This is a genomic window from Psychromonas saccharinae (assembly GCF_051201515.1).
GTDB lineage: Bacteria > Pseudomonadota > Gammaproteobacteria > Enterobacterales > Psychromonadaceae > Psychromonas.
On sequence record NZ_CP195153.1, the window covers coordinates 4210019 to 4267689 of the forward strand.

Consider the following 57671-nt stretch of genomic DNA (forward strand, 5'->3'; position numbering starts at 1 on the left):
GCATCATCCCACTCATACTCGCCATTTTCACAGTAACTTGGAAATTTAAGTGCTTCTCGCCAATGCGAGCGTTCAACATGACTAAGTTGCTCAGAACGAACAAGTACTGGCTGATCAGGCACTATTTTACATGACGAGATAATAGTTACACTCGACCACAATAGTGCATGACCCAAAACACGAATATATTTACTAAAAGTTTTCATTATCGGCAACACAAAATTAAGAGTAATTCAAAGACTATCGCATAATTTGCAATACGAGTATCGAGATCATTTTTATTCACAATAGCACGAGCACCTTTATAATCGGGCACACTTCCCGCTGTAATAAATTCTTGAATTTTACGCCCTCGACCTTTCACTTTAGGAATATCGTTCTGCATCCAATAAGTCAATATATTATAGGCGATCGCAGGTTCTAAGGCTTTATCAGGATTAACATAAAGTTCATCTTTTTTAAGACCGATTTTTTCAGAAATATACTTATAAGCATCGCCGTGTGTGAGCTGTACAAATCCGCGCCCATAAAATGTATTAGAATAGGTTTTTCCCTTGGTCCCAAGAATACCTGCAGTATCGGTAACAGATATAGCCTTATCATAAGCTCTTCCTTTACCTTTATCCGCTTCAATAATCGGTTTAAACGTATATATCGTTTCATGATACGTGGTCGCCAAGTAGTAAGCAGCCCACTGAAGATTGGTTAAAGTAGGATCAGTCAATAAGTTATCAATAAACTTACTGCATTCTTCATCTTTATTAACCAGGTACAAATGACTTTTAATAGTACTGTATAACCGCGCTTTATCGACGTTAATTAATTGAGGAATAACTGGTGATGTACCTAATACTAATTGCCTTTTGTTACCGCTGTTTATGTTAACTTGAGAAACTTTCACAAGCTTATCCCAAGTTTTACCACTCGCACTAATATTCCCGTCTGGGGTAAAGGATAAAAACTCGCCCTGAAAATCTTTAATCCTTTGAATTGTATCGTTGCCACACTTCCCATTTACGATTAAAGGCGTAACAACTTTTGAACGTACTGACGATTTTTGAGTTGTATGAATAGTTGTTGAGGCGACTTTTTTATCATAAAAAGTCTTTCGTTTAGCTTCTGGAAGCTTAGCTACAATATTGAGTAAATTTTGTACTAAGGCCACATCTATAGCTAAGTTTTTAGCTCCTTTTGATCCTACACTTTTTACAGTAGGACCACGAACAAGTGCATTGGCTTCTTGAAAAGGCATAAAAATAATTCCATTTAATTTCATGAGTGTAAGAATTAAACTGCACTAATAATATACAGGAAAAACGTCCACGATAATCAGGCTGCGATTAAAATATCACCCTGTAAATTTAATGTAATTAATATATTAATTTAAACTTTTTGTCAAAAATAAAACTTGGGAAATCAAGTCTAGAGCATCAGAAATCAGGAAGGTTTGTGTTCAATTTAGTTAGAGGACAATTATTTTTACTAAAAAATTAATTTAAATTATTAGTGGTCTGTTTCTTTCTGCCTCACACATCATCTGATTGATAATTTTGTCGTATTAACATCATAATACTTTATCCTTAAGCATGCTTTATTACGCACAGCTTTAAAAAATAATTCACGAGCAACAACTTGTCTACTCGTGAATCGAGGCAATCTCACAGATTACATTTTCTATTTAGCTTCTGCCGTTTTAGTTTTAATATATGCATCCCCATCACCAGCGATAGGTTGGCCATGAAGCGATTGAGGTAAAAAGATATTTAATGCAATTGCTGTTAAACCACCAGTCGTAATTGCTGAGCCAAAGATTGTTTTTACAATCCCAGGGAAAATACCTAAAATTTCAGGTCTAAATGTTACACCTAACCCCATACCAAATGAGATAGCCATAATTAACACGCCACGACGGTCAATCAAACTACTTGCGATAATACGAATACCCGAAGCGGCAACGGTACCAAACATAATAATGGTTGCACCACCCAGTACTGCGTTTGGAATAATTGAAAATAAACCACCAATAAATGGAAATAGTCCAAGTATCACCAACATACCAGAGATCCAGAAACCGACATAACGACTCGCTACACCGGTCATTTGAATAACCCCATTATTTTGACTAAATGTGGTATTCGGGAATGAGTTAAATACAGCAGCAATGGCTGAATTTACACCGTCACCAAATACACCACCAGAAATACGTTTAACATATTTATCACCTTGAACAGGTTCGCCTGATACCATTGATGTTGCTGTTAAATCACCAATCGACTCAACGGTTGTAATTAAGTACAACAAAGCCATTGGAATAACATGCTGCCATGAAATATAAAAACCGAAATTAAATGGAATCGGTGCGGCAAAAGTAGCTAATGAACTCATTTTCTCAAAGGGAACTAATCCCATTACGGCCGCGATACAGTAACCAAGTGCTAACCCGAGGGCAATGGAGCCCATTCGTAACCATTTATTGCTACTTCTGTTAAGAATAATGATGGTAATCAATACGACAGCTGCTAAACCAAGGTTTGTACTGCTTCCAAAAAACTCAGGTTTATTGTCGAGTAACCACTGCCCACCACCAATATCGGTAATCGCAACACGAATCAGTGACATACCAATTAAGGTAACAACAATCCCGCTGACTAGGGGGGTAATTACTTTTTTCAATGAAGGAATAAACCGACTGAAAATCATTTCAACGGGCGAACAAATTAACGCGACACCAAAAATCGTACCCAGTGCTTGCTCCGGTGAGCCACCAGCCGCTTTTACCGAAAGACCGATACCGATTGAAAGGCCAAGAAAAGTAAAACTGGTTCCTTGAATACTTAATAATCCGGAGCCAATTGGACCAAACTTTTTAACTTGAATAAAAGTCGCTATTCCAGAAACAAATAACGCCATACTAATAATGTATGCCTTCATTTCTGGTGGTAATTGTAATGCCCCCCCAATAATTAACGGTGGTGTCATAATGCCAACAAATATTGCCAACATATGCTGTAATGCAGCTAAAAAAGCCTGTTGTGGAGCAGGCTTATCATTCAAGCCGTATATCATCTCCGTTTTTTTCACTTCCTTTGAATCACTCATCGTCTACTTCTCCTAGTTTTTTTCTTTTTAACTTTCTTGCTGTAAGGTGTTTCTATCATTGGTAATTGGGTTCTAAATTTGCCATCAAATGCATAATAAGCGCCCTGTGCTGCAGGCGCGGTTGGTATGGTTGCAAGCTCACCAACGCCCTTTGTCCCCTGGGCAATCTGAGCATCAAAATCACGAGCAACAATGATTGTTTCTGTTTCTGGCATATCAGCAGCCTTAAACAATCGCAAACCTTTAAAGGTCACTTGAGGGACACTATCAACAAGCGGGTAATCTTCGGTTAATGCATAACCCAGCCCCATTGCAATGCCCCCTTCAATTTGTCCTTCAGCTGCCTTTCTGTTAACTAACTTGCCAAGGTCATAGGCAGCAACGACTTTATTCACTTTGCCCTCATCATTTAAAATAACGACTTGAGCGGCATAGCCATAGGCAACATGACTCACCGGATTTGCTTTATCACTGCCAATCGGATCAGTTATTGCGGTATATTCACCATAAAATTCTTCACCTTCGAGATCCGATAAACGTTTACCGGCATCTAATGCTTGTTTTAATTGCAGTCCCGCACGTGTTAAGGCTTCACCTGTAAAAACGGTTTGTCGTGATGCGGTCGTGGTGCCTGAATTAGGTGTTCTTTGTGTATCAGGTGGCTCAACAATAATCAGTTCAGGATTAATATCGGTGACTTCACATAACATTTGTACCACCACGGTACCGATCCCTTGCCCAATACAAGCCGCACTGGTTCGAATATGAACAAGCCCCTCTTCAACGGATAAAATACAACGACCGACATCGGGTACACCTACACCTAATCCACTATTTTTAAATGAAGAGGCAATCCCTGCGAATTGGCTGGATTCATAAACCTCTTTCACAGCTTCTAGACATTCAACAAGTGCTGTACTTTGATCAGCAATTTGTCCATTCGGCAAACTCATTCCAGGGCGCACCGCATTGCGATAACGTATTTCCCAGGGAGAGATGCCCGCCATTTCAGCAAGTAAATTCAAATTTGATTCAAAGGCAAAGGCACTTTGGGTCACCCCAAATCCACGGAAAGCGCCAGCCGGTGGATTATTGGTATAAACGGCGGTGCCTTGGACACTCACATTATGGAAATTATAAGGTCCCGCTGCATGTGTACAGGCGCGTTGTAATACCGGCCCACCAAGCGATGCATAAGCGCCCGTATCGAGAATTATTTTTGCATCCATGCCGACTAACATGCCATTTTCATCGCAGGCTGTGGTGATATCCATTTCCATAGCATGACGTTTAGGGTGAATAGCGAGACTTTCTAATCGAGAGAACTTTATTTTTACCGGTTGCTTACAGAACCAAGCCAATAATGCAGCATGGTGTTGCACGCTCATATCTTCTTTACCGCCGAAACCACCACCAACAAGAGCGCTAATCACTCTGACTTTGTCTTTTTCAATACCAAGTAGTTTTGCTACTTCGCGCTGATCATCGTAAATACCCTGCCCACCGGAATAGAGTAAAATGCCATCGTTTTCATAGGATGCAATCGCACACTCTGGCTCCATAAACGCATGTTCGGTAAACGGAGTTGAATAATGTTTAGTGACTTTATATTTAGCATTAGCAATTGCAGATTGCGCATCACCTCGCACCAATGTTTCTTGCTGAAGAATATTACCGTTTTGATGAATAGCAGGTGCATCATCGGCCATCGCTTCAACGGGATTACGTAACGGCTCAAGTTGTTCATACTCGACGTCGATTAATGCTAATATTTCATCTAAAGTTTGTTGATTTTTACTCGCAACCAGTGCAATAGCATCACCGACATAGCGGGTAATATTCCCTTCTTCAATTAACGCATCCCAATCTTGTACAAGGTGTCCTAATTTGTTATCTCCAGGAATATCTTTTGCCGTTAAAATACAGACGCAATCGGGATGCACGCTTGCTGGTTCGGTATTAATTTTTTTCATCAGTGCTCTGGGGAATTGAGCGCGTAGGGCTTTACCAAAAATCATATTTGGCAACACCATATCATCGACATATTGGCCGTAACCGAGAGTCTTTTCACGGGCATCAATGCGATGAAGATCTTCCCCTAATTTTCCATTACAGTCTTGTTCTGGCAGTGCGAGATCTTCTCTAAAATATTTTGCCGCAAGTTTAATCGCCTCGATAATTTTTACATAACCAGTACAGCGACAAACATTACGATGCAGCGCCTTTTTAATTTCTTCGCTATTTGGATCGGGATTTTTATCGAGTAGCGCTTTACCACTTATCACCATACCCGGTGTACAGAATCCACATTGGACCGCGCCGGTTTCAGCAAAAGCAAAATCATAAACGGCTTTTTCACGTGCCGTTAACCCTTCAACGGTGACGATTTCTAATTCTTCTTCTAAACTGGAAATTTTAACGCAGGACTTAGTCGCTTCCCCATTAATAATAACGGAACAGGTACCACAGGCGCCTTTACTGCACCCATCTTTTACCGAGATCAGTCCATGATCTTCACGTAGGTAGTCGATTAATCTTTTTGGATTTTCACTATCAAGGCGAAGTGTCATGCCATTTAAGTTCAAATTAATCATTGTGATCCTGTTTCCTTCCCTACTTGTTAATGAGTGCTAATGATTTTCATTAACTAAACTGAATAAAGCAATTTTCAATCCACTTGTTACGATGGTTTTAAAAGTCTCTTATTTTGGACTTTATTGCATTTTATGATGACTTTAGCAGTGCATCATTTTCATTTTTCTTAAGCGCTTTTCTTAAGGAATTTGTCTGTTTCCACTGCTGCTCATTGACCTTTTCGGTAAGAGATTGCTGTGGTTTATATTGTTCGAACAATCCCATTAATTGCACTGAAATAGAGACGGCAACTTGCATTGGTAACTTCCCTTGTACCGTTAAATCACCAACGGGACAGGTTAAATTATCAATTAATGCGACGCTCGATAATTGTTCTTTAAGGCGCTGTTCAAACCGCTGTTTTTTCGATTCAGAGCCAATCAAACCAATAAAGGGAAAACAATTTCGTTCTAGGGCAAGACGTGCTATTTCAAAATCTAAAGCATGTTCATGGGTCATAATAACAATGTGCGTATCTTCAGAAATTAGTGCGACAGCTTCACTTGGATTTTCATAGTAAGCTGTCGTTATTCCCTGTTGTGCTAAGGTTTTCAGCCACGATTTACGATCATCAACCACCACTAAGTTACAAGGCAGTTCCTTTAAAACAGCGCTTAATGACTGACAAACATGTCCAGCACCAAACACCACCACACGCGGCAATGAAGTATTGATATACTCAAACATCACCTGCGCTGCGCCACCGCAACATTGCCCAAGATCAGCAGCCAAACCAAATCGCTCGATTTCAATTTGCGATGCATTACCATTGGTTTTTCGTTCAACTAAGCCTTCTCGAGCCTGACGAATAACTTCAAATTCCAGTTGCCCACCACCTAACGTATCGAACTGCTCAGTCGGCGTCACAACCATCTTAGAGCCAGTGCCACGCGGCAATGAACCGGCCTGTGCGACAATTGTAATAATGCAATAGGCTTGGCCGTCTTGTTCTAGATTCTGACAAGCCTTTAACCAATCTAATTTAGGATCAGTAAATAAATGCTTAACCGCTGATGACATAACACAACTCCAAAGAAACGATTTAAATAGAAGGCTGATTAATATTTTTATCAGTCATAATATTCAAATGAATGCAATAACCTGACCAATTGTTCAACTTCCATAACCGACTGTTAATACGCATTGAAATAATTCAACTCTGCGCTCGATGTTTTAAATTGGTGCACCTACACGGTTTAGTGCATCAATAATGGTCATGACTTAAGCGCATCCATGTTCTTCCATAAACGTGCAGCAACTTTTTGTGCTTCGGCGTAAATAGGCGCAACATCAAATGGAAACTCACGATCTTCGTAAACAAACTGCCCTTCGACCATCACACTTGAAACATGACTCGCGTTGAAACCAAAGGCAAAATGTCCCGCTAAATTATCAGCCATTAATGGCGTCGGGCTCATATACTCGAGGATAGTTAAGTCGGCTTTATGACCGGGTGTTAATTGCCCAAATTTCGCTGAAAAGTTACGAGATAATAACTCGTTACCATTGCCTAGAAATTTCAGAAAACTGTCGGGCCACATTGGTCCACCGGCATCACGATGCTTAAAGAAAGAGAATTTCAGTTCTTCGAACATATCTGCACCAATGCCATCGGTTCCTAATGCAACATTTTTAAAACTGGCCAATTTATCGTTGTAACCAACATTGTTATTCATGTTCGAACGGGCGTTATGGACTAAAAAACCATCTTTATCATTTAAGATTGCAATATCTTTGTCCGATAAAAATAAACCATGTGCGAGTAAACTTTTATTATTGATCAACCCATAACTATCGAGGCGTTCAACTAAATCTTGATCATAATGATGGTGGCTATGAGTAACATCGTAGGTATCTTCAGCAACGTGAATATGCAAGCCACGCCCCGTCTTTTTTACTGCATTAGATAATAAACTGAGCCCTTCATTACTAACCGTAAAGGGTGCGTGGGCGCCGATATGTGCCTCAACCAAGTAGGGTTCTTCCCCCTTCGCTTTCGCTGCATCAATAAGCTCAGCAAAACGAATATTTTCTTCGACCCCCTCGGCCATTTCATCTAAACCTCGGTTACGATCCGTTGTTTCAAAGCAAGTCATGCCTCGTAAACCCGTTTTCAAAAACCCCTTACGTAAGGTCGCCAATGATCCCGCAATAACATTAGGTGAAGCATGATGATCAATCACCGAGGTACAACCGCTTTTAATTGCTTCAAGTGAACAAATTAAACCACTGTAATAAAGCGCCTCTTCATCTAACGCTCGATCTAACCGCCACCATAGATTTTTTAAAATAGAAATGAAGTCTGGACTGGGCTTAATATCCGCCATGATCCCGCGCGCTAAGCCAGAGTAAAAATGATTATGAGAACAAACAATCCCTGGCATCACCAGTTGGCCTTTTAAATCCTTAATAAGTGCATTGGGATATTTGCTGCTCAAATTAGTGCCAACATCTTTGATCAGGCCATTATCAATAACAATATCAACACCTTGTTTTACAAGGGCAGGTTCAAACTGCACGGCGGTGGCATTTTTCAGTAGGATCATATTTCTACTCCTTGTTATAATTCGACATTGCCCAATAGGTAACTGTGATTCGCTAATACGTAATCAATGATTTTGGCTTGTTCGGCCATCGAATCAGGTATATTGGTGCGTCCCAGCTGATCCACATTAAACTCATGAATTTGATTATCCGCGCGCAATAACAAGGCGTTGTCATCGATGTAAAAGCCCGAGTTAGTACTGTCTTCAAAGTCTTCACGTAAACTAAAAATCGTGAATTTATCTTGATAGGGTTTACTATCCCATGGACAGAATTGCGCACAGTTACCACACTCATTACAAAAAGCATCGAGATGTAATACTTGCAATTGATCGTTAAAACCTGGAATGGGTAAGGAGATATTGGCGCGATTTGGACACACATCGACACACTTACTACACACGTAGGAACACTCTAAACAACGTGCGGCTTCTTGCTCTACGAACTGAGTTTGTTGAGCTGGTTGCAGATCTTCTGCTTCAATCATTTTCACCGCAATGATGCCTTTACGTTCATAAATATCAGCAGCTTTAGTCGCAGAATCAAACGTAATGGACTCGCGTGTCATGCTTTCTTTAGCAAGAATACTATCAGCTGTTTTTCGACCACCGGCTATCGCAGAAACAATTGACGAAGGACCCGTTTGGGCATCACCCAATAGGAATACATTTTCAAGCGGTGTTTCACAACTATCGGCATCAACCACTGGCCACCCATCATCCCCCATGGGTAATCCCATTTTGGTTAAGGCATTACGATTAGTTTGTTCGCCAATCGCAGTAATAATGGCACTGGCTTGAATTTCAATCGTGTTGTCTGTTTCAATAGGACGACGACGCCCCTGTTGGTCTGGCTCGCCCAATTCCATCACAGCAGCCGTTAACGTACCGTCGGCCTCAAAGCGCTGAGGGTTAGTGAGGAACATAAATTCGACACCATCTTTAACGGCAAGGTCGTATTCCCCTTTATGAGCAGGCATTTCAGCCACGGTTCGACGATAGACAACGGTCACTTTTTCAACGCCATCGACTTTTAATGCGGCACGCGCGCTATCCATTGCAGTATTACCACCACCAACAACCACAACATGCTTACCTAGATTTAAGTTTTCACCATCATTAAATCGACGTAAAAAATTCAAGGATTTATAGACGTTTGAATTATCGCCCTGCAAGGTCATCGGATTACCTGTATCAGCACCAATCCCAAGACAAATATATTGGTAGCCCTGTGCTTTCAAGGTATTAATATCAACGCTCGGATCGCAACCATATTGAATATTCACACCATGCGCTTGGACAAAATTAATATCGTGCTCTAAGGTGCCGGCAGGAATACGGAACTGTGGAATAATATGTTTCACCACACCACCTGCATTCAACTCTTTTTCTAAAATAGTCACGGGATAACCTGCACGTGCTAAAAAGTAAGCAGCCGATAATCCAGCAGGCCCCGCACCGATCACTGCAACCGCCTGTTTCGCCAGATCAATATTCGGTTTAGCCCATTGTGCTTTGTAATCTTCCCATCCTTTTTCGAGGGCAATTTTTTTCATTTCTCGAATATTAACCGCCCCTTCATAATCACGACGCGTACAGTTGTACTGGCATTCATGGTCACAAATATGGCCAGTGATCGACGGTAATGCATTACGCTCATAAATCACATTTAACGCATCGGTATATTTATGCTCGCCCATTAAATGCAAATATTCAGGAATATCTTGGCTGATAGGACAAGCACTAACACAAGGTGCAATTGAACAATCTGTTAGCGGGACGGCCTTTTTTACGCTAATGGTTTCAGGACCGCGCCACTCTTTTTGTCCATAGGCATCGGTTAATGATTTTTGAGCAAGGGCTTCAAGTTTCACTAAATCAACACATGACATTTGCCAATCGACACTCGCATCAAGCGCTTTTACACAATCTGTTAATCGGCCATAGCCGCCAGGTTTGAGTAATTCGGTTGCCATGGTGATCGGACGAATACCCGTTTCAAAAATCTCGCGGATATTCGCTTTACTCGCCCCACCGGAGTACGAAATAGGTAGCATGCCATCGAATTCTTGAGAAAGAATTAATGCCACGTTAATCGATAAAGGAAATAAAGCCCGACCAGACATATACATTTCTTTATCTGCTAACTTGCCTTTGTTATTTAGCGTTCCTAGGGTATTCGTTAGTTTTACCCCAAAGCCAATACCCTTTTCTTTACTCAATGCAGTTAATCGATGCAGCATGGCTTTTGCGGGCTCAATTTGTAAATCATGAGAAAAGGCTTCTTCGCTTAATGCAATATATCCAAAACCAGATTGATCTAATATTTCTCTTACACGTTGGTAACCAAGCAGCGTTGGATTCAATTTCACATACGTATTAATGCTTTTTTCTTCAAGCATATAACGACATATGGCTTCTATTTCATCGGGTGGACAACCATGCATCGTTGATAAAGTAACGCCTTGGGATATTTTTCCTGAGATTTGATCAACATTTAAATCACATCCATTAACTATCCCAGCGTCCTGAATAAACGCTTTTAGTTCCGCTTTATATTGTTCAAATTTAGGGTGTTCAGTAGCATTGAGCATATTGTCGATATATTCCTGCATTGGCGCGGTTTGAATACCTGCCAAGTCATAACCGACACTCATGTTAAACACAAAGGACTTTTCTTTTTGTGGTGCAAAATAAGCTTCGAGTAAGTGCAAGGCAAACCAGGCTTTTAGGTATTCATCAAAGGCTTTATGCAAGGTGAATTCACTTGACCACTCAGTATTAAAACACTCATCCTCTGCATCAATACACGGTTTAGCAATTTCTAACTGATCGAGCTTTTGGACGGTTTTTAACTCCATAAAACGCCCACCAGCAAGCCATGAAGAAACAATATTTTGTGCCAACTGAGTATGTGGCCCTGCTGCGGGACCAACGGGGGTTTCGCAATTTTCTCCCCAGACAGAAATGTGTTGATCATCAGCTTTGCTATAAAACTGTTTAGCCGGAATAGAAAAGATAGATTCGCTTTCCTTGAACTCGCTAAATATACGCTTAAGTAACTCGGTAAATGGTACCGGACGCATGATATCTGCCATGTTGTTTTCTCCCTAAATTGAATCTTTTGTATTCGTATAATGGAGATAGAGCAAGCGCTAGGCCAAATAGAGAGATGGAGACGTTTTATAGAAAGGAAAATGATTTACATCAATTTAAATGGGTAAAATACGCAGATTAACGAGGTAAAAAACGATATTAAGCCAAGTAAAAATTAAAACAAAATAGAGTAAATAAACAAGTATTGGATAATGAATAGTACTATCACTATCAGTTTAATACTCGACTATCAATTTGATAGTGCGAGTAAAGAGCTGCGAGTGAAGAGCTAATAGTTGAAAAGAGCGCGTAAACAGCTGCGAGTGACGAGCTAATAGCTACGAAGAGCAAGTAAGTAACAACGAGTGGCGAGCTAATAGCGACGAAAAGGATTTATTTCTCTTTACCTTTGGCTTGCAGTGCTTGATAGGCAGCAGGTGTATCCACATCAAAATTAATTCCTTCATCTTTTAGTTGCAGGTAATCCATCGGAAATTTTTTCAATATTGATTTCATTGAACCTGTTGACGGTGAACGTAAAATGGATTCTTTTAAAGCCGTATTAATCAAAACAGGATGCCCGGAATACCTATTGTCCCCAGGGAAAACACTGCCCTTTGCGCGAGATTGCCACAGTTTATAAAAGGTTGTCGGCTTAATGCAGGGCATATCCGCATGAACGACAAAAAAATACTCACTACACACCTGTTCAACTCCGAGCTGAATAGATGACAGCATGCCCCGTTGATAATCTTCATTCACCACTACCTTTACCTTTGGATAACGACGCATGATGTCGATCAGCTCATCACTTCGATACCCCACAACCAGTATCACGCGAGAACAGGCCATTAGTGCATGCTTGATACTAACTTCAATCATCGTTTGATGTTGATATGGCAAGATCAGTTTCCATTCTCCCATTCTTGAGGAAAGACCCGCTGCAGGCATAATGCAATCAATATTTATCAGTGGTAATGTAGATATCAAAATATAACCTCAAGTAAAAAGCTTTTTAATATACCGTTCATGTGGACAGTCATGTAGATAATGATGCAAATAGATAAAGATGCCTTAAGCCTAACAAACCTGCAATTAATCGCCCAGCTTTTAAATGTGCAATCAACGCCATTAACAATCTCACTGGTTGGCGGGGGTGGAAAAACCCACCTTGCATTCTGGTTGGCAAATTTATTCAAGCAACAAGGTCATCGAGTTTGTGTCACCACAACCACTAAAATGTATCTGCCTAGACCTTCGCAATACGATTATATCGATAGCATTGACTCATTCAGCGCTAAACCGAATGCAACAATTACCTTTATCTATCAATCTAAAATTCAACAAGACAAAGAGAACCAACCAATAAAAGTCCAAGGGCTGACATTCGACGATCTCAACCGTGTTAAACAATCAAATCTATTTAATGTCATTATTGTAGAAGCCGATGGTGCTAAACAGCGACCAATTAAAGCACCTGCAGGGCATGAACCTTGCATTCCTGAAGATACAAATATAGTTATCGGTGTCACTGGCGCAGAAGTGATTTTTTCTCGTGCAAATCCCGCACAGATCCATCGATGGGATGAATTTTGTCAACTAACAGGTTGTTCAAATCAAAAAGAAATTGACCACAGCGTCTTAAAATCATTAATCGAAAATCCGCAAGGTATGTTTAAACATGCCCCCCGTGATGCGCTTAGAATTTGGGTGATTAATAAATATGACCAGTGTAAACAGCCCAATGCATTACTTAAATTGGCAAATAATTTACTCGCAGAACAACCTCAATTATCAAGTATATGGATAACGCAATTATCAAGGAAAGCACCGATTAAAAAAGTGCTTATTAATAAAGGATTAACAAAATGAATCACCTAAATAAACTTGTCGTTATTCGTGGTGCGGGTGATATTGCAACGGGTGTTGCGGTACGTCTTTATCATTGTGGCTTTCAGGTTGTGATGACGGATATTGCGCTACCAACCATGATTCGTTGTAGTGTGTCTTTTGCCCAGTGTCTTTATGATACTAGCAAAGAAGTCGAAGGTATTACGGCGGTTAAAGCCAATAACATCGATGAAATACAGCCTATTCTCAGTGAACAAAAAATCCCCGTGATTATTGATCCTGATTTAGCCATACTTAAATCATTAAAACCAACCTATTTAGTTGATGCTATTCTGGCTAAATCTAATATTGGATTTAAAAAAGAACTCGCCCCGATCACTATCGCCCTAGGCCCTGGATTTAATGCCGGCCAAGATTGCCATGCTGTGATTGAAACCAATCGCGGTCATTATTTAGGACGTGTTATTTATACGGGATTCACAATGGAAAATACCGGCGTCCCGGGTAATATCGCAGGTTATACCTATCAACGAGTCGTTAGAACCCCCTGTACTGGTATAATGCAAAGTTGTGTGCAGCTCGGCGATATCGTACGGGAAGGTGATACCATTGCTCATATCGATGCGACCCCTGTTTACGCACCACTAAGTGGTATGGTAAGGGGGTTACTGAATAACGGTTTAAGGGTCGAAAAAGATTTTAAGATGGCAGATATCGACCCAAGAGGATTAAAAGCAGATTATACAACCGTGTCCGATAAAGCACGCTCGATTGGCGGCAGTGTACTAGAAGCGATGTTACATTTATCTTTATCGCTTCCAAAATAGGCCTTATGCAGAAAAAGGTTTACGACGCATAAAACGCCCGTATCCGGCTTTTCCCGTGAATTTACCCTGTTGCGCGACAATTGCACCACGACTAATGGTCATCTCCGGCCAGCCTTGGCAAGAGATTCCTTCAAAGGGAGTGTAATCACAATGATCATGTAATTTATCATGACGAATAACACGTTGTACGTGAGGATCGAAAATTACCAAATCAGCATCAGCCCCCACTTCAATACTGCCTTTTTGTGGATACAATCCAAACAGCTTAGCAGGTTTATAACTCGTCAAATACACAAACCGTTGTATATCGATACGCCCTTTCATAACACCTTCTGAAAATAACAATGGCATGCGCGTTTCAACTCCCGGCATACCATTAGGACATTGGCTAAAATCATCGACACCCAATTGTTTTTGTTCACCAAAAGTAAAAGCACAATGATCCGTTGCAACGGTATCAATACTGCCATCGATAATCCCGACCCAGAGTTTTGTTGTTTCAGGTTTAGGTCGAAGTGGTGGGCTTAGAATAAACTTCAACCCATCGGACCGATCGTAAGAACGTTCATCAAGCATTAAGTATTGTGGGCACGTTTCTACCCAAACCGCTTGGTTATTTGCACGCGCCATACGCGCATAATCAAGCCCTAGTCCATTCGACAAATGCACAATATACAAAGGGGCATCATCGGCCAATTTAGCCAAATTAATCATTCGACTAATTGCTTCTGCTTCACATTCAAGGGGCCGACTCACTGCATGGTATTTAGGTGCGGTTTTACCCGCATTAAGTAATTGCTCACGCTTAAGCGCAATGGTTGCATCATTTTCAGGGTGTACCGTTGTTAATGCCCCCACTTTTTTAAGCTGACTCAGTGCTTTAAATACCGCATCATCTTCCAGTTTATACAAATACGTCAGGTAGAGCTTAAAACTTGAAATACCTTCATCTTCCACCATGGATTTCATTTGCTCTAATATCGATGAATCAATATGCTGAATAACCCCATGAAAGCTATAATCAATCGCCGCTTGGTCTTTCGCATAATCTTTATAGACACCAAGCTGATGAAATAGATCACACCCTTTAGGACCAAATCCCATATGGTCAATAATACTCGTTGTCCCACCACATGCAGCAGCTTGGGTGCCACTATAAAAATCATCGCAACTACGTGTTAATCCGACATCGATATTAAAATGCGTATGCACATCAATACCGCCGGGCAACACATATTTATCAGTCGCATCGATGATGACACAATCAAGTTGCTCGGACGAGATATGAGTAGAAATTTGCGCTATTTTCCCATCTTTAATCAGAATATCTGATTTATGAAGGCTTTTATGATCGCCAACTAAACCATTTTTTATTAGCAATGATTTTGTTGATCCTTCTTGACCTGCAGATGTATTTAATTGGTTCATATTGTTATCCTAAAATACCTTCGCTGATCGTAACTACTCAACACCCTGTAAAATTTCATGAATTTTTCTCATAAGTAGAGTGTAAATGCTCAGGGATAAGTCATTTATGCTTAGTTCAAGGCGAAAAAGCGCAGTTTAGTGGTTTAAATGAGCATTTTTCAACGATGAAATAAGCTTAAAGGGCGACGGCCTGAGTAGTTACCGTTGATCAATACTTACCACGCCAAACTACATCACGATAATTAACAGGATCCGTATCCCCTTCGGTACTCAAGACCAACACAACGGAATTTGAATCTAATTCCAATTGTTCCATTAACGCTTGGCGATCGTCATTGTAATAAAGTGCCGCTAATAACCCTAAACCAATTGCGCCAGATTCACCGGAAACAACTCGTGCATCGGAGCCCATTGGATTACCCAAGACACGCATTCCTAGGGCTGCAATACCGTCTTCACAGGAAACAAAATGGCTTGAACAGTTACGTAAAATATCCCAACCTAATGGATTAGGTTCACCACAGGCTAAGCCGACCATAATGGTATCAAGCGCACCGCCTACATTGACGATATCACCTTGTTCAGTGCCACCAGAGCGATAAATGCAGTCCGCTTCCTGAGGCTCAACAATAATCGTCTTTAGATTATCAACGCCCAATTTATCAGAAAGATAACCCAACACACCGCCGGCCATTGCACCGACACCTGCCTGTAAAATAACATGAGTAGGTTTAGCTAACTGACGCTGTTCAACTTGACTAATGGCTTCAGCCGCCATGGTGCTGTAGCCCTGCATGATCCAGGTTGGGATTTTAATGTAATCTTCCCAAGCCGTATCTTGCACTACTTTCCAACCATCTTTTTTTGCTTTTTCAACAACAAAACGAACGGTATCGTCGTAATTCATCTCCGTGACAATACATTCAGCGCCCAATGCTTTAATATTTTTAACACGTTCCGCTGCTGCACCTTTGGGCATATAAATCACTGCATGTTGACCCAACTGTTTTGCCGCCCACGCGACACCACGGCCATGGTTCCCATCCGTTGCCGTGGCAAAGGTGAGTTTTTTATCTATTTGAGTATTGAGTTTATCGAAGTCAAAGGCATTAATATCAAGATTAAATTCCTCACATAACAACCGTGCGATTGCATAAACACCGCCCAACATTTTAAAGGCGTTCAAACCGAATCGATAGGATTCATCTTTGACTAATATTTTCCCCAACCCAAATTCGTTCGCCAATGCATCTAATTCGCGTAAAGGCGTCGGCTCGTAACCAGCTAAACTCGAGTGGAAATGCCTCGCTTTATCACCTTCAACAACGGAAAAGGTTTCAGACAACTGGCCGTTAAAATGACGATTTTTTTCAATATTAAACTTTAAATTATTCAAGAAGATACCTCATTATTAGAATGCTTAGTGTTTCTATTACAGTTACTAATACAATATCCGAGCCAAACTCTTATATTCCGTTTAAAACTTTAAATACAAAGGCTTAGAAAAATAACAAGGTCAATCACGTTAAACGAATAGACACCCAAAATGATAGTCTCAGGGCTATCAAGTATCATTTTGATAGGGATAAATTATCAGCACTCATGGTAAATCTAGAGGCTTTGTGACAATATCTTAACGCGATCAGTCTGAATTAAATGAAATCAAGTACCGAAAAATGGGTGTATATGGAAGACAATAATAAAACATCGGAATTAATGGAAATCCAACCGACCATTATTCGTTTTACCAAGATGTTAGCAGCGGTTCTCAAGGTTGATGCGGAGGTCGTCGATGCAAATTTAGTGCGTATCGCTGGCACCGGTCCCTATAACCAATTTTTTGGGAAAAAACTCAATGGACCATCGCGATTATTTCGTCATATTCTCGCAACTAAACAACAAAAAACACTGACAAAATCCCATGCGGATCCGCTTTGTAAAGATTGTGAAAGTACCGGTTCCTGTAGTGAAACGGCGTTTTTAGGCGTGCCTATTTTGCTTGAACAGCGCTGTATTGGGGTTATTAGTCTGGTCGCCTTTAATGAACAATCACAGCTTATTATTGAACAAAATGCCGATCTTTTTTCAGATTACATTAAACATATTGCCCAACTAGTTATCTCCAAACTGGTTGCAAAAAAATCCCCTTCCCATGGTTTGGAAGAAATGTTTATAAACTTAATCGATAATATGGACCAAGGCGTCCTTGTCCTCGATGAAAATAACTATGTGAAATACGGTAATCAACCTGCGCTTAACAATCTTAATTTAACCAAAAAAGACTTACAGACCACTCGAATCAATATTCGCGCCCTGTCGAATTGTAAAAATAGTATAGAGAACCAACAACAACATATTATTTCACTCGGTAACCGAGAAGAGTTACTGGTTGGGCAATTTCACAACTCGCATTCTAACAAATTGTTTTTAATGTCATTTTATCAGCCCCATGCACCAACCGTATCACCGGAATCTAATATTGCTTTTAACGATACAATTGGTGAAAGTACCCAAATGCTACGGATAAAAGCTTTAATGAGCCGTATTGCCGCCAGTCCATCCAGTGTGTTGATTAATGGTGAAAGTGGTACCGGCAAAGAAGTCATTGCGAATGCCATACACAAGCTCAGCAATCGCGCGAATAACCCATTTATTGCGATTAACTGTGCAGCGATTCCCAATGAATTATTAGAAAGTGAACTGTTTGGTTATATTAAAGGGGCTTTTACCGGCGCATCCAGTAAAGGTCGAATTGGCCTCATTCAGGCAGCGAATACCGGCACACTATTTCTTGATGAAATTGGGGATATGTCGATGCAGCTACAGGCAAAATTATTACGTGTTTTAGAATCTAGACAAGTGATGCCCGTTGGCTCGAATACCGCATTACCAATCGATATACGTATTATTTCGGCCACTAATCGTAATTTTAATGAGCTCATTGCCAAGAATGAATTTAGGGAAGATCTTTATTATCGACTTAATGTTATCCCTCTGCAGCTACCACCTTTAAAAGAACGCCAAGGCGATGTGCCTTTACTGATCAATCATTTTATCGATATCCACACGCAAAAATTAGGGGCAAGTTATCCAGGCATCACCCAACAGGCAATGGACTGTTTAACCGATTACCATTGGCCAGGTAATGTCCGAGAACTAAGTAATTTAATTGAGTATCTAATCAATATATTGCCCGACGGTGATCAAATTGATACGGATTTACTTCCCCCCCATTTACAAACAAAAACCACTCCCCCGCAGTTAAATATCGCGAAAGAAAGTACGGGAATGAGTTTAGAAGATATGGAAAAAAAACGCATTGAAGAAGCGATTAATCGACTAAGTAGCCGCAAACTGGTTGCTGAAGAACTCGATATTGGGATTGCAACACTGTATCGTAAACTAAAGAAATATGGATTAAATGGATAATCCATTCGCGATCTAAGCATTTACTTAACGGTCGATATTCATCATACGGTCATCATTGATGCGTTACTATCGACTTGAATACAGATAAAAATGAAGCATTATGATAAAAAATAATAAGCCAGCTAAAATAACACTGGCACATATCAACGATACTCACTCCTACTTTGAGCCACAATCATTGCAATTACAGTTGAATGTCGATGGCGAAAATATATCGCCTTATGTTAGCAATGGTGGTTTTGCGCGAATCGCTACGCGTGCCAAACAGCTGCGAGCTGAAGCACAACAAAATCACCGCGACTTTGTTTTTGTCCACGCCGGCGATTGCTTTCAAGGTACCCTGTATTTTTCTCTTTTTAAGGGGCGAGCCAACTCTGAAATGCTCAATGCACTCGGTATCGATATGATGGCAATTGGTAATCATGAGTTAGATATGGGCAATGAACCCGTTGCTGCTTTTTTAGATCGTATCGACTTTCCAATGCTGGCAGGTAACTGGGATCTATCCAATGAGTTAACCACCAAATCCCATTCTTTACGTGGTCGTACTAACTTACTCTCCTATCAACCTGATAAAAAAATTGCACAGTGGATAACACGACTTGTCGATGATGAACCTATTGCTATTTTTGGTATTTCATTAGATAAAATGAGTGATATTGCCAATGTTGATCCCGATACACCTTTTGTAAATGCCTTTGAAACAACTAAAAACACAATTAATGCTATTCAGCAATCAGGCATTAATAAAATAATATTAATCAGTCACCTTGGTTTCGACATTGATTGCGAATTAGCCGAACAAGTTGACGACCTCAGCTTAATTGTTGGTGGCCACACACATACACTGCAAGGTAATTTCAGTGATTTAGGGATGCAACATGGCCCTGAATACGGTCATTATATTAATGGCACTTACATTGTTCATGCGGGATATCATGCGTTAGCAATCGGACACTGTGAAATTGATTTTGCCGCCGACGGTTCAGTCACCCATTTTAACGGAAAAAATGAACTGCTTTTTGGACGACGGCTTTGTATTGATGCTAGTTTATTAAACGCTAATTGCGATGAAATTCATACGAAAGCAAGCCACTACCTTGCACAGCACAATAACGTTATCGTCTGTAAAAAAGATCCTCAACTGCAAAGCTTATTAGAAGATAAATACATACCACGAGTACGTAAATTGCAGAAAACAATGATTGCCACCATCGAAGAAAAGTTACGGCATATACGTATACCGGATCAAAAGGGAGGCAGTGATATCGCCCCCCTAGTCGCCGAATCCTTTGCACATATGATGAATAAAAACGGTCACATGGTCGAATTTGCCATTCATAATGCCGGAGGTGTTAGAACATCATTATCACCAGGCAGCATTTCAATTGCCGATATTGCTGGCAAGTTGCTTCCCTTTGTTGTCCCCATTGGCACCTATCGCATTCGCGGTAAATATATTGCCGACGCGCTTGAAGGCGCCATTAACAATGCCACTAATAATGGCGTATTAGGCACGGGATCTGGCAGTTATCCTTATACCTACAATTTAAAATTTCAATATCATCCTGAACACGCGGAAGGCGAGCGTATTGTAGATTTACAGATTTATAAGGAAGAGTCAGGCTGGGTAAATATTGAAAAAGACGGCATTTATCACGGTAGTTCTTCAGCATACACAATGAAAGGCAAAGAAGGATATAACGCGTTAACAATGATGGAAGGCGAAGGCCTCGTTAGCCAATACTCGATGGCAGACTGCTTTATTGATTTTATTCAAGAGCGGCCGGATAGATTGATATTAGAAACGAATAAATTGTCCTTAGGCAATAAATAAGAATGGGTACACGAACGTAAATAACGGTAAAAATTTCTTTTAGCTAACTTGCCTTCCTCAAAAATAATAATGAAGGAAGGCACATCAACTTAGCCTTCCTGCATTATCTGCATTAAAGCTTGCTTAAACGCATCGGGTGGCTGCCCACCGGAAATTGAATATTTGTTATTAATAATAAACGTCGGTACTGAGCTGATGCCCATTTCAATACTTCTATTTTGCTCTGCGCGTACTTGCTCGGTATAAGCATCGGAATCCAGTAAGTTTTTAGCTTCCGCAAGATCTAGCCCAACCGAACTGGCTATTTTTAATAAATTCTCATTATTATTTAATGGAATATTATCCGTAAAATGTGCATCAAATAATGCCATTTTTAGCGCATGTTGTTTATCAAATTCCTTTGCCCAAGATAATAAACGGTGCAAATTAAAACTATTAATCATGCGTAAATCGGTTGAGAAATTAAAATCAAAACCAACCTCTTTACCGCGTTGGGTGATCTGTTTTTTATTCTCAGCACTTTGTTGTGCAGTAATGCCGTATTTTTCAATGATATGTTCTTGCATATCTTGACCTTCAGGTGGCATTTGAGGGTTTAACTCAAAGGGAAGCCAATTAATTTCGACTTCAGCATCTAATTCAAGCTTATTCAGTGCTGACTCCAACCCCTTATACCCAACGATGCACCAAGGACACATCACATCAGAAACAATATCGATTTGTAATTTATTCATAGTCAATCCAATTAAATGCAGGTAAGTATCTAACATACCCATTGCCATTATTTTTGTTGGTTAATTTATAGTTTAACAATCAACTTACCTTTATTTTCACCCGTATAGAACAAGTTCAAACCATCAATAGCAGATTCTAACCCGTTTAATACATGGGAGCGATGTTTGATTTTACCTGCCATTACATAGGGTGTTAATTTTTCTAACAAAGCAGGTACTTCATGAAAATGGTCTGGCATAGTGAAACCTTGAATAGTTAAACGGCGTTTAATCACATTTAACCAACTTGGACCAGGAGAAGGTACTTGTTTGTCGTACTCGGATATAAGACCACAGACAACAACGCGACCATGTGGGTTCATACGATCGATAATCAAGTTTTGAATTGGGCCACCGGTATTCTCAAAATACAAATCTATGCCATTAGGGGCATATTCTGCAAGTTGCTCGTCTAAGTTGTCACTTTTGTAGTTAATCGCAGCATCAAAACCAAGTTCATTAACAATCCAATCCGCTTTTTCCTGACTTCCAACAACACCAATAACGTTTAAACCATCGGCTTTTGCAAGCTGCCCTACAATTGAACCGACAGAACCAGCGGCACCTGTGACAATAATCGTCTCACCACTTTTAGGTTTACCAACATTAAACAGACCTTGCGTTGCCGTTAAGCCTGGTAAAGCAAAAATAGACAGTACCGCTTCATCGGGTAAAGAAACCGTTACTTTGTTAAGACCTTGTCCGGTGCTCAACACATATTCTTGCCATCCCATCATCCCCATCACACGTTCACCCACTTTATAATCAGGGTGCTTACTTTCAACAATTTCACCAATCCCAGAGCTACGCATCACATCGCCTAACGCAACCGGTGGAATGTAACTTTCGGTATCAGGACTCATCCAACCAAACATAGCAGGGTCCAATGACATATGACTTTGTTTTACTAAAAACTCACCGTCTTTCAGTGTTGGTATTTCTTTTTCGACTATATCAAAAAGTGAATTTGTAATTGCGCCGCCTGTAGGACGCTTAATAAGGTTGATCGCAGTAAATGTATTCATCATTAAAATTCCTATTAATTAAATAGCGTGATGTTATTAAGTTCGCTTATTATTCCGTGAATTTACTGTAAGATATAGAGGTTAATTAGCGAATGTTTATTGTTATAAAGACAATAATAGAAAGGACGATATGGATCAGTTAAGAGCATTAAAATATTTTGTAAAAGTAGTTGAGCATGGCAGTTTTAGTAAAGCAGCAGTGCTATTTTCAGTCCCACCTTCTTCATTATCTCGTCGCATTGCCGATTTAGAAAGTGACCTTGGTGCGACCTTGTTAAAGCGCACAACACGCTCGGTTAACTTAACTGAAATAGGGGAAATCTATTACCAACAAGTAAAAGAAGTTTTATCTTTATTAGCACACAGTGATGAAACCGTTAAAACCTATCAGGCAACCCCCATGGGCGTTTTAAATATCAACGCTACGGTTGGTTTTGGTGAACAAATACTCTTGCCATTACTTGATAAATTTAATCTGCTGTATCCCCAAATAACATTAAATGTCAGTCTGAGTGATGACCTTTCAACTTTGTCACGTGATAACGTTGATTTAGCTATTCGTGGCGGTTATGCCCCCGATGAACGTGTCATCGCGATTAAGCTAATGGATCAAAATTTTATTCTTGCCGCTGCACCGAGTTACTTAAAAGACTATGGTACACCTCATCATGCAATGGAACTCAAACAACATAAAGGGCTCTATTTCAAAACGCCAAATGGCCTTATTCCATGGGTTGCCGAAATAGAAGGTCAACATCAAGATGTGTCCGCTGAACAAGCTTTAATTAGCAATAATGCTAAATGGTTAATTAATAAAGCACTCGCAGGATTAGGTATTTTAATGATGCCCCGTTGGGCTTTGACTTCTTATCTTAAATCGGGAGAACTTGAGGAACTAACCATCACGCCGAATATTGAAATTACCCAGCAAAAAAATCTGGGGATCTTTTTGCTGTATCAAAAACAACGCCACCAAGTACCTAAAATTAAGGCAGCCGTTGATTTCTTAACCTCTGAGATAAAAGCCATGCATATGTAAAAACAGATTATTTAAATAAGACAAATACCACTGAGAAATGTTAGCAATGGCATCAATAAAACACTGTAAATTTTCAGTAAAATTAGCAATATAAACCATGGAAAAAACAATCTAACAGAGAAGATAAATAGCATTATTTCAGTAAGCGTAATCAGAAACGTTAATATATATAAATAATAAAATAACCTTTATATTTATATATTTAGATAAATAATTTTTTAATTAAATATAAAAAATAAAACCAGAATTACCGCAAACTTATCCTCAACATTATTCCGCCTTTATTTGTTAAGTTAGGATTCAACACGTACTTGATTAGCATTTATGGATAAAATATCTGATGAACAGCACGCTTTATTTATCAGACAATTGACAGACATATCGAGCAAAGATAAATTGATTCGGTCAAAAAACACGCATTTATTAACGTGTTTTATATCACCCTTAAGGACGGTAAATTTATCATGGCTAAATATTTTAAAAATGTAGTTCGTACTGCAGTCGCTTTACCCGCTGTTTTTTTAATTAATGGTGTTGTTAGCAGTGCCTCTGCCGACACAATCAATTTTGATAATTTAACTGCAGGTACTCAAATTGATGCTGCAGATCCAAGTTGGTCAGTTGACAAGGTAGATGGTTCAACAATGCTGGCAGAAGTCAGCGCCAAAATGGCAAAGAGTGGATCTAATTCATTGTATTTACTTGATGACTCCACGGCTGATAAGCCTTACGCAATATTACCTTTTGAAAATGGGCCAGCAGCTTCAGGCTCCATCTCTTTCGATGCCTATATTCCCAGTGATAATGCTAAAACCGTTTATATTAATGTCGGTGTTGGCAAAAATAATAGTCAGCGTTATTTTGAAATAAGATTAAGTGCCAGTGAAGGTAAGGCAGAATATGAGAATGGCTCACCAGATATGAAATTTGCAGATTTCACTCCGGATCAATGGCATACCTATACGGCAACCTGGGGTAATGGGAAATTCAGTATTGCAATCGATGGTGTAGCAATGCCTGATGCAACCGATATTTCAGTTGAAAGCACAGGTCTATCAACTGACAATATTCCAACAACCGTTACCTTTTATGCCGGAGATAAAAGCTCAAAAGGCACGGCTGCATATATAGATAATGTTAAAATCAAATAAGTTAATTTATATCTGTTGATTACATCGAAGTGACTGCTTAAAACAATTTTTCAGTCGTCACTTCGATTTTTTATTGAACAAGCTAAATTTAGCACGCTTGGTTTAATAAATACGCAAATATCATTCCCGGCCTAAAGTAGCGACCCGCTGTATATTTCAAACCAGTATTTAATAACCATTTATGCAATTCAGCATGTTTACTTTCATCAATCACACCAGTCACTAATTGGCTAAATGCAGTGAGATCTTTGGTTAAATAGGGTGTCACCCGACCATCATTCAGTAAACATTGTTTATTTGTAAGTAATTTGAACCAGTTTATTGCTATTTCATCGGGTAGATTGAATTGTGCCATTATCGATTCAATACTTACCGGTACTGAACAATTAAACCCTTCTGGGGCTGCAAAGGGAATTTTTGCATAATGATATAATGCATTATAAACCGTTGAAATTAAGGTTTCAGCTTGCTCAATTTTACCCGCTAAATGAAGTGAAGTAGCGACACTAAATTGTACACCGATCCACACATCCTGAGCCTGAAAAGCCTCGTGAGGTTGGCCATCAGATAAGGTCATATTAGCCACACCGAGCGTTGGACTATTTTTAATAAAGTTAGTCGTGTAAATATAATCTAATGTTCGATTAATACGTTCATCAGAAAATAAACCGTCGATTCCCATTAATTTTAAATAACTATCGGCCAATAACACATCACCAAAACTATTATCAGAATCTAAAAGAATCGTTGCATATTCCTCGGTGAATGCCTCTGGAGCAAGTGTAAGTAATTGTTTTTTCTTTTCTGTTCTTTGTTCAAGCTTGGTTAATCGCGTGTTTTGCACAACACAATCTAAATACGCATTAAGTATTTCTTTATCTGCAAGGGTATTGCCCGATAAATCCAACCCAATTGTTGAAAGTGATTCAAAGCCACGACCGGTTAAATGCTTGGTTTGAATCGGTGTGACATAAAAATGATAATACCCTTTTTGTTCATCCCAAAGTCCGCTTTCTAAGGTTGCTAAAGCAGCGTTGGAGCGCGCCATATAATCAGAAGCCAGTGCATCCTCTGACATCAAGCTTGCAAGTGTCGAAGCGACTTTTAATCCCGCTGCCCATAAACTTGCACAGTAAACAGAGATGCCATGGGAGGCAAGATTATCGAAGGTATCATCTGTCCCACGGGTCAATGGTAATGTGTCTCCAGGCTCAATAAGGTCCGACAATAGTTCAATACTTGTTGTAATTGCAGGCCAGCACGCTTTAACGACTTCTATATCTTTACTGTGTTGATAATGACGATAAACCATCAATATGTATTTGGGCGCTAAGTCTTTCCATTCTTTCACATTATGCCAATTATAGGCGTCGGGCTGAATATCATAGGGGCTACCTAAATCATGAATCACCGCACCGCTAACTGCACGCACTCCTTCGTATTTTGGATCTTCAAGTTCTGCATAGGGCTTATCTTGATACTTCCAATATCGTCGCTTGGTGTCATCCGAAGCTAAAATGGCCTTTGAAAAATCTTTCATTACGCAACCATCAAGCTCTGGTAGTAAATACAATAATGAAAATGAGCCATAAAAATACACATCAAGGGAATTGAAAAAAGGATAATCAACACACTCTTTGACTAAGAACTGATCATCACGACTCCATACCGTCGATTCGGCCAAAAATGATAAGGTATTCATTGCCATCGTTGAAAACTGTAATGCAATGCTCTCATTGGACATTTGATCCGTCGCTGCTGCATGAAAATCGGTTTGCTGTGTGATAATCCGCTGTTCAATATTAGATAATTGTGGCAACACATCTGAGAGTATTGAGTGACAGGTGTTTAGGTATGGATAAAATTGTTTATATGCCTTTTCACTTTGCCAACCTTTAAAAGAAATTTTATTGTGATCCATCACTTGTGCCATGCGAAAATCAATACTTTCATTCGCTGCTAATTCAACTTGAATACACACTAAACTTGTTAAACTTTCTCGCCCACTGTAGATCCCTCGGTCAAAATGCTGACTCGTTCTTCCCGTCTCAAGTGCATTAATCAGTTGTTTATCGATTAAACTACTGTAAATACTCGGCTTGATAGACACACACACTTTACCAGATTCCAATAACTGTTTATCAACAACCGCGCCATAGTTAATTTCACCTTCAATATCAGCTCCATAAGTTGTTTCACTGATTAATTTAGCCCCCTTAAACACCTCGTTTTCTAACGTTAATTCGATGCTTTCATTTAACTGATCAATGGGGTTTTTGGTCAAAGTACAAAATGAATCTTGTACGCCATCTCGCCCTTTTCGGTATGTTGATCCAATCAAGTTTTCAAGGGGTTGTACTAAGGTCACTATTTTTGTTGTATCGGTCGTATTCGTAAATTCAAAGTGATTCCAATGCAATGGCAACGAGCACAGTTTTTTATCTTCTTTAACAATCGGGGAAACGACTTTTCTTACCACGTTAATACCGTTCAATGCGGTATAACGATATTCAGCCATGGGATACAGTGCTTGATAGTGAATATGCTCACTATTAATCGCAGGAACACAACTCTCATGATTCGCTGTCAGTGACAATTTATTCACTGAATCATTAATTAATAGGCCATCAAAAAAATCAATTGCAACCAATATTTGTGTCATTAACGCCTGCGGAGCATGACGTAAAGCATGATGTGTTTTATCGGAAAAATCGATATGCCATTTTACAAATTGTTCTTTATTATCCTGATAAAAATTTAAATGACGAAGGGATGATTTAATCTTTTCTAGTAAGTCATCTTTACCATGTGGGGGTAATATTAAGCTATTAAATTGTGCAGGATAATATTCAAGATAAGCATTTACTTCATCAATCGATTTAAGTTTCAAATTATCTAATGAAGGCAAATCCATGGATGATACAAAGAAATCATTGAAGTTGAGATATTGATCGGAGCAATCAATAAACACACCAGGAATAAAACTAAAATTAGGTGTTTTTCCCTCTGGCGTTAGTGTAAATGTGCTGCCGATACCTCCCACCGCTAGCCCTGTATTTTCCGGCGTTGTCGAAATAGGCGTATACCAAGGTTGTAGAAATTCAACCGCATCACCTTGCGTACAGAGCTCACTCGCCACACCTGAATAACTACTGTAATTAATCGTATTTTTCATTTAAAAACCTTTTTTAATTTAAGCTATATTCCTGTTAAAGTAATTAAAAAGGAGATGCTGATGTTTCAAATAAATAAACAAAAATTTGGCCAACTTGATGCAATAGAAATTAGTCATCTAACCCAAGGTATAGAGCTACAAATAATTCATACCTTCGGTGCATTAATCAATAAATTCGTCGTAAATAACAGCCCATTTTCGTTTATTTCTGGTTACAAGGATTTCGATGACCTTGTTGAACAACACCCTTTTTTTTCACGTAGTGCAAAACTATTCCCCTTCCCAAATCGTCTAGATAAGGGGCAATATTCATATCAATCGATTGACTACCAACTACCGGCTAATTTTCCTTGGTCAGAGCATGCTGTTCACGGTTTACTCTACAATCAACCCTTCGAAATAATCAGCTCTCAAGCAACCGATGAGTTCGCCACAATCACACTTCGCTTTTCGACGGACGCTTTACACACCGGCTACCCTTTTGCTTTTCAAATTGATATTACTTATTTAATTAACTTAAATGGTGAACTCAGTTGCACCACAAGCATCACTAATTTTGATCAACGTCCACTGCCCTTTGGCGATGCTTGTCACCCTTACTTTTCTCTGGACTGTCCCTTAAAAGACACACGCTTAAGCATGCCTAGTTGTCAAAAACTGGCATTAATTGATGATTTACCCAGTGGTGAATCACATGATTTCAGTGATTTTGAGATGCCCCATTCACTCATCAATACAACCCTTAACGATTGCTTCGAGTTTACCCATAACGAACCCGTTACATTATTATTTGAACGGGCCGATCACAGTGCTAAATTAACCTTTAGCCAAGAGGCTGGTTACCGCTTTTTACAACTTTACACTCCGCCCTCTGAAGCAAGTCTCGCAATGGAACCAATGACATGCCCATCGAATGCATTTAATAATCATATTGGTTTACTGTTTCTAGAGTCAGGTGAAAGTACAAACTTTACATGGCAATGTCAGCCTCAATACACTCCGCTTTAATCACAAATAAAACACTAAGGTCTTAACAAAAACCTTAGTGTTTATAAGCAATCACAATCCCATCACAACCACGACGTTATATTCACCTGTGGTATAAACAGGCACCTTATTCCCTTCTATTAATTGATCATTAACATGCAAACTGACAATGCCCTTACTCACATGCTCAGGGTTAAGTACATGGATATGATAAATAGCACCACGGAATTGGCGGCGAACCTTAAATTCAGGCCAATTAGTTGGGATACAAGGGTCAATCACCAGACCATCTATTTCTGGCCGAATACCTAAAATCCATTGTGTGCCTGCAATATACGTCCATGATGATGTGCCCGATAACCATGCATTACGGCCCAACCCAAATTGCGGGTGCTCATCGCCCAAAATATTTTGTGGATAACAATAGGGTTCTGATTCGAAAACCTCGATATGATCATTCTTAGATGCGGGGTTAATTTGACGATAATACTCATAGGCACGATCGCCATTACCTTGCTTAGCTTCTGCAATCATCACCCACGGGTTCGCATGTAAGAAAATACCACCGTTCTCTTTTGCACCCGGCGGGTAAGTAGAAACCCCTCCTAGTTGAGGATCAAAACCGTTATACCCGGGTGTAGATAATTTAATACCATTGACTGTATTAAGTTTTTCATAGACAGAATCTAAGGCTTGGGTTGCTCTTTCTTCTGTGGCAAAACCTGAAATAACAGGCCAACTTTGCCCATTAGTAAATATTTGTCCCTGATTGTTAGTGTGAGATCCGATCGGTTCACCTTTTTCATCAAAATACCGAACAAACCATTCACCATCCCAACCGTGTGTATTAATAATATTTTTCATTGCGTCGTATTGGGTTTTGAATTGTTCACCCATTACATCGTCTTCACGTATTGCACAGAGATCCAACATATCCAATAACGCTTTACCGTACATATTGGCCACCAACAACGATTCAGCCCCCGTTGGTAAATTAACCGTATCATTCCAATCGGCAAACCCAAGTAATGGCAAACCATGTGCACCGGTATTGCTATAAGTGAAATAAATAGCCCGGCACAGGTGATCCCAAACGGTGCCAGTTTCAAGCGCAGCACCTTGTTTATCTTTCTGATAATAGGGAATATCTTTATTTAAAAATGCAGCATTACCTGTTTCTTTTACATATTGCGTTACCGCAAACACAATCCAAAGATGATCATCGCCATAGTAATCGGGACGATCTTCCTCATCCCTCGAATCACCTGCATTCGCTTCCATCGTAGAAGGGAAAAATTGATGCATTGCGGAACCATTGATATTTTGAACCGATAATAGTGATTCAATTAATTCCCTTGCTTCCTCGGGCATATGGGTCATCACACCTAATGTATCCTGCGATGAATCACGGAAACCAATCCCCCGCGCACCGTAACCTAATTGGTACAAAGATAAATAACGTGACCAGTTTTTCGTCGTATGACATTGACGCGGATTATGAATATTTAACATCGAGTTCATCGCCGCATCGGGAGTTTCCACGTAAACGGCAGATAGATAGGCTTTCCATTGTTCTGCTAACGCGGTAAATGCATCATCAACGGCAGTTAAATCTCGGTATTTTTCTATTAGTGGCAATGCTTTTTCTAGGCTTTGCATTTGTAATAATTGCACTACGGTACGTTCTGTTTTGTTTGGTTTAATCCAACCTAATCGTAAATTTAACGCACCAATATTATCACCACGCACACATTCACTATTATTCAGTTCGTGCTGATTAAGCGCTTCCGGTGATGCCCAACTGCCATAGCCCGAATGCCCTAAAAATGATTGGCGCTCACCTTCAAATGACGTTGCTGGTCTGTCGGCCGTCAACAAGTTCACTGCATAATCACGCTTCATAAATGCGTATTGTTCTAGCACAGTATGACCTGATGCTTGTTTGTGTGCTTTAAGCGTCATTGTTTGCGGCACCCAGTCGGCATTAAGCAACTGTTTTAATGCATCAAAATGGGTAAATTCATAAACGGGAATAACATCAATATGCAATTCTCTATCCGAGATATTAGTGACCTTAATATCTTGCAATAAAATGGCTTCGCCCGTTGGCACAAAAAATGTCGATTCGCAACGTACACCAAATGCTTCAGACACTATTTTTGTATAAGAAAGTCCGGTGTGGTTCTCAAATTTATCGAGAGGTTTTAATGTCGGCGTATAAAAAGGAGAAAATACATCTATATTCCCGTCCTCATCTGTCACCTTAAGGTATGTCGTCGACCCTTTAAAATCAGAATTGGGAAGCTGAGTAATATATTTGGTAATACGATTAAGCGCCGGATCGCCTTTACACAATAATACGCCACCATTGCTATCGACCAAGCCACCAAAATTAAGCGTTCCAACATAGTTACACCATTTAATTGGCGTACAAGGTGTGGTCGCTACATACTCTTTTTTACCGTCGTCGAAATATCCACATTTCATAGTAAATTCCTTTCCTTATCTAAAGAGGAAATAATAAAAATTAAAAAACGTTTAACTCGCTAATGATTTTTCACTTAACACATCAAATAGGTGTATCGCATCAAGATCCAAATAAAGCGTTGCGTGATCAGATTCGAGTTCGGCGGTGTGTGTTTCTGCAATTAACTCTTGCCCTGCAACCTCTGTTTTTAACAAAATACTCGCTCCCAACAGCTCTTTATCTTTGATCGTAGCGGGGATTGGCATAATACGATCGTGATCGATTTGCTCTGCTCTAAGGTGAACATCTGTTGGGCGGATCCCTAAATGCAGTGCAAGGTTACGTGAAGCGCGGGCTTTAAATCGCTCAGGAAGAGGAATGTGGGTATCTCCCAAAGCGATAAAGTATTCATCTTCTTGTTTAATTAATGTCGCATCTAACATGTTCATTGCTTGGCTACCGATAAATTGAGCAACAAACTTGCTAGTAGGCCGTTGGAATACTTCCGTAGGCGTGCCAACCTGAGCAACATAGCCATCTTTCAAAATCACAATACGATCGGCTAATGTCATGGCTTCGATTTGATCATGTGTGACGTATATGGTGGTGGTTTTAAGTTCTTTGTGTAATTGTTTTATTTCTTCTCGCATTAAGCCGCGCAATTTTGCATCTAAATTGGACAAAGGTTCATCGAATAAAAAGACCTTCGGCGTTCTGACCATCGCTCGTCCCATGGCCACACGCTGACGCTGTCCACCGGAAAGTTCTTTTGGTTTACGATCTAATAACGGCGTTAACTCAAGCATGCTTGCTGCCTTCTGGACTTCAGCATCAATCGCAGGTTTACTAAATCCTTTGAGTTTCAATGCGAAGGCAATGTTTTCATACACGGTCATATGTGGATATAAGGCATAGCTCTGAAACACCATGGCTAAATCTCTATCTTTCGCATCCACTTTATTCATTAATTTATCGTCGATAAAAATTTCACCAGCGGTAATCGTTTCCAAGCCAGCTAACATCCTTAGCGTGGTTGATTTTCCACAACCAGAGGGCCCAAGAAAAACAACAAACTCACCGTCTTCAACAATGAAGTTAAATTGTTTAACCACATCAACGTCACCAAAAGATTTTTTAATATTACGAAATTCAACTCTAGCCATTTTTGTTCTCCAGCGAACGCGAAATCAACATATTACGGAAAGCGATCGCACTCTGTTTTAATGTTCGTTTTTGAGTCTGATAATCGACATGTACAATGCCAAAACGTTGTGCGTAACCAAACGCCCATTCGAAGTTATCCATTAAACTCCATGCGAAATAACCTTTAACATCCACCCCCGCATTAATGGCATTATCAACGGCTTCAAGATGGTCTTGAAAATAGCGCGTACGTTGCTCATCAATCACTTCACCATCAACGCAAACATCATTACCCGCTGCACCATTCTCAGTGATATATATCGGCGGTAAATTGGGATAACGTTTATCTAAACGAATCAATAATTCGGTCAGGCCTTGCGGGCAGATTTCCCATCCAATATAAGTGTGTTCTGCATCCGGTTGTGCAATAGTTTCAACCTGACCATTCGCATCGAAACGCACCACACAACGTGAATAATAATTAATGCCAATGTAATCCACCGGCGCACTAATAATGTCTAAATCGCCAGCAAGTATCATCGGGTGAGCAGCAGGATAATGATCCAAGACTAGCGTTGGATATTCACCTTTCAAAACCGGGTCAATAAACCAATGAAATCCCTCGGCATCGCATAAATCAGCCGCCTCCTGATCCGTTGGATTTTCTGGGTAAGCAGGTGAGGCATTAAATACCACACCGTGTTTTGCATTGGGTGCGTTTTTTCTTAATAGCGGCATCGCGAGGCCATGGCCTAATAGCATATGATGAGAAGCTAACAAACCTTGTGCATCCCCTTTGATGCCTGGTGCATGAATGCCCCAACGATAACCTAAAAAAGCAGCAACAAAGGGTTCATTTAACGTTGTATAAACATCAATTTTATTACCAAAATAACCACTCACGAGATCTGCATATTGGGCAAATTTATAAGCCGTTTCACGGTTTAACCATCCCCCTTTATCTTCTAAATACTGAGGGAGATCCCAGTGATATAGCGTCACGTAAACCTGCATCCCTAGGGCATGGCATTTATCGATAATGCGTTCATAAAAGTGCAATCCTTCTTGATTAACACAATTATCTCTCGGCACAATGCGTGGCCAGGAAATAGATAAACGATAGGCATCAACCCCTAATCCGTGAATCATCTCAATATCTTGCTCCCACAAATGATAATGATCACACGCAATATCCCCATTTTCGTTATTATCCACCTTACCGGGTGTATAGCAGAAAGTGTCCCAAATGGACGCAGTACGCCCTCCTTCGGTTACGGCACCTTCAATTTGGTATGCGGATGTTGCAACGCCAAAAACAAATGACTTGTCGCGCATTTTTGAGTCTGTTGGTAAATTATATTTAAGACTGTGCATATTGATTTCCTATCCTTTTACTGCGCCAGAAGTCAGCCCACTGATCATTTGTTTAGACGCAAATAAATAGGTCACAACTAAGGGCAAAATAGAAATGGTGGTGCCTAACATAACCGCACCCCATGGCGTGTTGGGAATACCTTGCACACTACGTAACGCTTGAGTAATAACGTAATTATCAGGATTAGTTAATACCACCAGCGGCTGCATAAACATATTCCAGAAAAAGACGAATTGAACGATAGCTAATGTTGCTAATGCTGGTTTCATCAAGGGAAGTACAACACTCCAGTAGGTTCTGAATTCACCAGCACCGTCTAACTTCGCCGCTTCTAATAACTCTTTAGGAATCGAGGCAATAACGTGCTGACGCATTAAGAAAATACCAAAGGGAGTTGTCGTAAAGGGCAACCACACGGCAATATGGTTATCTAATAACCCTAAAAATTTAACAATCATAAAGTAGGGAATTAAACTCAACACGGGTGGGATCATCATTGAACCAACCAACATGCCAAATAGCAGGTTTTTTCCTTTAAATTTGAACACCGCAAAAGCGTAACCGCCCATACTACAAAATAAGAGGGAAATCGTGGTGCCTAAGAATGCCACATAAATGGAGTTAAACATGGCTTTCCAAAAGGGCATTATTTCTTGTAGTTTTGCGTAATTCACCATCAGACTATCGCCAATCGCAAAACTGATACCAGAACCAAAAATTTCACTGCGATCACGTGTTGACAACAAGGCAGACCAAAAAAATGGAAAGACAGTAATAATCGCCGACAGAATCAATAGTGCCGCGAGTAACACCATCAAAATTTTAACGCTAATTTCCATTACTCTGTCGCTCGGTTTTAACCGAGTAATCAGCGCGTCCTGAACGGAATGTTGAGTAGACATATTAATGCTCCCCTAAACCTTTTTTACCGAAAAAGAAGAACTGAATCGAAGTACATCCAGCAATAAGAATAAATAACAACCATGAGATAGCAGAGGCAGTCCCCATTTCTAACCATTCCCAACCGACTTTATATAAGTACATTGAAATAGTCAGACCCGCTTGGCCTGTACCACCGCTACCACGCGTTAATACAAAGGGTTCTTCGAAAAGTTGTAAATTACCAATAATGGTCATAGTGACCGCAAAAAAGATAAACGGACGAATCATCGGTAATGAAATACTCCAAAAACGATGGAATGCGTTTGCACCATCCATTCTGGCCGCTTCCAATATATCTTTAGGAATCGTCATTAAACCGGTTGTATATAACACGATGTTAAAGCCGGTATATTTCCAAAAAACCATAATAGCAATCGACGGTTTAATCAGTGTTGCATCATCCAACCAACGAATCGGTTGGTAATCATTCACCCATGAAAATAACCAGCCCAACAGTTGCGTGTCCGCTAGATAAATAAGTACTTGATTGATAATCCCCGCATTGGGTGAATACATATTGAAGAAGATCAGTGATGCAGCAACGGTTGATGTGATAAACGGCAAAAAATAAGCCGAGGTCAACCAATGGCGCAATTTATCTCCCTGAGACACTAAAATATACGCAACTGGAATCGCAACAAGATGCTGTGCAACACCCGACGTAATTGCTAACCAAAAGGTATTTTTTAACGAACGCCATAACCATGGGTCAGTAAGCGCAATACTATAATTTTCTAATCCAACGAATTTCATCGCAGACATACCTTCGACTGGATTCCAATAATTAAATGATAAATAGACAGAAAACAGTAAAGGGAATATGCCAAAAATAGAAAAAAGAATTAAAAATGGCGATAAAAAACCATAGGGAGTTAACGCCCTAAGATTAAATCGATCAAACACACCTAATGTCGCTGGTGTTTCTGAATCGGATTTCGATGGATTATTCATAATAACAACCTCTGACAGAGGTAATGCACATACTCACTGTACATTACCTCTCACTTATTGATTAATGACTACGCGTTCTACGTTTAATTAAACGCTCAGCTTCAGCCAATGCTGTTTTAATATCTTTTCCTTCATCCAACACTTCCATCAATGCATTTTCTAAAATGATTGAGCGTGCAACATGATCACCTTTTGCAGGTTTCACGGGTTTAATATTTTTAGCCACTTCAGCAAAAACTAAACGTGCTTTTTGTCCACCTAAAAACTCAACCCCTTGTTGGAATAATGGATCATCGTAGGTGGTAATGTTTGAAGGGAATGCCGCAATTTTCGCAAAGCTTTTTAATTGAATATCACGATTAGTTGTCATGTATTTAATCAATGCCCATGCGTCATCTTGTTTAGTGGATTGTTTTGGAATAGATAAGAATGAACCACCCCAGCTACCATAAATACCATCGGGAAGGTGAGAGACTCTCCATTTACCTTTAGTTTCAGGTGCAATCCAGTTATTTAGATGACCCAATAACCATGCGCCAGATAATTGCGTTGCAAAGGTACCGTTACGGAAACCTTCATACCATTCATTTGACCACGCTAAAATACGGCCATCTAATCCTTTATCACGAATTTTTTTAGCCACGGTAAAGGCTTTAACAAAGCGTTCCGAGGTAACCACTGATTTGCCGTCTTTATCAAAATACAACCCTTCACCTTCTGGCACGGTGGTGTAAATAATGGCCTGTGCAACATCTGCGGCAGACGCGATCAATTGAATATTATTTTTTTTCAATTTTTCACCTGCAGCAATATAGGAATCCCAATCCTTAATAGCAGCTTTTGCATCAATGCCATATTTTTCAAAAATATCATTTCGGTAGTACATGACCCCAGGACCTAAATCGACAGGAATACCATACATACCGCCATCGGCACCTTTACCCTGTGCCCAAGCATAGGGCGCAAAAAGTGATTGATATTGGTCAGCATTATATTTTTCCGAGAGATTAACTAACCCACCTGAAGCGACAAAGGGGCCTATTTTTTCAACATCGACAACAATGACATCACCAGCACCGGATCCGGTTGCAAGGTTAGTCGTCAATTTAGTATGGTGGTCACCATGGTTATTCATTAAATAATCAACGTGAATATTCGTTTGCTTCTCAAAATCGGGAAGAATAACTTTCAAACTACTATCAAAATCAGGAAATCCATCAAAACGAATTTCATGCTCAGCTGCATTAACTCCTGAAATTGCTCCTAGTGCCATTGCACCACAAAGTACTATGTTCTTAATTTTCATGACTTTTCCTTAGTTACTATTAACGATAGGCGTTTAAATTTTTAACCGAATTTCTAACCCTAAGTGAGGGCGATAACTTAAAGTTCACATCACAATTCTTCTTATTTAACTTTTGAATAATTAGTTGCACTGCCTCCAAACACATTTGTTCAATGGGATAATTAACCGTTGTTAATTTCGGCGTAAAATAACGCGCAAAATCAATATCATCAAAACCGACTAGCGACACTTGTTCAGGAATCGAATAACCGGACTCGACTAACACTTCGCGTACCCCTAAAGCCATATAATCATTTGATGCAAACACGGCTGTAAAAGGTACTTTTCTTTTTAACACTTTTCTCATTGCACTCGCGCCACTTTCTTCGGTGAATGCAGCTTCGGCGACTAACGTATCGTCATATGCAATACCTGCATCGACCAACGCATTTCTATAACCTTGTAATCTTGCTCTCGCGTCTTCTTTGTCTAATGGACCCGCCACAAAAACAATATTCTCATGGCCCATTTTTAATAAGTATTCAGTGACCAATTTGCCACCCTGTTCATTATCGATATTGATACAACTGGTATTCATTTCCTGTATAAACCGATTAATAATGACAATCGGTAATTCAGACTCTTGTAAATCAATAAGATAATCATCACTGAGTTGATGTGTATGTAAAATTAATGCGTCCACTCTATGATTAAGTAAGAACTCAAGGGATTCTTTTTGTCCTTCTTCAGTATTCGCGCCCGCACTAATCAGCACGTGATAACCAAGCCGACGAAGCTGTGTGTCAATTGTATTCAGAATGCTTGAATAAAATGGCCCACCTAATTCAGGAACAACAATTCCCACACACCCTGCTCGAGCAGTTTTGCTCGCATGCATAAGCGTACGAGATCGTGTCCGATAACCTAATTGACTAATTGCTTTTTCAACATTCAACTTTTTGTCATGACTAACACGATTCGTTCCATTGATTACTCTTGACACTGTAGCTTGCGATACCCCAGCTAACTCAGAGACTTCTCTAATTGTTGTCACATGAACCTCATTAAGTAATGATGTAAACACAATTTTTCGTGGGATAGAGTATTTAAAATATTTAATATCCATTCAGTGAAGCGTATCACATCAAAATAGACCTTTTATTTATATATATTGAAAACATCGGGATGTATGCAATTTTAAATACGCTGATGAAACAATTTCATGGATAAATAAATTTCAACACCCCCTCCTCCAGAACCATTATAAATAAAGGTATTCAGACGTATATGAAATAAATTCATGGCAGGTGAAATAGATACTACTCGGCTCACATTTAGCAAGTAAATATTTCAAGCCCCCTATTCATCACGGCTAAAATAATCAAAACAATGTAATTTATGCTGCTACTGAACAATATTTCACTCGGGAGATATGGCATGAATAAAAAATCAGCATCAATAATATGGGTAAGTTTATTTGGATTTACTTGCCCTTCACAATCAGTCGAAATGATTCAAAATGGCAACTTCACGGACGGTATATCAGGGTGGTGGTCAACGGAAAGCACCATAAAAACAACTGACAACAACGCGTGTATCGATATTTCTCATCCAGGAGAAAATAGTTGGAGTGTCATACTCGGCCATGGTGGTATTGGATTGAAAGAAAATGAAACATATACCATTAGTTTTAATGCCTATGCCGATAAAGAAAGGCAATTTAAAACATTAATTCAACATGCAACATCGCCTTATACCCATTATTTTCTGAATGATACTCGCCTTACTACAACGCCCAAACACTATCGTTATCAATTTACTCATAAACAACCCAGTGATACTGAAGGGGAGTTTCAATTTCAAATGGGGGCACAAAAAGCAGCCACTATCTGTGTGAGCAATATTTCGATTGAAGGGATTCCTTATATTGAAACAGAAGTAAAATCGCCTATTCGTTTAAACCAACTTGGCTTTCTACCGGGTGCAGATAAATTTATCTTTGTTAAATCAGATGCAACACAACCACTGCGTTGGACCTTAAAAAATAAACAGGGTATTAATATCGATATTGGTAAAACAACTATTTTTGGCATGAATAAAGCGTCTAAAGAACATTTACATCGGATTGATCTCTCCGCATTAACCACGCAGCAAACCGGTTTAACAATCACGGTTGGTGAAGACACCAGTACTCCTTTCGATATAAAACCGGATCTATATAACGCCTTAAAGTACGATGCACTTTCGTATTTTTATCAAAATAGAAGTGGAATCGAAATTGAAGCACAATATGTTCAGCGTCCAGACCTCGCTCGTCCAGCAGGACACCCAAAAGATATCGCAACTTGCTTTAATAAAGTCGATGCATGGGGTAATCAGTGGCCAGGATGTGACTTTAGTATCGATGTCACTGGTGGTTGGTATGATGCGGGCGATCATGGTAAATATATGGTCAATAGTGGTATTACAACATGGACATTACTAAACTTATATGAACGAGGTAAGTGGATTAAAAAGGCGAAAATCCCCTTTTCTGAAGGGCTTGTTAAGATCCCAGAAGCAACAAATCAAGTCAATCCGATACTTTCGGAAACCCGTTGGAATATTGAGTTTATGCTATCAATGCAAATTCCAAAGGGAAAAATAATCGCTACCCCTATCGGCGATCAATCATCCAATAAAACCTTAAATTTAACCAAAATAGACGCGTCTTATCTCGCTTTCCATAAAATAGCTGATGAAGAGTGGACTGGCATGCCATTACCGCCACATAAAGATAATAAGACCCGTTATGTTGGACAGCCAAGCACTGCCGCAACCTTAAATTTAGTCGCGATTGGTGCGCAGTGCGCCCGTATTTGGAAAGAGATAGATCCGGCTTTTTCAGCACAGTGCTTAACGGCGGCAGAAAATGCATGGAACGCAGCACAAGCTCATCCCAATATTTATGCATACGACAACTTTACTGGCTCCGGACCTTACAATGATTTGACCTTGATGGATGAATTTTATTGGGCAAGCACAGAGTTATTCATTACCACGGGTAAACAGAAATACCGCCAATATATAAAAAATTCGCCTTTTTACTTATCTACGCCAAAGGGAAATATTGCATCGGAGGGAGAAGCATTCTGGCAATATACAGCACCGTTGGCGACTATCAGTCTTGCGGTTGTCCCCAACACTCTCGCAGATAAAGAAATCCGATTAGCACAGCAGGCCATTATTAAAACCGCAACGGCTTACAAACAACAAATCGACCATGAAGGTTATCGAATCCCCTATACCGTAAAAGAATACCCGTGGGGATCGAATTCCAATCTGGTTAATCGAGGTATCTTTTTAACCTATGCGAATGATTTCACTGGAGACCTAAGTTTTATAAAAGCAGCCGCCAGTGCCATGGATTATATCCTCGGGGCAAATCCAATGAATATATCCTATATTACAGGTTACGGTAGTCGATTTGCACAACATCCTCACCACCGGTTCTGGGCTAATTCAGCGGATCAAAACGCACCTGCACCCGCCCCAGGTGCACTTATTGGCGGCCCCAACTCAATCAGTTTTTCAGATCCCATTGCAGCGACTATGAAAGGTAGTTGTATTCAGCAAACGTGTTATCGTGACAATATCGGGGCTTGGACGCTAAATGAAATTACCATCAACTGGAATGCCCCTTTGGTGTGGTTAGCTTCAGCACTTGACGAAGGTAAGTTAAACTTATAACGGAGCTAATTATCAGTGTTAAAACGAGACATCGTAGACTGTCTAACCACTAAATCAATTGGAGGCATTTTTGCTTTATAATCACCATTAACAACCGAGTTATGAATGGAATAGGCGCATAATGTGCCTATTTCTTCTATTGGTTGTCGTAACGTGGTTAGCGCAGGCGTGAAGTATTTTGACGTCGGCAAATCATCAAATCCGATTACCGATACATCTTCAGGAACACGTAAACCACGGTCAGTTAATGCTTTGATTGCGCCATAGGCAGTCAGATCATTGGCAGCAAAGATAGCTGAAAAATAAATATTCGCATCGATCAACTCAATGGTTTTTTCATAGCCGACATCCATACTAAAGTCGCCCTGTTTAAGGAGCTTCGGATTAATTTTAAGATCGAATTCTGCATGTGCTTTTTTATAACCTTCGAAACGGGCTAACGTATCGGGTTGTCCGGTTATTCCTTTAATATGTGCAATATTTTGATGCCCTAACTGTAACAGGTGGCGAGTCGCAATATAGCCGCCCATCACATTATCTAAATTAAGCGAACAAATATTATCGCCTTTTACATCATAGCCAACGGTAACAATCGGCATTTTTTGTGATGTATTAAGAATAACCTCGGTATCCAAACTCCCAGTAATAATGATAATGCCATCGACATTACTTTTTATAAGATATTCAAGCGCATGCGTACATAATTTTCGCTGCCAATGGCCGGACGCCATAATCAGAGAGTACCCTTTTTTTATTAAAGTTTTCTCTAGATCATTAACAATGGTGCAGGTGTAGGGACTATCTGGATGCTGAATAATTGCCCCGATCGTCATAGAACGGCGATTATCATCCTGTTGCATACCAAATTTAGGTTTATAACCAGTTGATTTTATGGCACTTTCAATACGAAGGCGTTTGCTATTAGAGACAAATGTTGTACGGTTTAGAAAACGAGAAACAGTGCTAGGTGAAACACCCGCTAATTTTGCGACATGATAAACCGTCGCTTTTTCCTTATTTTTCATACAAAAATATCCATAATAATTAAGGTTTGATCCCAAATATTATATGATTTTTTATATTTAATCTTGGAATAATCGTGAGACTGAGTCTCATTCACATAAAATGACTGTCATCTCTATGGCTGAATGAGACTTTATAGCTAAATGCTAATATATGATTACTCAATAATTCGATCCATCAGCTCTAGAGCATCAAATGGGGTTTCTAAATTAGTGATTGATAATAATTTTAATTGCTCTTTTTTAGTTAATTTATTAAAAATAATTTCATCATTAAAATCTGGATGAAAAGAAACCTTTCTTGTTGATTCTCCCAAAACAAATGCCTGATTATTTTTATTTTCTGTTGTCGAGTAAAGAATTACTTCTGCCAACAAGCCTCTTTCTGGTTGTAAACAATTGTTATATGCTTTTTCGCTTAGATAACTTAAAACACTAGGATTTTTCTTAACAATATCTTTGATTTCTTCGATATCGATGGATTCTAAGTTGTTTTTATTGCGTAAAATATTACATTCATCAATTTTTGCGGAGTAATTACTAATCGCACTTTGAAGTTTATTAAAAATAAGATCATCTTGAGCAAGAGCTGTAATTGGGAAAGTAAAAACAACAAACAATAAAATATTTTTTATTTTCATGGGCGACACCCCTTCTCAATTGCACGCCAGAATTTATACTCTTTGGGGCTACTAGAATGCGAAAGAGCCTGTTGCAACGCAAGCTTTTCTATTGCTTTGATTCTCCCTAAAACATCAAAAAATTACTTCGCAAAGAGCTACCGGAAAATATACTATATAGATAGCCAATTGTTAATTTTATTATCTACCTAAAACTTGCGCTATTAATTAAGAAATGAGCCAATATAAAATGTCATTCTCAGCCATTAATTATATCAATTTGGCTTAAAAGTATTAAATCTGCACGACTATTACAACCCATCCATTTCCCTATCATAATAGGAACGTGCCTTTGTGGAGCCTGCTCTTTCCGCTTCTTGGACTAATTTTATTGCACGGTCATAGTCTTTTTCTTTAATCGCCTTACTAATTTGGTCTAGATAGAATTGCTCGGTGTCACTTAATATAACCGGGGTATCGTCAACCACTATCTCACTGACTTCTTTGACTTTTTCCGTCGCCTGTACTGGTATTTTATGTATTGGTTTTTCAGCATAATAAAAGACTTGTTCAAGGCTCACGTCCAGTTTACCTGTCGGAGAGTGTCTAGCATAAGGAATAGGGTAAGAGGCTTCAGACAGTGTTTTACCTTTTTGTAGTTCGTACTCACGTGCTACATCTCGCATCGCAGTTTTCCCATCTAAATCACTATTTTTACTATAAATTAATGCATAACGAATTAACGCTGTTTGCTCTTTACTAAGAATCTCGTTAAATACAAAAGTGTCATTCTCTGTAAATTGTGCATCGTTGATCTTCAAAACAGGTTGATTGTGTATATCTAAAAAGACCACACTAGGTACAAAAACCGTTGAATTAGCAGGACTTTCTAAATGAAAGGTATAATGGCTTACATTATCAGGTAATAATAATGCAGCAACATAAGAGTTCCCTTCGGCAAACCTCATAATAGGCGATTCATCGGTAATATCGATCCGGTTTTTATGATCCAAAGATAGCTTTTGAAAGTCCACCTGTTCGAAGGATACTATTTTTACATTGGGTGACCTTAAGTGTTCGGTGAGTGCTGCCCCTTCAGAATAGGGCTTGGTGGATGTTTGAACAGAGTCCATTGATGATGAGCAAGCAACCTGTAAACCTGCAAGTAATATAAACACTAATTTTTTCAATATTCTATCCTCTAAGGCAAAACAGCAATCAAATGACTGCTGTTTTATTGTTGTGATTAACAACACAAATATTAACGAGTTAAGAAGTTGTGTTTACCACCAAGCTTCAAACATACCGCCAAGAATCACTGGATTTTCAGTCACACCATAATTTGTTTCTTCACCCGCAGTCACATAAAAACGTAACATCGGACGAGACCAAGCAAATCCACCTACGGCAATATTTTGCGATAATGTGACTTTCCAAGCATCATTGTTTTCTTGCTCATCTTTAAAATCAACCACAGAATACCCTACTTCAACCCATGTAGAATGAATAGCATTCCACTGATGTGTTGGGCGCAAAATAATATTATATGCAAGACGTTCATCGGTTTCGATATCTGAATCAATATCTTGCACTGTTGTATTATATTCAAGACCTGTATTTTCAGATAATTTAAAACTCCCTTCGACGGTAGCAAGCAATGACGATTGCCCTTCTCTTCGGTTCCAACTGTTAAGCACATCGTTCTCTGTATTATCTGAATAACGTAGGTAAACTTTATGATCGCCGATATTGATACGTGTACCAATAAGTGTTGCGTTTTCATCATCGGAGTCATTGTTTGTAAAACCGTAATCGGCAACCACATCCATATTGACGCTATCAGATATTTTAAAATTGGTAATCGATGTAAAGGCAAAATTAGTGGAAGAGGAAAGACTAGATTGCTCAACAATACCAAGCTCTGTTGTCACACTTGGTGATAATTCTAAACCTTTAACACCTATACCTTGACCATCGGCCCATGAGAAATAATAATCGTTTATGCCCTGTTGAATACGGTTATGGAAAGCTCGTCCCGCCCAGAAATACGCGTTAGGTTGAGATGCAAATAAATTCGTTCCACCAGCATAAAACTGCTTCAACCCCATGTCTCCGTTTTCGGCATCCCAATGCTCAATCATAATACCAAGGTCGAATTGGGTGCCATTATCACCCTCAAAATTTTTCACAAATTTAAATTCACCACCGTCACCTTCATTACCGAGACGACCCGCTCCATCACCGGTTTCACCCACCGCTTGAATGCGTGTATTTGTATCTTCTTCATACTGTATACCGTAACGCGCATAACCATGAAACTCGAAAGCGTCATCAGCTAATGCAAATTGTGGTATTGCCATTCCGGATGCCAGTGCGCAGGCTAATGGTAGACTATTCAACATTTTCATAGTATTTCCTTTTTGTTTGCGTTTAATTTTATAAAAATGATAGCCAATGAAATTTATGAAAATATTGAAGAGCATCACAACTGATTTATGATTTATATGCGGTGAAACTGGAAATTCAACATAAAATAAAAATATATATTTAAATCAATAAAATATAATTAAATTTCATATTTATAAACTGCTCTCTTGCAATTTGTTTCATGGGTATTTAGCGATAAATCACATATTTTTTGTTTGTTTTTTTATGAAATAAGCGTGTGTTTATGAAACGTTTCATAATAATGAAAACTTTCACACTTTAATTGCTAAATAATGAAGTGTAACGAATAGAAAAAGCCGCTATCGAGGTTGAGTTTAACCATAAATTACATTTTACAGCTAAGAAAAACATGCCTTCTCAGCTGTAAATAAGGGTTATTTTTTATCTATTGGACGGCTAATAATTTCATACTCTTTAGGTATCCGATGTAAATCAAAGTTGAAAATATTTTCTTTAATTTCTCGGGTCATTTCAAAATCACAATCAGCCACAATTAACTCATCGTCCAATGTCACGGCTTGGGCAACGATTTGCCCCGTTGGCGCAATAATGCAACTATCCCCTAATAAATCACAATCTTCTTCTTTACCCGCTTTTGCTGCCGCAATCACCCAACAACCATTTTGATAAGCCGATGATTGCATGACCACATGGTTATGGAATCCCTGTAAATGATCGTGTTGTGGCACGGGTGGATAATGCATGGGTGTGTTGTAACCTAATACAATCATCTCTGCCCCTTGTAATGCCATCACTCGGTAAGTTTCAGGCCAACGACGATCATTACATAACGCCATACCAACTTTGCCGCCCATGAAATCCCAACTGCCAAAACCTAAATCCCCCGGTTCAAAGTAACGCTTTTCAAGATGTTGGAAAGGTCGCCATGCTTCATTTTCCTTGTGACCAGGCAAGTGAATTTTACGGTATTTTGCCGTTATCTTACCTTTATCGTCCACCAAAATAGATGTATTGAAGCGACGTTCATTACCCTGTTCATCTTGGGTTAATTCTGCATAACCGATATAAAAACCAATCCCTAATTCAGCTGCTTTATCGAATAGTGGTTGTGTTTCTGCACTGGGCATTTCGGTTTCATAAAAAGCGTCAAGCTCCTGCTTATCTTCTATAAACCAACGAGGAAAAAACGTAGTCAATGCAAGCTCAGGAAATACCACAAACTTACACCCTTTCTTATGTGCTTGTGTCATTAATTCGATTAAACGAACCACCACTTCATTGCGCGATTCTTGACGGGCAATCGGCCCGAGCTGGGCAACGCCAACGGTTAATTTTCTAGACATGCGGTAAACTCCTTTTCTGATAGGCAAGTTCACTGACAGTTTGAAGCAAAACATTCGCTCCGTTAGCAACCTGTTCAGGACTCGTGTATTCGTCGATATTGTGGCTAATCCCTTTATAGCTAGGCACAAATATCATGGTGGTTGGACAGTGAGGTGCAAACATTTGGGCATCGTGCCCTGCACCAGAAAACATTCTAGTAGTTGATAATTTATTCGCTTTTGCAACCGCCTCAATGCCATTAATAAGTGATGGATTAAAATTCACCGGTTCAAAACGCGCTAGCTTTCTTTTACTTATTTCAACACCGTGTTTTTTAATCAATTTATCAATATAATCGCTTAATGCAGATTCTGCTTTTTGTAACTCAATCTCGCTTCGATTTCTTAAATCAACGGTGAATTTAGCAAAATTAGGAATAACATTGATGAGATTAGGTTTTATCTCTAATGCGCCGACCGTCGCATGTTGATCAGGTGCCATTGAATCGGCAAGCTCATTAATAAAAACATTGATTTTTGCAGCAACTAACCCTGCATCATTGCGGTATTGCATGGGTGTTGTTCCAGCGTGATTAGAAATGCCAGTGACCGTATATTCATGCCACGAAATCCCCTGAACACCTTCGACAACCCCAATTTCTATATTTTGCTCATCAAGGACGGGGCCCTGCTCAACGTGCAACTCGAAATATGCACCGACTTGTTTACTAATATCGGGAAATTGAGCTGTACCTTGGTAACCAATTCGCTGAAGTTCATCTTCGAGCGTCGGACCATCAATGGCTTTTATTTTAAGTGCTGTTTGTAAATCAAGGGTCTGTGCATAAACAGCACTCCCCAGCATATCAGGTGCAAACCGAGATCCTTCTTCATTGGTAAAAAAGCCAACGGAAACCGGATGAACCGGGGTAAGGTTAGATTCAATAAGCGTTTCAATCACTTCTAAACCAGCCAATACACCAAGATTACCATCGTATAACCCACCCGTTGATACGGTATCAATATGCGACCCCATCATAATACAGGGAAGATCCTGTGACCCTTTTAATGTTGCAACCACATTACCAATTGGGTCAATAGCAATATCTAGATCTAATCCCTTCATCCAACTAACGACTAAGTCTCGACCTAATTTATCATCGTCACTGAGTGCCAGACGTGAAACACCGCCCCCCACCAACGCGCCGACTTCACCTAATTGCAATAAACGCGATTGTAAACGCGCTGCATTAATCGATAGTGTCACTTCTGTCATATCACTCTCCGCCAAACTGAAAATAAATTACCAACAACTTCGATACTAAAATTTAATTATCACAATTTCAACTCTTTTTTGATAATTAATTTTCAGTTATAATAATTACGATAATTATTTATCATGTTATTGGGAGAGTAAATTGAGTAACGTTAATGAACAGGACTTATTAGATACGAGAATTCGCGCGCATTATGAAAGTGTGCCCCCTTCGGAAAAACGATTAGCAGATCTTTTACTCTCTTTTCCTGGGAATATTACCGATTATTCTGCGACTGAATTATGCGAATTAGCAAAAACCTCAAGAGCAGCGGCAACTCGTTTTTTTAGTCGACTAGGTTATAAGGACTTCAATGATGCCCGCCGCCAAGCGAGGGAAGCTAAACAATGGGGGACGCCAGTTTATCAAAATAGCAGTTTACGTACCTCGGATAGCAAGACCTCTCAAAGCCAAATAATTAGCGATCACCTTAATCGTGAACAAGCGAATTTGCAGCGCACTCTTGAAGGTATTGATGTTTCAACATTGCGTTCCTTAGTGAAGGCTATTATCGGTAAAAAACGTATTCGCATTATTGGTTATCGTAATAATCGTTTTTTTGCAGAATATTTACATCGCCAACTTTCTCTTTTACGTACTGACGTCACCCTTCATCCTGGTGCAAATCAAGCTATTGCAGAGGAGTTATTCGATATTAATCAAGATGATCTGTTAATCGTATTTGCATTACGTAGAAGAACCCCCATTATTGAAAATATCGTCGAACTTGCTAATCAACAACAAACCCCGATTGCGTTAATCGCCGATCCAACGGCGGCAACCATTGAAAAACACGCAACTTGGAAATTAAATTGTATTGTACACAGCACGTCCACCTTAGATTCCTACACGAGCGTTATGAGTATATTAAGTTTATTAATTAGTCATTTATTTGCAGAAAGCCCCGATGCATTATCGCGCCTTCGTGCCATTGAAACGATACATGAGCAGTTTGGGGAATTAAGCGGGAAATGATTTTTAGCAGTTAACGATCCGTTCAGTTGAAAGATAGCGGTTAGCTGTCAGCGATCAGTTAAAATCAAAACCCTAACCACAATACTACTGCTTCTACTGAAAGCTTAGCGTTAACAGTTCATTTCCATTCATAACTCGCCACGCTAAACTCATAATAAATATGGGTAAGGTGTGCTATGCGCACCGAAAAACTCACGACTAACCACAAACCTTTCCTTCACAACTCGCCATGCTAAGCGCGCAGCACAAATGATGACAACCACACAACAACGGCTAGACAATTAATTAGCAACTGAAAGCTAACCGCCATTCGTTGATCAAAAAAGTTCCTGACTAACCAGTCAAGTTTGGTATGATGTTTGCAATATTTTAGTAAATGGTGTCATTAACGTTAATTTATTGTTCGCATTACGTTAATAAACCTTTCATACAAATACATAGATAAAGTCCCTAATTTCAAGCAAGTTAAGGGAAAAAGGGGAAGTAAAGTGATTCATTTTCTATTAAATGAGCAGGCGGTTATTGTTGACCAGGAAGCACCAGACTTAAACATTCTCGATTGGTTACGCACCAAAAAAGGGATAACCAGTAGCAAAGAAGGCTGTGGAACAGGTGACTGTGGAGCTTGTACTATTCTGTTGGGCAGTGAAGTCATCGATAAAAATAATAACAGTCGCTGGCATTACCAGACCGTGAATAGTTGTTTAATGTTACTCGGTAATGCACATGGTAAACATATTATTACCCTTGATGCACTGACCCCCAAATTATCACCTACTTTGGAAGATTTACATCCGGTACAACGTGCCATGGTCGAGTGCCATGGTTCACAGTGTGGCTTTTGTACGCCAGGGTTTATTATGAGCTTGCTTGCATTGTATATTAACAATGTTGAATACCCAGGTAAAAAAGCAGTTATTCATGCACTGAGTGGTAATCTTTGTCGTTGTACAGGTTATGCTCCTATTATTGAAGCAGCGCAAAAGTGCTATGAATATCCTCGCAAACAAGAAGCTTGGTCAACCCTTGCAGCGCAATTTAAACAACAAATAAACGATGTCGGTGATGAATGTCCAAGTCTGATGCTGCAAGACACTCACTTTTACGTTCCCCAACATTTATCAGCATTACTCGCACTAAAACAATCTTATCCAAGCGGTAAATTAATTGCAGGGGCAACGGACCTTTCCATCGAGATAAGTCAACAGCTACTTGAATTCAAACATTTAATTTCCGTCGCTCAGGTTAAAGAGCTTTGTTATTTTACGGAAACAAAAACCACCTTCGAGATTGGTGCAGCCCTACCCTACAGTCAATTTATGCCTGCCTTTTGCGAACATTACCCAGAATCAAAGGAATTATTTGAACGCTTAGGTTCAACACAAGTCCGTAATAGCGGAACATTGGGTGGCAGCTTGGGAAATGCATCTCCAATTGGCGATCCTGCACCGTTATTAATTGCCTTAAATGCACAACTTGTTTTACAAACAAATACAGCATCTCGTACCATTAATATTGAAGATTTCTTTACCGGCTACAAACAAACAGTATTAAAAGATAACGAAGTCATTAGCACGATTATTATTCCCAAACGTAAAGCGACTACTAAGTTAGCTTGCCATAAAGTATCAAAACGTTTAGAAGACGATATCTCTACCGTTGCATTGATCGTTGCCATCGAAACAGAGGGAGATACCATGACCAATGTACGCTGTTCAATGGGCGGCATGAGTGCAATGCCAACACGTGCTAAAAATATTGAAAACTTCCTTGAAAACAGCCAATTCAGTCTCGCTACCTTTATTGCGGCGGGTCAATGTGTCGATCAAGACTACACGCCAATGAGCGATGTTCGAGCCAGTGCATTTTACCGTACCACGGTTGCTCAAAACCTGCTTCAACGCATTGGTTATGAATTCTGCCAACCCAATCCAATTAAAATAAATGAACCAATTAATGACCCTGCAGCGGTAAGGATACAACATGCGGCACTTTAAACTTCCGAATAAAAATAACACTGACACCATCGGAAAGTCAGTTTTCCATGAAAGTGCTATTAAACAGGTTTGTGGTACGGCCGATTACATTGATGATTACCTTGAGTTAAACAATAGCTTATATGGATACCCTGTGGTTGCTCCTATTACCTGTGGGAAAATATTATCGATTGATAAATCTGCGGCACTAGCGCTTGAAGGCGTTAAGGTCATATTAAGCAGTGATGATATTCCTGGTAAGAAAGATATTGGTCCCGTATTTTCTGGCGATCCGTTGTTAGCAGGTGATGAAATTTTTTATCATAACCAACCTGTTTTATTGGTCATTGCCGATTCCTATAAAGTCGCACGTAAAGCAGCACGATTAGTTACTATTGAATGTGAAGAAACACCCGCAGTGCTCGATATTCACGATGCTATCGCAAAACAACATTGGGTTAGACCGCCTCATAGTATGATTAAAGGCGATGCTCCGCAGGCAATTGCACAATCGGAACATGTAATTTCCGGTGAATTATCTATCGGTGGCCAAGAGCACTTTTACTTAGAAGGCCAAGTTGCCATTGCACAACCCAATGAAGACGGGGGCATGTTTATTCAATGTTCCACTCAACATCCAAGTGAAGTTCAGCATTTGGTCGCAAAGGTATTAAACCAACCTTTTAATGTGGTTACCGTTGAAATGCGTCGTATGGGTGGTGCATTTGGCGGTAAAGAAACTCAAGCCGCACCTTGGGCATGCCTCGCAGCGCTGGGGGCACACCATACTGGTTTTCCCGTTAAAGTTCGATTAGCACGTAGCGATGACTTCCGCTTAACTGGTAAACGCCATCCTTTTTATAATAAATATCAAGTGGGTTTCAATGATGACGGCGTTATTGACGGTGTTGATATCGAAGTAAATGGATACTGTGGTTTTTCACCTGATTTATCCGATGCGATTGTCGATCGTGCAATGTTTCACGTTGATAATAGCTACTTTTATCCAACCGCTAAAATTGTTGGTAATCGCTGTAAAACCAATACGATGAGTCACACCGCATTTCGTGGTTTTGGCGGGCCTCAAGGCATGATTATGGCAGAAATGATCATGGATGATATTGCGCGTCATCTTGGTCAAGATCCTTTAACCATCCGCAAAGCCAATTTATATCGTCCCGGACGCGATATCACACCTTATAAACAAAAAGTTGAACAACATATCATCAAAGATATGATTGAAAAGCTTGAACAAGAGGGACAATATTGGCAACGTCGAGACGCAATAACGACTTTCAATCAAACATCGCCTTTTATCAAAAAAGGACTATCAATGACCCCCGTGAAGTTTGGTATTTCCTTCACGGTTCAACACCTTAATCAGGCAGGTGCACTGGTTAATGTGTATTCCGATGGTTCTATTCAAGTTAACCATGGCGGAACAGAAATGGGCCAAGGGCTAAATACAAAAATAGCGCAAATTGTTGCCCAGACCTTTGCACTTGATTTAGATAAAGTCCGTATTACTGCAACCAATACCGATAAAGTACCGAATACCTCACCAACCGCTGCATCAAGTGGAACAGACTTAAATGGTATGGCCGCGTTAAATGCTGCGAATACGATTAAAACACGACTGATTAACTTTATTAGCCATCATTTTGATGTCGATTCAGCACAGATAACTTTTTCTGATAATGTAATTCGCTATGGCAAAGGTGAAATGAGTTTCCCTGAATTAATTTCATTAGCCTACGTAAATCGAATTTCACTGTCATCGACGGGTTACTACGCAACACCAAAAATTCACTATGACCGCACTAAATCGGAAGGAAAACCATTCTTCTATTTTGCTCATGGAGTGGCATTAAGTGAAGTTGAAATTGATACATTAACCGGTGAAAATACCGTTACCCGTGTCGATATCCTGCATGACGTCGGAGATTCATTAAACCCTGCTATTGATATAGGCCAAATTGAAGGTGGCTTTATTCAAGGAATGGGATGGTTAACAACGGAAGACCTAAAATGGGATGATGGTGGACGCTTGGCTAGTTTCGGCCCTGCTAATTATAAAATTCCAGCCATTGGTGACATGCCGACGGAATTTAATGTAAATTTATATGATTCAGCGAATCCAGAAACCACGGTATTCCGCTCAAAAGCGGTTGGCGAACCCCCGTTTATGTTAAGCTCAAGCGTTTGGGCTGCCATGCGAGATGCCATTGCCAGCATAACCGATTATAAATTCTCGCCGCAACTTGATACGCCAGCGACACCCGAGCGCGTATTAGCCGCCGTGACAGAAGCAAAGCAATTTGCCTCAACAAACACTAAATAAAAGGAAGTTTAATGAGTTTAGAAGAATTAAACAGCGTTGATAATAAGCAGGCTTATCAATTATTTGAAAGCTGTTGTTGTGCGCCTAATTGGGTTGAAAAAATGGTTTCGGCCCGTCCTTTTGACTCCCATCAAGATGTACTTTCTCAAGCAGAAAGCATTTGGCAATCATTAGCAGAAGCAGACTATCTAGCGGCCTTTGAAGGACACCCTCAAATTGGCGATTTAAGTACTTTACAGGATAAATACGCAAATACATCTGGCACAGCAGGACACGAGCAATCAGGGATGTCCGCAGCAGAAACACCTGTTATTGAAGAAATGTTTAGGTTAAATAAAGCCTACTTAGCAAAATTTGGTTTTATCTTTATTGTCTTTGCGAGCGGTAAAAGTGCAGAACAAATGTTAGCACTGTTAAAAGCGCGCATCGATAATAGTCGCGATATAGAATTAACTATCGCAGCTGGCGAACAAGCAAAAATAACCGCCAACCGTCTGGAGAAATTATTATGAGCCACAACCCTATTACTACCCATATTTTAGATACATCAACCGGTACGCCTGCCGCCGATGTACCAATCAGTTTATTCAAATTGATTGACAATAATTGGCAATTACTCGCGTCGGGGAAAACCAACAAAGACGGAAGAATTTCTGAATGGAATGACGATAGTTGGTACACAGACCTTGCTCCTGAACAACTATTTTCTACCTATAAAGTGGCTTTTGATTTAGACGCTTATTGGCAGAGTCATCCAACACCAGCCTTCTACCCAAGCGCTGAAATCGTATTCAGATTGCAAGATACTCGTCACCACCATATTCCATTATTACTATCAGCCTTTGGCTATTCCACTTACCGAGGCAGCTAGAAAATGTCAGTATTAAAAACCGTTATTTGTGGCGATATTCTTGACTTTGTTGAAGATCCAGCCAAAGGCCAAGACACATCTTATCGTTATTTTTCACCCGGTGTGTTAGTTATTGAAGATGGCATTGTTCAACAGGCAGGATTAGAAGCCGATATCTTACCGGCACTACTCGCAGAATCATCGGACTATCAAATCCAACGCTATGATAATAAATTAATTATTCCCGGCATGATCGATACCCATGTGCATCTGCCTCAGACGGAAATGATCGGTGCGTACGGTGAGCAGCTATTGACCTGGTTAACGGAGTACGCTTTTCCAACAGAAAAAAAATTCTCCGACGAAGACTATGCACGCGAAATTTCAAAACGTTTTTTAGATGAATTACTACGTAACGGCACCACCAGCGCATTAGTATTTTGTACTGTGCATCCGGAGTCGGTGAACGCATTCTTTAAGGAAAGCCAAGCACGACGCCTACGCATGATTGCCGGTAAAGTGATGATGGATAGAAACTGTCCAGAAGACTTATCCGACTGTCCTGAAACCAGTTACGATGACTCACGTACGCTTATTGAAAAATGGCACAATGTCGATCGTTTAAGCTATGCTGTCACACCGCGTTTTGCACCGACTTCAACACCAGAACAATTACAAAAGTGCGGCAAATTACTTGAAGAGTACCCCGATGTCTATATGCATACGCATTTATCAGAAAATGGCGATGAAATTGATTGGGTGAAACAACTTTTCCCTGAAGCAAAGGATTATCTCGGCGTTTATGAAGATGCGGGTTTAGTGAAAAAACGCTCTGTCTTCGCACACGCTATCCACTTATCAGATCGCGAAATGGAAACGCTGGCTTGTAACCACGCATCTATTGCTCACTGCCCAACTTCAAATCTTTTTTTAGGATCGGGTTTATTCAATTTAGCCCGCTGTGAAAAACATGATATTAATGTGGGGTTAGGTACCGATGTCGGCGCTGGAACAAGCTTTTCTTTACTACAAACCAGTAGTGAAGCCTATAAAATACAGCAATTGCAAAAGCATAAGATGTCTGCTTTTAAAGGACTTTATCTTGCCACGTTAGGCGGTGCACGCGCACTCGACTTAGAAGGAACGATTGGTAACTTTTTACCAGGATGTGAAGCAGACTTCGTCGTACTAGATGACCATGCGACACCTTTCTTAAAATTCCGTTTACCGCACACGGAAACACTTCACGAACGCTTATTTGCTATTATGATACTCGGCGATGATCGCTGTATCCAAGAAACCTTTATAATGGGTGAAAGCGTGCATAAAAGAGATCTTTAGTATTAATATGGTGGTGAATAATAATTCATCACCAAGGTCTGCTTTTTCATTAGTTTGAAATGGTCAACTTACATTACCGATTAGGCGTTTATGACTAACGAAACGAAACAAAATAAAAAAGAAATTACTCGACAGAAAAATTACCAACTGATTCTAGATGCAGCGGAAGCACTGTTTGCAAAAATGGGTTACGATGGCGCAAGCATGAGCTTAATTGCCAAAGAAGCCGGCCTGCCAAAGGCAAATGTGCATTATTATTTTCAACATAAAGAAAACCTGTATCAAGCCGTTTTGGACCGCATTATTAGCCAATGGAACCTCGGATTAGAAAACATTAATCCAGAGGATGATCCCGCTTCGGTATTACATCTTTATATTAAAGATAAGGTCAGCTTAGCTATCGCACAGCCGATGCAGTCTCGATTATTTGCCACCGAAATTATTCGCGGTGCCCCCTGTTTAAAAGACTATATTCGAGAAGATGTTCGTCCTTGGTTTAATTCAAAAATAGACATTATTCAATCTTGGATCGATCAAGGTAAGATCAAAGAAATCGATCCCGTGCATCTGCTTTTTTCGATTTGGTCTACAACCCAGTATTATGCAGATTTTCAAACTCAGGTATTTTTAATCATGGATTTGCAAGAATATGGTGAGCAAGATGTCGATAAAATAACAAATACTGTCAGCCAATTAATTTTAGGGAGTCTAGGTTTGACTGTACCAAGCGATTTAGCTGTCAGCGGTTAGTCAAAGCCCCTAGCTTCGGGTGACGAGCTACGAAAAATTCAACCATCAGTGGTTAGTCAAAGCTCCTAGCTTCGGGTGACGAGCTGCGGAAAATTAAACCATCAGAGGTTAATCAAAGCTCCTAGCTTCGGGTGACGAGCTGCGAAAAATTAAGCCATCAACGATAAGCTTTTCGGTGCGCATAGCACACCAAGTCACTTGTGGTTAAGGTTTTGACTTTAATTAATAGCTGACAGATAAAAACTGGCAGCTACAAAGCATTTCCTTAGGACTCAAAATCCCCTAACCAAGTTTTCAGTATTTTATTCAATACCGGTTTATCTTCTTCAGAGAGCGATTCAACCAACTCTTGTTGCAATTTAACATGCTCTTCAATGACTTGATTAATTAGCGCTTTTCCTCGAGCACTTAAGGCAACCGAAACACTTCTTCGATCCTGCTTACTATGCACACGAACAATCAATCCCATCATCTCAAGCTTATCCAAACGGTTGGTCATCGCGCCGGAAGTCAGCATCATAGAATTAATAAGCATAGAAGGCGTTAAGCAATAATCGCCACCAGAACGTAACAAAGTGGCAAGCACATCAAACTCACCGGATTTAAGATTATAAGACTTATGGCATACAGCAAATTTAGTCTCAAAATGCTTACTCAAACGCATCACTCTTCCAATTAATTCCATTGATGAGCAATCTAAATGCGGTTTCTCTTTTTCCCATTGAGACACAACTACGTCTAATCCATCCATCTCATTATTCTCCTTTTAATATCCCCCTAACATTATCATAAAGAATATTACTGTAAAGGTACTTTACATAGAGGTTAATAAAGTACACACTACGCACAATTAAAATATAACTTAACATAAAGATAGTTTACATGAACATATTATTCGCGATGGTCCCAGCTTTTTTCTGGGGAACCACCTACGCAGTAACACAAAGCACATTACAAGATTGGCCATTGCCACTCCTTGGCGCATTGCGTGCATTACCCGCTGGATTACTCCTATTATTAATAAAACCGAGCCTACCCAAACCTTCGGAATGGGGAGTGATGTTCCGTTTGGGCATGGTTAATATCGGTATATTCTTCAGCCTGATTTTTGTTATGGCACTAACCCTTCCTTCTGCTATTTCAGCTGTAGGTATGGTCTCTTTACCTGTTTTTGCTATGTTGTTCGATTGGGTTATTCATAGACGCAGCCCTAATAAAATACAGGCATTCTTTGGGTTATTACTCGTATTATTAGCATGGATCTTGTTTAATCCTAAAACTATTCATCTCGACTATATAGGTCTGTTCGCCATGGTTGGGGCAATTGCCTGTATTCTTTGTGGTAGTAATATGACCAAATCACTTGGACAACGCATGCATTGGTGGACAGTATTAACTTGGCAACTCATTATGGGTGGCCTAATTTTAACCGTTGCAGCAATGATCAATGGCTTTATATCACCTGAAAAATATATTCAAGTAATAACACAATTCCAATCCAGTAATGCCATTGGCCTCAGTTGGATAATCATTCCAAATACAGCCTTCGCCTATGGACTATACGTATGGCTTTTACAGAAAATGAGTGTGGTAGACTTTACTTTCGCCGGAATTGCCAATCCTATTGCAGGCATTACAACGGGTATGTTTTTATTGAATGAGGCCTTTAGCGAAACACAATATTTATTAATGGGCAGTATGATATTAACGTCATTAATGCCACAGATTATTGCATCGACTAAACATTATTTTGCATCGAATACGCAGCACGCAACCATTTAACTCTACCACTAAAAAAGCCCATTCAACTTAACATTGAACGGGCTTTCTAAATGCTTAAATGAGTTAATGAATCACTTAACCTAATGGCCCACCTAAAATCGTTTCTTTTAAGCCAGCCATAATGTTATCGCCTTTTTCTAGCTTGAGATCTTCATACCACGACTCAGTAACACTCATATCT

General features: G+C 39.7%; 44 protein-coding genes (2 of these 44 running past the window's edge). 16 read left to right on the forward strand and 28 right to left on the reverse strand.

The features are described from left to right. From ACR30L_RS18835 to ACR30L_RS18870, 8 genes are all read right to left on the reverse strand, one after another. Positions 1–206 carry the 5' end (the start) of a hypothetical protein gene (locus ACR30L_RS18835; RefSeq protein WP_435235768.1) on the reverse strand. Its footprint begins 469 nt before the window's first position, so the window shows 206 of its 675 coding nt (coding positions 1–206); its start codon is at positions 204–206; its stop codon lies beyond the left edge, outside the window. Further along, positions 206–1252, reverse strand: coding sequence for a hypothetical protein (locus tag ACR30L_RS18840; protein WP_435235769.1), 1047 nt, complete (start codon positions 1250–1252; stop codon positions 206–208). The genes ACR30L_RS18835 and ACR30L_RS18840 overlap by 1 nt, the downstream gene beginning before the upstream one ends. A gap of 422 nt (positions 1253–1674) precedes the next feature. After that, entirely contained in the window at positions 1675–3099 is a 1425-nt protein-coding gene (locus ACR30L_RS18845) for a nucleobase:cation symporter-2 family protein (protein ID WP_435235770.1), read from the reverse strand. Further along, positions 3096–5693: a selenium-dependent xanthine dehydrogenase gene (gene xdh / locus ACR30L_RS18850; protein WP_435235771.1), complete on the reverse strand. Its 2598-nt coding sequence runs from the start codon at positions 5691–5693 to the stop codon at positions 3096–3098. The genes ACR30L_RS18845 and xdh overlap by 4 nt, the downstream gene beginning before the upstream one ends. A 130-nt stretch (positions 5694–5823) precedes the next feature. Continuing rightward, positions 5824–6753 (reverse strand): xanthine dehydrogenase accessory protein XdhC, encoded by a 930-nt coding sequence (gene xdhC / locus ACR30L_RS18855; protein ID WP_435235772.1) that lies wholly within the window; start codon positions 6751–6753, stop codon positions 5824–5826. A gap of 194 nt (positions 6754–6947) precedes the next feature. Continuing rightward, entirely contained in the window at positions 6948–8279 is a 1332-nt protein-coding gene (ssnA, locus tag ACR30L_RS18860) for a putative aminohydrolase SsnA (protein WP_435235773.1), read from the reverse strand. 14 nt (positions 8280–8293) lie between these two features. After that, on the reverse strand, positions 8294–11374 hold the full coding sequence (ygfK, locus tag ACR30L_RS18865) for a putative selenate reductase subunit YgfK (protein ID WP_435235774.1): 3081 nt from the start codon (positions 11372–11374) through the stop codon (positions 8294–8296). Positions 11375–11765: 391 nt separating this feature from the next. After that, positions 11766–12362, reverse strand: coding sequence for an NTP transferase domain-containing protein (locus tag ACR30L_RS18870; RefSeq protein ID WP_435235775.1), 597 nt, complete (start codon positions 12360–12362; stop codon positions 11766–11768). A 60-nt stretch (positions 12363–12422) separates the two neighbouring features. Between ACR30L_RS18870 and yqeC the strand changes: the two genes are divergently transcribed. Beyond that, positions 12423–13244 carry a selenium cofactor biosynthesis protein YqeC gene (gene yqeC / locus ACR30L_RS18875; RefSeq protein ID WP_435235776.1) on the forward strand — a complete coding sequence of 274 codons (822 nt, stop codon included), beginning with the start codon at positions 12423–12425 and terminating at the stop codon, positions 13242–13244. Next, entirely contained in the window at positions 13241–14050 is an 810-nt protein-coding gene (gene yqeB, locus ACR30L_RS18880) for a selenium-dependent molybdenum cofactor biosynthesis protein YqeB (RefSeq protein WP_435235777.1), read from the forward strand. Before yqeC ends, yqeB begins: the two co-directional genes overlap by 4 nt. A gap of 3 nt (positions 14051–14053) precedes the next feature. Here the strand turns inward: yqeB and hydA are convergent, their stop codons facing one another. Further along, on the reverse strand, positions 14054–15478 hold the full coding sequence (hydA, locus tag ACR30L_RS18885; RefSeq protein WP_435235778.1) for a dihydropyrimidinase: 1425 nt from the start codon (positions 15476–15478) through the stop codon (positions 14054–14056). 208 nt (positions 15479–15686) lie between these two features. After that, positions 15687–16874 (reverse strand): diaminopropionate ammonia-lyase, encoded by a 1188-nt coding sequence (gene dpaL / locus ACR30L_RS18890; RefSeq protein ID WP_435235779.1) that lies wholly within the window; start codon positions 16872–16874, stop codon positions 15687–15689. Positions 16875–17134: 260 nt separating this feature from the next. On the opposite strand from dpaL, the gene ACR30L_RS18895 reads away from it, so the two are divergent. Continuing rightward, positions 17135–18907: a sigma 54-interacting transcriptional regulator gene (locus ACR30L_RS18895; RefSeq protein WP_435235780.1), complete on the forward strand. Its 1773-nt coding sequence runs from the start codon at positions 17135–17137 to the stop codon at positions 18905–18907. A gap of 100 nt (positions 18908–19007) precedes the next feature. Further along, a complete protein-coding gene (locus ACR30L_RS18900; RefSeq protein WP_435235781.1) occupies positions 19008–20744 on the forward strand; it encodes a bifunctional metallophosphatase/5'-nucleotidase in 1737 nt (578 codons plus the stop codon). An 89-nt stretch (positions 20745–20833) separates the two neighbouring features. Here ACR30L_RS18900 and ACR30L_RS18905 read toward each other — a convergent pair whose 3' ends face one another. Together ACR30L_RS18905 and ACR30L_RS18910 are read right to left on the reverse strand one after the other, a co-directional pair. After that, positions 20834–21478 carry a DsbA family oxidoreductase gene (locus tag ACR30L_RS18905; protein ID WP_435235782.1) on the reverse strand — a complete coding sequence of 215 codons (645 nt, stop codon included), beginning with the start codon at positions 21476–21478 and terminating at the stop codon, positions 20834–20836. Between the two features lie 65 nt (positions 21479–21543). Continuing rightward, the gene (locus tag ACR30L_RS18910) at positions 21544–22542 is read right to left on the reverse strand and encodes an NADP-dependent oxidoreductase (protein ID WP_435237925.1); all 999 of its coding nucleotides are present in this window, start codon (positions 22540–22542) and stop codon (positions 21544–21546) included. A 130-nt stretch (positions 22543–22672) separates the two neighbouring features. On the opposite strand from ACR30L_RS18910, the gene ACR30L_RS18915 reads away from it, so the two are divergent. Beyond that, a complete protein-coding gene (locus ACR30L_RS18915; protein WP_435235783.1) occupies positions 22673–23581 on the forward strand; it encodes a LysR family transcriptional regulator in 909 nt (302 codons plus the stop codon). A gap of 464 nt (positions 23582–24045) precedes the next feature. Continuing rightward, positions 24046–24732, forward strand: coding sequence for a hypothetical protein (locus ACR30L_RS18920; RefSeq protein ID WP_435235784.1), 687 nt, complete (start codon positions 24046–24048; stop codon positions 24730–24732). Positions 24733–24820: 88 nt separating this feature from the next. Here the strand turns inward: ACR30L_RS18920 and ACR30L_RS18925 are convergent, their stop codons facing one another. After that, positions 24821–27907: a GH116 family glycosyl hydrolase gene (locus ACR30L_RS18925; RefSeq protein WP_435235785.1), complete on the reverse strand. Its 3087-nt coding sequence runs from the start codon at positions 27905–27907 to the stop codon at positions 24821–24823. Between the two features lie 60 nt (positions 27908–27967). On the opposite strand from ACR30L_RS18925, the gene ACR30L_RS18930 reads away from it, so the two are divergent. Continuing rightward, positions 27968–28915, forward strand: coding sequence for an aldose 1-epimerase (locus tag ACR30L_RS18930; protein WP_435235786.1), 948 nt, complete (start codon positions 27968–27970; stop codon positions 28913–28915). Between the two features lie 51 nt (positions 28916–28966). Here ACR30L_RS18930 and ACR30L_RS18935 read toward each other — a convergent pair whose 3' ends face one another. From ACR30L_RS18935 to ACR30L_RS18965, 7 genes are all read right to left on the reverse strand, one after another. Beyond that, entirely contained in the window at positions 28967–31381 is a 2415-nt protein-coding gene (locus ACR30L_RS18935) for a GH36-type glycosyl hydrolase domain-containing protein (RefSeq protein WP_435235787.1), read from the reverse strand. Between the two features lie 51 nt (positions 31382–31432). Next, complete coding sequence (locus ACR30L_RS18940; RefSeq protein WP_435235788.1) at positions 31433–32524, reverse strand: ABC transporter ATP-binding protein; 1092 nt, start codon at positions 32522–32524, stop codon at positions 31433–31435. Next, the gene (locus tag ACR30L_RS18945) at positions 32517–33878 is read right to left on the reverse strand and encodes a GH1 family beta-glucosidase (RefSeq protein WP_435235789.1); all 1362 of its coding nucleotides are present in this window, start codon (positions 33876–33878) and stop codon (positions 32517–32519) included. Before ACR30L_RS18945 ends, ACR30L_RS18940 begins: the two co-directional genes overlap by 8 nt. A 9-nt stretch (positions 33879–33887) precedes the next feature. Beyond that, a complete protein-coding gene (locus ACR30L_RS18950; RefSeq protein ID WP_435235790.1) occupies positions 33888–34781 on the reverse strand; it encodes a carbohydrate ABC transporter permease in 894 nt (297 codons plus the stop codon). Position 34782: 1 nt separating this feature from the next. Continuing rightward, positions 34783–35772, reverse strand: a complete 990-nt coding sequence (locus ACR30L_RS18955; RefSeq protein ID WP_435235791.1) for a carbohydrate ABC transporter permease — start codon at positions 35770–35772, stop codon at positions 34783–34785. A gap of 61 nt (positions 35773–35833) precedes the next feature. Further along, positions 35834–37078: an extracellular solute-binding protein gene (locus ACR30L_RS18960; RefSeq protein ID WP_435235792.1), complete on the reverse strand. Its 1245-nt coding sequence runs from the start codon at positions 37076–37078 to the stop codon at positions 35834–35836. A 19-nt stretch (positions 37079–37097) separates the two neighbouring features. After that, positions 37098–38111 (reverse strand): LacI family DNA-binding transcriptional regulator, encoded by a 1014-nt coding sequence (locus ACR30L_RS18965; protein ID WP_435235793.1) that lies wholly within the window; start codon positions 38109–38111, stop codon positions 37098–37100. Positions 38112–38494: 383 nt separating this feature from the next. Here ACR30L_RS18965 and ACR30L_RS18970 point away from each other — a divergent pair, with 383 nt between their 5' ends. Next, positions 38495–40786, forward strand: a complete 2292-nt coding sequence (locus ACR30L_RS18970; protein WP_435235794.1) for a glycoside hydrolase family 9 protein — start codon at positions 38495–38497, stop codon at positions 40784–40786. A gap of 5 nt (positions 40787–40791) precedes the next feature. Here the strand turns inward: ACR30L_RS18970 and ACR30L_RS18975 are convergent, their stop codons facing one another. From ACR30L_RS18975 to ACR30L_RS19000, 6 genes are all read right to left on the reverse strand, one after another. Then, positions 40792–41811: a LacI family DNA-binding transcriptional regulator gene (locus tag ACR30L_RS18975; protein ID WP_435235795.1), complete on the reverse strand. Its 1020-nt coding sequence runs from the start codon at positions 41809–41811 to the stop codon at positions 40792–40794. 155 nt (positions 41812–41966) lie between these two features. Then, on the reverse strand, positions 41967–42449 hold the full coding sequence (locus ACR30L_RS18980; RefSeq protein WP_435235796.1) for a hypothetical protein: 483 nt from the start codon (positions 42447–42449) through the stop codon (positions 41967–41969). Between the two features lie 290 nt (positions 42450–42739). Then, positions 42740–43618: a MalM family protein gene (locus ACR30L_RS18985; RefSeq protein WP_435235797.1), complete on the reverse strand. Its 879-nt coding sequence runs from the start codon at positions 43616–43618 to the stop codon at positions 42740–42742. Positions 43619–43711: 93 nt separating this feature from the next. Further along, positions 43712–44836, reverse strand: a complete 1125-nt coding sequence (locus ACR30L_RS18990; protein ID WP_435235798.1) for a carbohydrate porin — start codon at positions 44834–44836, stop codon at positions 43712–43714. A 414-nt stretch (positions 44837–45250) separates the two neighbouring features. Then, positions 45251–46180 carry an N-carbamoyl-D-amino-acid hydrolase gene (locus ACR30L_RS18995; protein ID WP_435235799.1) on the reverse strand — a complete coding sequence of 310 codons (930 nt, stop codon included), beginning with the start codon at positions 46178–46180 and terminating at the stop codon, positions 45251–45253. Continuing rightward, positions 46173–47435 (reverse strand): M20 family metallo-hydrolase, encoded by a 1263-nt coding sequence (locus ACR30L_RS19000; RefSeq protein WP_435235800.1) that lies wholly within the window; start codon positions 47433–47435, stop codon positions 46173–46175. Before ACR30L_RS19000 ends, ACR30L_RS18995 begins: the two co-directional genes overlap by 8 nt. Positions 47436–47577: 142 nt before the next feature. Here ACR30L_RS19000 and ACR30L_RS19005 point away from each other — a divergent pair, with 142 nt between their 5' ends. The 7 genes from ACR30L_RS19005 to ACR30L_RS19035 all read left to right on the forward strand — a co-directional run bounded on the left by ACR30L_RS19005 (position 47578) and on the right by ACR30L_RS19035 (position 55708). Further along, positions 47578–48450 (forward strand): MurR/RpiR family transcriptional regulator, encoded by an 873-nt coding sequence (locus ACR30L_RS19005; protein ID WP_435235801.1) that lies wholly within the window; start codon positions 47578–47580, stop codon positions 48448–48450. A 488-nt stretch (positions 48451–48938) separates the two neighbouring features. Then, positions 48939–50447, forward strand: a complete 1509-nt coding sequence (xdhA, locus tag ACR30L_RS19010; protein WP_435235802.1) for a xanthine dehydrogenase small subunit — start codon at positions 48939–48941, stop codon at positions 50445–50447. Next, a complete protein-coding gene (gene xdhB, locus ACR30L_RS19015) occupies positions 50434–52767 on the forward strand; it encodes a xanthine dehydrogenase molybdopterin binding subunit (protein ID WP_435235803.1) in 2334 nt (777 codons plus the stop codon). The genes xdhA and xdhB overlap by 14 nt, the downstream gene beginning before the upstream one ends. Before the next feature lie 11 nt (positions 52768–52778). Then, positions 52779–53279 carry a 2-oxo-4-hydroxy-4-carboxy-5-ureidoimidazoline decarboxylase gene (uraD, locus tag ACR30L_RS19020; RefSeq protein ID WP_435235804.1) on the forward strand — a complete coding sequence of 167 codons (501 nt, stop codon included), beginning with the start codon at positions 52779–52781 and terminating at the stop codon, positions 53277–53279. After that, positions 53276–53638, forward strand: a complete 363-nt coding sequence (uraH, locus tag ACR30L_RS19025; RefSeq protein ID WP_435235805.1) for a hydroxyisourate hydrolase — start codon at positions 53276–53278, stop codon at positions 53636–53638. The genes uraD and uraH overlap by 4 nt, the downstream gene beginning before the upstream one ends. Positions 53639–53641: 3 nt before the next feature. Continuing rightward, positions 53642–54958: a guanine deaminase gene (gene guaD / locus ACR30L_RS19030; RefSeq protein WP_435235806.1), complete on the forward strand. Its 1317-nt coding sequence runs from the start codon at positions 53642–53644 to the stop codon at positions 54956–54958. A 90-nt stretch (positions 54959–55048) separates the two neighbouring features. Beyond that, positions 55049–55708: a TetR/AcrR family transcriptional regulator gene (locus ACR30L_RS19035; RefSeq protein ID WP_435235807.1), complete on the forward strand. Its 660-nt coding sequence runs from the start codon at positions 55049–55051 to the stop codon at positions 55706–55708. 265 nt (positions 55709–55973) lie between these two features. Here the strand turns inward: ACR30L_RS19035 and ACR30L_RS19040 are convergent, their stop codons facing one another. Further along, positions 55974–56459 (reverse strand): MarR family winged helix-turn-helix transcriptional regulator, encoded by a 486-nt coding sequence (locus tag ACR30L_RS19040; protein WP_435235808.1) that lies wholly within the window; start codon positions 56457–56459, stop codon positions 55974–55976. Between the two features lie 131 nt (positions 56460–56590). Here ACR30L_RS19040 and ACR30L_RS19045 point away from each other — a divergent pair, with 131 nt between their 5' ends. After that, on the forward strand, positions 56591–57490 hold the full coding sequence (locus tag ACR30L_RS19045) for a DMT family transporter (protein ID WP_435235809.1): 900 nt from the start codon (positions 56591–56593) through the stop codon (positions 57488–57490). Positions 57491–57565: 75 nt separating this feature from the next. On the opposite strand, the gene hpxO is transcribed toward ACR30L_RS19045, so the two are convergent. Further along, positions 57566–57671, reverse strand: the final stretch of a protein-coding gene (gene hpxO, locus ACR30L_RS19050) for an FAD-dependent urate hydroxylase HpxO (RefSeq protein WP_435235810.1). It continues 1049 nt past the right edge of the window; only the last 106 of its 1155 coding nucleotides appear in the window; its start codon lies off the right edge, out of view; the stop codon is at positions 57566–57568.

Excerpts from the sequence above, each read along its gene's own strand:
- ACR30L_RS18840 (WP_435235769.1), bottom strand. The coding sequence starts at position 1,252 with ATGCCTTTTCAAGAAGCCAATGCACTTGTTCGTGGTCCTACTGTAAAA.
- ACR30L_RS18845 (WP_435235770.1), bottom strand. The coding sequence starts at position 3,099 with ATGAGTGATTCAAAGGAAGTGAAAAAAACGGAGATGATATACGGCTTG.
- xdh (WP_435235771.1), bottom strand. The coding sequence starts at position 5,693 with ATGATTAATTTGAACTTAAATGGCATGACACTTCGCCTTGATAGTGAA.
- xdhC (WP_435235772.1), bottom strand. The coding sequence starts at position 6,753 with ATGTCATCAGCGGTTAAGCATTTATTTACTGATCCTAAATTAGATTGG.
- ssnA (WP_435235773.1), bottom strand. The coding sequence starts at position 8,279 with ATGATCCTACTGAAAAATGCCACCGCCGTGCAGTTTGAACCTGCCCTT.
- ygfK (WP_435235774.1), bottom strand. The coding sequence starts at position 11,374 with ATGGCAGATATCATGCGTCCGGTACCATTTACCGAGTTACTTAAGCGT.
- yqeC (WP_435235776.1), top strand. The coding sequence starts at position 12,423 with ATGATGCAAATAGATAAAGATGCCTTAAGCCTAACAAACCTGCAATTA.
- yqeB (WP_435235777.1), top strand. The coding sequence starts at position 13,241 with ATGAATCACCTAAATAAACTTGTCGTTATTCGTGGTGCGGGTGATATT.
- hydA (WP_435235778.1), bottom strand. The coding sequence starts at position 15,478 with ATGAACCAATTAAATACATCTGCAGGTCAAGAAGGATCAACAAAATCA.
- ACR30L_RS18895 (WP_435235780.1), top strand. The coding sequence starts at position 17,135 with ATGAAATCAAGTACCGAAAAATGGGTGTATATGGAAGACAATAATAAA.
- ACR30L_RS18900 (WP_435235781.1), top strand. The coding sequence starts at position 19,008 with ATGATAAAAAATAATAAGCCAGCTAAAATAACACTGGCACATATCAAC.
- ACR30L_RS18905 (WP_435235782.1), bottom strand. The coding sequence starts at position 21,478 with ATGAATAAATTACAAATCGATATTGTTTCTGATGTGATGTGTCCTTGG.
- ACR30L_RS18910 (WP_435237925.1), bottom strand. The coding sequence starts at position 22,542 with ATGAATACATTTACTGCGATCAACCTTATTAAGCGTCCTACAGGCGGC.
- ACR30L_RS18915 (WP_435235783.1), top strand. The coding sequence starts at position 22,673 with ATGGATCAGTTAAGAGCATTAAAATATTTTGTAAAAGTAGTTGAGCAT.
- ACR30L_RS18920 (WP_435235784.1), top strand. The coding sequence starts at position 24,046 with ATGGCTAAATATTTTAAAAATGTAGTTCGTACTGCAGTCGCTTTACCC.
- ACR30L_RS18925 (WP_435235785.1), bottom strand. The coding sequence starts at position 27,907 with ATGAAAAATACGATTAATTACAGTAGTTATTCAGGTGTGGCGAGTGAG.
- ACR30L_RS18930 (WP_435235786.1), top strand. The coding sequence starts at position 27,968 with ATGTTTCAAATAAATAAACAAAAATTTGGCCAACTTGATGCAATAGAA.
- ACR30L_RS18935 (WP_435235787.1), bottom strand. The coding sequence starts at position 31,381 with ATGAAATGTGGATATTTCGACGACGGTAAAAAAGAGTATGTAGCGACC.
- ACR30L_RS18940 (WP_435235788.1), bottom strand. The coding sequence starts at position 32,524 with ATGGCTAGAGTTGAATTTCGTAATATTAAAAAATCTTTTGGTGACGTT.
- ACR30L_RS18945 (WP_435235789.1), bottom strand. The coding sequence starts at position 33,878 with ATGCACAGTCTTAAATATAATTTACCAACAGACTCAAAAATGCGCGAC.
- ACR30L_RS18950 (WP_435235790.1), bottom strand. The coding sequence starts at position 34,781 with ATGTCTACTCAACATTCCGTTCAGGACGCGCTGATTACTCGGTTAAAA.
- ACR30L_RS18955 (WP_435235791.1), bottom strand. The coding sequence starts at position 35,772 with ATGAATAATCCATCGAAATCCGATTCAGAAACACCAGCGACATTAGGT.
- ACR30L_RS18960 (WP_435235792.1), bottom strand. The coding sequence starts at position 37,078 with ATGAAAATTAAGAACATAGTACTTTGTGGTGCAATGGCACTAGGAGCA.
- ACR30L_RS18970 (WP_435235794.1), top strand. The coding sequence starts at position 38,495 with ATGAATAAAAAATCAGCATCAATAATATGGGTAAGTTTATTTGGATTT.
- ACR30L_RS18975 (WP_435235795.1), bottom strand. The coding sequence starts at position 41,811 with ATGAAAAATAAGGAAAAAGCGACGGTTTATCATGTCGCAAAATTAGCG.
- ACR30L_RS18980 (WP_435235796.1), bottom strand. The coding sequence starts at position 42,449 with ATGAAAATAAAAAATATTTTATTGTTTGTTGTTTTTACTTTCCCAATT.
- ACR30L_RS18990 (WP_435235798.1), bottom strand. The coding sequence starts at position 44,836 with ATGAAAATGTTGAATAGTCTACCATTAGCCTGCGCACTGGCATCCGGA.
- ACR30L_RS18995 (WP_435235799.1), bottom strand. The coding sequence starts at position 46,180 with ATGTCTAGAAAATTAACCGTTGGCGTTGCCCAGCTCGGGCCGATTGCC.
- ACR30L_RS19000 (WP_435235800.1), bottom strand. The coding sequence starts at position 47,435 with ATGACAGAAGTGACACTATCGATTAATGCAGCGCGTTTACAATCGCGT.
- xdhB (WP_435235803.1), top strand. The coding sequence starts at position 50,434 with ATGCGGCACTTTAAACTTCCGAATAAAAATAACACTGACACCATCGGA.
- uraD (WP_435235804.1), top strand. The coding sequence starts at position 52,779 with ATGAGTTTAGAAGAATTAAACAGCGTTGATAATAAGCAGGCTTATCAA.
- uraH (WP_435235805.1), top strand. The coding sequence starts at position 53,276 with ATGAGCCACAACCCTATTACTACCCATATTTTAGATACATCAACCGGT.
- guaD (WP_435235806.1), top strand. The coding sequence starts at position 53,642 with ATGTCAGTATTAAAAACCGTTATTTGTGGCGATATTCTTGACTTTGTT.
- ACR30L_RS19035 (WP_435235807.1), top strand. The coding sequence starts at position 55,049 with ATGACTAACGAAACGAAACAAAATAAAAAAGAAATTACTCGACAGAAA.
- ACR30L_RS19040 (WP_435235808.1), bottom strand. The coding sequence starts at position 56,459 with ATGGATGGATTAGACGTAGTTGTGTCTCAATGGGAAAAAGAGAAACCG.
- ACR30L_RS19045 (WP_435235809.1), top strand. The coding sequence starts at position 56,591 with ATGAACATATTATTCGCGATGGTCCCAGCTTTTTTCTGGGGAACCACC.